Genomic DNA, 57,671 nt, shown 5'->3' with positions numbered 1-57,671 from the left:
CTACTGGTCATCCCTTTTTCCTTAGATATTTTCTCTGCTTTTTCTGCATATTCCTTAGCATTATCAAAAGATTTCATTGCGATATAAGAATTTGCAATTCTGTTTAAGGTCATTACTCCAAATTCAAAATCTTCTTCGGCTTCATAGATGCTTAAGGCTTTTTTATAGTTTTTTATAGCATCATCGTAATTGGTTCTGTGGAATTCTATTTCTCCAATATCTTTTAAGAGATCTGCTTTTCTTAAAACTTGTCCGGGGATGGTGTCCATTATTTTTTGAGCAGCTATTGAGTTTTGGTATGCTAAAATATAGTTGCCTTTATTTCGGTAAATACTGTTTTTATATTGTAACGCAATGCTTTCGTTTAAACCGTCTTTTAGATTGCGACTTATTGCAATAGATTTATCAATAGCTTCAAGCGCTTTGTTATACTTACCCTGAAGTCTTAGAGCATCACTCATTCCAGTGTAGGCATAGCCTTGTAGTAATTTATCGTCGGCTTTTTGAGCGAATTTTTGAGATTTATCAAAGTAAAAAATCGCAGAATCCAAGTTGATACTTTTCATAAGAGACCCTATTCTATGATTTGCTGTAGCAATGCCTAAATTGTCATTAACAGACTCTGATAGTTGTAAGGCTTCCATGGCATAGGCTTTAGCTCTGTTTCGGTCTTTAAAGCGAATACTCGTATATAATTGTTCTAAGGTTTTTAATCTTTCTAGGCCTACTTGAGATTTTAAAACAGTTTCTAAGCTGTCGACATCTTTCATGTTTTGAGCTTCTATATTAATGGAGAATGAACAGATAATAAATAAGATGACATAAATGTTAATGTCCACCTTGAAGTAGACTTTCTTCTGAAATATTAAAAAAGGGACATTGTTGAGGTTTGATTTTGATTCCATGTTTTGTGGTGGTTGGATTACCTAAGATATGAACATTTCTTGATATGTTTTAATACATTGATAATCAGTTATTTGTATTTTGTTTTATTAACAAGTTTCACTATGTATAAATATCCTTAATTTTTTATTTCTGCATTTTTTTTGATGGTGGACAAAGGGTGGACATGGACATTTTCCCTTTTTTTTAGCAATTCCCTGTCCTACCTTCGATGAAATTAAACGAGTTAATTATGTCACATCAAAACTGGATTATTACAAGTTTAATGCTCATCTTTTCATTTGGATCTGCACAAACTTTAAAACGGCAATCTTTAGGGATTCAAGGATCAACTCATATTGTATATGCAAACTCAAAAAGTTATTATATACAAGAGAGTATTGGTCAACAAAGTGTTATAAGAACTTATGATGCTAATAACCATAGCTTACGTCAAGGTTTTCTACAACCTGTAGATGCTTCATTAATTTCAGAAAATTTGGATAATAATCTAAGAGGCTTTTTCTATCCAAACCCATTTGTAGATCATGTCAATGTACAGTTTCAAGAACCCATATTTGATGTGGTTACTGTGACCATGCATGATATTTTGGGACGATTGGTCTACAACAAAATCTTTGATCCCATGCAAACCTTGATTATAAATTTTGGGGACTTGAGTTCGGGTAGTTACGTTTTTAGATTGCAAATGAGAACTGAAGTGTTAGTGGCTAAACTGGTAAGACGATAGTTATGAAGCGATTTGTCTTTTATATATGCATGCTTACAACATGTGTTAGTTTCAGTCAGCAATTGTACATGGAATTGGGTAAAAGTAGTTCTGCTTTTGATTATAAGAACTCTTTTGGAATCGGATTAGAGAATTTGCAATCAAAGCCTAATACCTATTTGAAAATGGGATATAGAGATGTCATAAATAATAATGAAACCTTTTTTTTCTCTGTAGGTGTTTTATATGCTGGTTATGGAGCAATAGGAAGTGATAGAACATTAGATAATTTTTTCGAATGGGATGTTGCCTATTTAGGATTAGAAGCCGGCTTGGATTATAGACTGTTTAGATTGCGTGATTTTTCTTTTTTTCTGAAAGGTTCTGTATCTGCAGAATTTTTAATACAAGGAAACCAAACCATCAATAATCAAGTTTTTAATCTGGTAGGTGAAGAGGAATTCAATAATAACATCTTTTTTTTAAGAGGTGGATTGATGATGACATATCCTATATCGAGAAACACTTCAATAACAGCAAACTATACTATAGGAAAAACAGCATTACTGGATAAAGGAAATGCTACAGATAAAGAAGAATTGAAACTTTCGGCGCATCAATTTGGGTTTGGAATTATCATCAACCTACCCAATTGTAACTGCCCATTTTAAAACCAAAACCAATGAAGAACATTACATTTTTTGTCACATTTTTTATGTTGAATCTTGTTGCGTTTGCACAAACAGATGGCATTAACTACCAAGCTGTGATTATAGACAATAATCCACAGGAAATTCCTGGAGTGGATGTTTCTAGTAATAATTTACCTAATACACCATTGGAAGTTCGCTTTACAATTCAAGATGAATCTGGTGCGACTGTTTATCAAGAAACTCATCAAACTGAGACCGATCCGTTTGGGATGATCAACCTTATGATTGGTCAAGGAGAGATTACAGGTCAAAGCCCATCGGTATTTGGTCAAATCTATTGGGATAGTCCAAAGCGTCTTACAGTAGAAATCGATTTGTTTGATGGTAATGATATGATACTATTTAGTGATCAAAATTTGACTTATATACCCTATGTAAGGCATCGTGAAATCATTGCGACATCAACTTTAGATGTCGATGGCGAAACCAATCTAAACAATAGCTTGTCCGTCAATAATCAAAGTCCGACAAACCTAAGTGGTACTTTAACTGTAGATGGTGAAACGAATATTGAAAGTGATTTTTTTGTTAATAATGAAAGTACAACAACGCTATCTGGTGATTTATATGTATTCGGAACAGCTTTTTTTACAGATGGCGTTTTTGAGAATCTCACCGTGAATCAGCATTCAAGTTTAAATACATTGACCGCAGATGGAGTTACCAATATCAACAATGCGTTTAATGTGAATAATGCTAACCTGTCTAATTTAACAGGAAATCTAAATGTAGACGGTAGAACCGATTTAAATGATGATTTGGAAGTTGATGGTGTTAGTCTGTTTAATAATCGTGTAAGAATCGACGCAGAAGTTGATGCTAGTCAGAATGGGTATTCATCTTATCCGCTTCAAGTCCAAGGTAGTAGCCAAGGCCTTGCAATTCGGTTAAATGAGAACCAGCCTAGTAGAGATAATAACTTTATCACATTTTTTAATACCAATGGTCAAGCTAGAGGTCGTATAGAGGGTAACGATTATCTAGAGCCAGTAGCATTAGATTTTCTGCTTGATATTATTGATCCTCCAAGTGCAGGAGATTTAATAGATCTTTTTATAGATTTTGATCCAGCTCCATCGTTTAATTTTGATCCAGATGATCTCATAAATGATGTGTTAGAAAATCAGTATTATGCGAATGATTTTTCGTTTACAGCATATCATTATACAATGGACTTTGCTGTATCAATTCAACGATTTGGAATCAATCTAGTTGCAGCTGTTGGGCTTTGTGCTACTGGAGATTGTGATGATGCGTTATGGGCTTTTGTCGATTTGTCTATAGATGGGATACAACTTGCTGAATGGTATCTGTATAATGCCATCAATATTGGTGTCGCCTTCGAATCTGGAAGTGCAGATTATGCCGAATGGCTGCGGAAATATGATGCTAATGAACTTTTAGTATTTGGAGATGTTGTTGGTGTAAGAGGTGGTTTAATCTCTAAATCATTCGCAACAGCAGAACATTATATGGTGGTATCTCAAAATCCATTAATTAGTGGCGCAATGCCTAAAGAGAGTGAAGAGCATTTATTTGAACGTATTGCTTTTATGGGACAAGTACCAGTTAAAGTAATAGGTAATGTCGAAAAAGGAGATTATGTGTTGCCTTCAGGAAATGGTGACGGATTAGCAATTTCAGTAGCACCAAAAGCTATGAAAATAAACGATTATCAAAGAATTATTGGAGTGGCATGGGAAGATTCAAAAGGCGATAAGCTATTTTCGTATATCAATACTGCTGTTGGAATAAATAACAACGATATGGTTGGTGCTGTAAAGCAAATGCAACATACTATGAATGAGATGCAGCTTAGTTTGGCAAAACTGGATCCTAGTTTTAGACCTAGTTTATATGAGATAGACACTTCAATGACCTATGAAGATAAAATGATGACAACAACAAATATTAAGTCTCAACTCTTAGGAAATGCAAAAAATCAAAAAGAACGATTAGATCAGCTGTCGACACAAATTAAAAAGCAGTTTGATACGTCTGGGTTTGATTTTTCAAAATTTCCATACTTGATGGAGGCCATTGAAAACCCAACAAAAGAGAATGGTCAAAAACTAGTCGATCACTATTCAAAAGTGATTGAACGTATGCGTAAGGTAAAGATTCCTAGAAAGTAACATGAAAAAGGGCGAAGTAATTTTTAATTACTTCGCCCTTTTTCATCTTAATATTTACCTATAACCTATAATTCGTGTAAGTTATTATTAACAAAGAAAATTGAATTGACTAAAAAGAGTTTTCCATTTTCCCAAAAGCTTCTAAACATGACATTATCTACCATGTATATGATGCTTCCGCGTCCCATGCGTTGTTCTCCAAAAATTAAGGTGTTGTCCAATTTATTCAATGCATTTTTGCCAGCATAACCAGATACATTTTTAGGGGAATCACTTAAATAGGCAACATTAAAGCCATTATCTAATAAGCCATAAGAAGCACTTCCTAATTTTAATGTAAAATAGTGATCATCATAGCCAAAAGCCATTGGGTGTGTGTTGTCAACATCACTTTTAAAAATGGCTCCTGTGATTAGGTTCTTGGTGTAATCACGTTCTCGATCTGCATATTTAATACGTTTGGCATCCTCTTTATCTTTTTCAGTAATGTCTTGAGGTTTATTACGTTTTAAACCGAAACCTTCTTTATCGGCAAAACTGTTTAAAGCACCATCTATGGCAATTAATTTACCTCCAGAACTCACCCATGTTTTGAGTTTTTCATTGAGTTTTTCATCAATCAAACCGCTATAATACCCATTTGGCATTATCAAAACATTATATTTAGACAAGTTGGTTAGATTGAGATTTTCTGTATTTATAGCGGTAACTGGATAGTGTAATTGTTGTTCGAAAAAGTGCCATAATTCACCATAACTGTATGATGACGTATAGTCTCCAGATAAGATTGCTATTTTTGGAGGATTCACTAATTTGATATCTGGTGACCCAAAATCTGGCCCTGAAGTTGAGAACCCTGAATAGATGGCATTTGGAGTTTTATCAAATTTTGAATATACATTCATCAATTTAGTGAGAAAGCCCTCTGTATTTTTGTTGTCTCCAGTTACGATTATTAAAGTCCCTCGGTCGTAGGTTTTATTTTCAGCGCTAAATGGTTTTTCTGTAAAACGGACTTTGATGCCTTGATTTAATAATTCAGCTAAAAACTGAGCGTCTTTAATGCTATCCCATTCTTCAGCATAGCCTATTGCAACAGGAAGATCAAGTACAGAAGATTTCATTTTAGGTAGATTTAACGCTCCAGCTTCAAATAGTGTTTTGCTTGCAATAGCATCTAATCCATATGCATAAGGTACAGACCATGCTGTGATGTCGTATGTAAGTGAATCACTTAATTTAGCATTAGGTTCAAATAAGGCCTTAACCATTTTTCCTTTGGGTTGATCAGTGCTAACAACGAGGTCACGATTTGTTGTACTCATTTGATCTTGTTTGGATGTCGAATATCTAAACCCAGAAACTTTTCCGCCTTGAGCAAAATGATACTTAATATCATGTTTGTTGAGTAAATCTTTTAAGCTATTAATTTTATCTTCATGTCCACGTAATACATAACTTTTGTATTTCAAGCTAGAGTTATCAAAAAACTTAGCGAATTCTGTATTTAACTGCTCGGCATTTTTTGAGGATATCTCAACTGTAGACAAACCAGTAGTGGTGTGATGTTTCATACGATCTACAAGGGTTAGTACATCGCCTTCATCATTTAAAATGCCTAGTCCAGCACGACCATGACCTGCTTGTTCGTAGGTCATACCAATAGCTCCCATAAAGGTTGGATAGGTATCTCCATAGCTAGGATATAGTAAGTCAAAACGTTCTCTTGTAAAGTATAGCCAGCCTTCAGCATCAAAATATTTCGAATGATTTTTTCCAATTTGGGTTTGAAAATCACGCTGCCAATCACTAATCACCTCATGGAAAGGCTCAGCAGCTGGGGCAAAATAATAGGGTTCGTTAATACCTTGCTCATGAAAATCTACATGAATATGTGGCATCCATTTATTATATATTTTAAGTCTTGAAGACGATTCTACTTGTGTTGCCCAGGCCCAATCACGATTCAAATCGAATAAATAATGATTTGGCCGCCCTCCTGGCCATGGTTCATTATGTTCACTTGCTTGTTGGTCAATATCGTAAGGCGTACTAGCTGTTTCATTATACCAATTAACATAGCGATCACGACCATCTGGATTAATACAAGGGTCAATAATAACAACTGTATTTTTTAACCACTCTTGTTTTTCAGTAAGTAGCTTATAAATTGTATTCATAGATGCTTCGGTACTAGAGGCCTCGTTTCCATGAACATTATAACTTAACCAAACAATGGCTATATTTGTATTTGTTGGGTTGCCATTTAAAACCCCAGTATTCTTTAGGTTATTTTCTCTTATAATCTCTAGGTTTTTTATGTTTTCTTCTGAAGATACATAGGCTAACATTAGAGGTCGTCTCTCATTTGTTTTTCCATAATATTCTAGTTTGACTTGATTTGGATTTTCTTGAGCGACATGTTTGAAATAATCAATAACTTGATGATGTCTTGAGAATTTTGTTCCTAATTCATACCCTAAAAACTCTGAGGGTGTCTGAAGGTTTTGAGCAATTACTGAAAAGGATGTCAATAGTGCAATGGTGAGAGCTAAAGTTTTTTGCATGAAAGCAGAATAATTTTGAGTTGAGCAGTAAAGATAGCAAGAGCACATGAATTAACTAAAATTTAGGACTTAAAAAAAGTCAAGAAGCTTATCTTTATGCCTGATTTGAACTATAACTATGCCAACTGACTGTATTCCGTTTAGAGAAACAACCTATTTTTCTACATTGATTTGTGATTATTTAGATGAACATGACGATTTAAAACCGTTTTATAATCGCTTTCCAAATCTAGATAATTTCAAAGCTCAAATTCAAGAGAAGAGCGCTTCGTTTTCTTCGGAAATGAGACGAGTTTTGGTTAAGTCGCTTCAAGATCAATATGAAGCTCTTTCGATTTCTGAAGCTACAAAATTGAATATTAATTTGTTACGCGATAGTAATACGTTTACAATAACAACAGGTCACCAATTGAACTTGTTTACGGGGCCTTTATATTTCTTCTATAAAATTATTTCGACAATTAATTTATGTTCACAGTTAAAAGCTCAAAATCCAGATCAAAATTTTGTACCAGTATATTGGATGGCTACTGAAGATCATGATTTTGATGAGATTAATTATTTCAATTTTAGAGGACAAAAAGTACAATGGAATAGAGAGGCTTCAGGTGCCGTAGGTGCATTAGATCTTAACGGTTTAGACCAAGTTTTTGAGGTGTATTCTAGTCAATTAAATGCTACATCAAATGCTCAAGAATTAAAGGAATTGTTTCAAAATGCCTATTTAGAACATAAAGATTTAACATCTGCAATGCGATATTTGGTGAATATTTTATTTGCTAAATATGGATTAGTTATTGTTGATGGTAATGACACTGATTTAAAACATGAATTCATCCCTTATATTGAAGATGAGTTAGTTGGTCAAACCTCATTTAGGAAGGTTTCAGAAGCTAACACAAAGCTTAATGGTTTAGACGGAAATTATAAGATTCAAGTTAATCCTAGAAATATCAATTTGTTCTATATTACTCAACGACTTCGTGAACGAATTGTAGAAATAGATGGAATATATAAAGTTCTGAATACAGATATATCTTGGAGTAAGAGTGAATTGTTAACACACCTCAATGAGGTGCCGGAGCGATTTTCACCTAATGTGATTATGCGTCCGTTATATCAAGAAGTAATTCTGCCTAATTTATGTTATATTGGAGGTGGAGGTGAATTGGCGTATTGGCTTCAGTTGAAATCTAATTTTGAAGCCCAAAATGTAGTGTTTCCAATGTTGTTACTTCGAAATTCGGTATTGTTGATTACTGATAAACAAAAAGAAAAGCTTGAAAAATTAGAAGTTTCGGTTAAAGATTTATTTTTAAATCAAGTTGATTTAGAGACCAAAGTGGCTAAACAAATTTCAGAAGTTGATATTGATTTTTCTTCTCAAAAAGCACATTTGAAACATCAGTTTGAAGGTTTGCATAAACTTGCTGAACAAACCGATAAATCCTTTAAAGGTGCTGTTGCTGCTCAAGAGCGAAAACAAATTAAAGGCTTGGAACATCTTGAAAAGCGTTTGTTAAAAGCACAAAAGCGAAAACTTAATGATCACATAGAACGCGTTACTGAAATTCAAGATGCTCTATTTCCTGGTCAAAGTTTGCAAGAGCGTAATATGAATTTCTCTGAGTTTTATTTAGAATATGGAAGTGCATTGATTCCAAAATTAATTGAAGAATTAGAGCCTTTAAAAGGCGAGTTCTTAGTGTTGACAATCTAGTATAAAATTTGTTGCATTCTAGTTTTAATTTTAGATCTAATTATTACTTTTGCACATGCAACACAATAAAGTCCTAATTTTAGATTTCGGCTCGCAATACACACAGTTAATTGCGCGTCGCGTTAGAGAATTAAATATCTACTGCGAAATCCATCCATTCAATAAAATTCCTTCAGATTCTGACAGCTTTAAAGCGGTCATTTTATCTGGTAGTCCAAACTCTGTAAGAGGTGAAGATGTGCTACATCCAGATTTGTCCAATATACGTGGCAAAAAACCAATGCTAGCTGTGTGCTATGGCGCTCAGTATTTAGCACATTTTTCTGGTGGTCAAGTCGCAGAATCCAATACGAGAGAGTATGGACGAGCTAATTTAGATTTTGTGAAATTGGATGAGGATTTCTTCGAGAATATTCACGAAGGCAGTCAAGTGTGGATGAGTCATAGCGATACCATCAAGCAACTACCAACAGGTGGAGTATTATTAGCTAGTACTAGTGATGTTGAGAATGCTGCCTTTAGAATTGAAGGTGAAAGTACCTATGCAATTCAGTTTCATCCAGAAGTGTATCATTCAACAGATGGTCACCAATTATTACATAATTTTCTTATTAAAATTGCTAAAGTTGAACAAGATTGGACTCCACAGTCCTTTGTAGAGGAAACGGTTGATGATTTAAAAGCTAAACTTGGTAATGATAAAGTCGTTTTAGGGTTATCTGGTGGTGTCGACTCTTCTGTAGCTGCTATGTTGTTACATAAAGCTATTGGTGATAACCTCTATTGTATTTTTGTTAATAACGGTTTACTTCGGAAAAATGAGTTTGAAGATGTCTTACATCAATACGAAGGTATGGGACTCAATGTTAAAGGTGTAGATGCTTCGGCACGCTTTTTGGATGCCTTAGCAGGTAAGAGCGACCCTGAAGAAAAACGAAAAACGATAGGTCGCGTGTTCATTGAGGTTTTTGATGATGAAGCACATCGCATACAAGATGTAAAATGGTTAGCACAAGGTACTATTTATCCTGATGTTATTGAAAGCGTATCAGCAACTGGTGGACCTAGCGCAACGATTAAAAGTCATCACAATGTAGGTGGATTACCAGACTTTATGAAACTTAAAGTGGTAGAGCCTTTAAAAACATTGTTTAAAGATGAGGTAAGACGTGTTGGAGCATCTATGAATATGGATTCACAACTCTTAGGTCGTCATCCGTTCCCAGGTCCTGGATTAGCAATTCGTATTTTAGGTGATCTAACTCCTGAGAAAGTTCGTATATTACAAGAGGTAGATGCTATTTTTATAAATAATCTTCGTTCATGGAATTTATACGATAAAGTATGGCAAGCTGGAGCAATGTTATTACCTGTAAACAGCGTAGGTGTTATGGGAGATGAAAGAACCTATGAGAAGTGCGTTGCGTTAAGGGCTGTTGAAAGTACAGATGGTATGACTGCCGATTGGGTAAATCTGCCATATGAATTTTTACAAAAAACCTCGAATGAGATAATAAATAAGGTGAAAGGCGTTAATAGAGTAGTGTATGACATTAGTTCTAAGCCACCAGCAACCATTGAATGGGAATAATAGTGTGACTTATGTATCAAATGTGTTTCATATGTACAGAGGTCTGAAAGATATATTGATATAAATAATTTTTTAATGAAAAAACTCTTAATCATCATCATATTGCTATGCAACTTTACAGTCATAGCTCAAGCTTATAAAACACATAAAGTCAAAAAGGGTGAAACTATCGAAAGTATTGCTAAGCAGTATTTAGTAACGCCTTTTGATATCTACGCACTCAATCCTGATGCAAAACAATCTATAGATGAGAACACAGTCTTGATAATTCCAACATCAAGAGTTAAAAATGATCCAATTCCTGAAGCAGTAAAAGAAGCGGTTAGTTTTAAAAAACATAAAGTTAAGCGTAAGGAAACCTTATATAGTATTTCCAAAAAGTATAGTGTTGATATAGAAGATATAAAGAAATATAACACAAGACTATATTCTGAAAACTTAAGAAAAGGTGATAGAATCAAGATTCCGAAGTTTAAAACTGTAGTTAGTAAAGTGTCGTTGAATAATACGATTAAGAAGTACAAAGTTTTACCTAAAGAAGGAAAATGGCGCGTAGCGTATAAGTTTGGAATTACAGTTCCTGAATTAGAAGCTCTAAATCCAAACCTTGGAGATGTTTTGCAACCAGGGCAAGACCTAAATGTACCTAATATTAGTGATAATGAAGAGAAAACAGTTGAAGAAGAGTACAGCTATTATACAGTGTTAAAGAGTGAAGGTTATATGGCACTTAATAGAAAATTAGGTGTAACCCAAGAAGAATTAGAAGCTTTAAACCCAGAATTAAAAGATGGTGGACTTAAGTTAGGAATGGTTTTAAAAGTACCTTCAGATATTCAAACTACTGCTAACGTCGAAGATCTAGTAAATACCAATCTTGCCAATAAGTTGAGTAATTTAAGTCGGAAGAAAATTGCACTTATGTTACCATACAGGATGCATCGTATTGATGTCGATTCCGTTAGAGAGGCCAAAAAAGCAATAAAAAAAGATGCCTTATTATCTGTGTCTTTAGATTTTCATGCAGGTGTATTAATGGCTTTAGATTCGGCTAAGCATTTAGGAATTTCTACAGATCTAAAAGTCTTTGATACTAGAAATCAACCTTCAGAAATATCTAAGATCTTAAACGATAATGATTTTTCTGAATATGATGCTATTATTGGACCCTTATTATCAAAGAATTTAGATCGTGTTGCTTCAGAATTAAAAAAGGACAATATACCAGTAGTATCACCTTTAACAAAACCTACTAATCTGTATAGTAATGTGTTTCAGACTGTACCTTCAGATGAATTGCTAGAGAAAACCATCATAAATTTTGTGAAGCGTGATTCTTTGCCAAAGCATATGGTTGTGATTGCCGATTCTAAGCATAAAGCTGTAAGTGATCGGTTAATGTCTGAATTCCCTTCAGCAAAACAAATTTTTTCAAGAAAAAATAAAAAAGGACAAGAAGCTTACTTTATCTACCAAACCGATTTAGAAAACATCTTTAAACCTGGTAAAAATATTGTGTTTTTAGAAACTGATAATGAAGGTTTTGCTTCTAATGTAATTAGTATGATTAATGGAATGTCTGTAAAAGATGTTGAGGTTATTTTGATGACTACCAATAAGAATAAAGCATTTGAAGGAAGAGAAATCTCTAACTACCACTTATCTAATTTAAAATTCCATTATCCGTCACCTAATAAAACAACAGATATTTTAACTGCGAGAAACCCTTTTGTGAGAGCGTATCGTCGTACGTATAATGTAAGTCCAAATAAATATGCAGTTCGTGGATTTGACATTACACTTGATTTATTATTGCGATTGGCTAGCGAAGAGGATTTGTATGCTGCATCATCAAGTGATATTGAAACCGAGTATGTAGAGAATAAATTCCGTTATTCTAAGAAACTTTTTGGTGGATATTATAATGAAGCTGTCTATGTTGTAAAGTATGATAATCTAACCATAATAGAAGCAAAATAATGACATCAAAAGTCACCTATTTAGGCGGTTTAAGAACCGAAAGTGTTCATTTAAAATCTAATAATTCTTTTATAACCGATGCACCTTTAGACAATAATGGTAAAGGAGAAGCGTTTTCACCTACAGATACTGTTGCTACAGGACTGGCAAGTTGTATGATTACCGTTATGGGAATTAAAGCCAAAGATTTAAATGTAGATATGACAGGAACAACTGCGCATGTCACCAAGACAATGGCAAGTGATCCAAGACGTATATCTAAGATTGAAGTGGTTTTAAATTTTCCGTTTGAAACGGATAAAAAAACAAGAACTATATTAGAGCGAACAGCAAATACATGTCCTGTACATTACAGTTTACATCCTGATATCGAAAAAGATATCACCTTTAACTGGGATTAATGCTAAACTAAATGTTACCACGTTTTTTAATTATTTTTTTAGTTCTTTTCAATGTGTCCTCTAACAATAATGAGGTGACCATTACTTGGAATGAAAGTCAGAAACTATCTTGGTCTGATTTTAAGGGACCTATAGAAGCTAACTCAGATGCGGTTGCAGTAACAGCCTCTGGAATTACATTTTCATTTTCTGTTCAACAATCTAATAGTCAAATTGTGAGTTTTGAAACCAATGTAAGTGCGCATTTTTATCCTGAAAAATCATGGTATATAAAATCTAAAGGAGATGACCATATTTTAGCCCACGAACAGTTACATTTTGATATCACTGAATTGCATGTTCGCCAATTACGCTACGCTATTTCTAAATTGAGTGTCTCTCAAGATATTAAGCGAGAGTTAAGAACGTTGCATGAACAGGCTAATATTAATTTAGCAAAAATGCAAAATGCTTATGATACTCAAAGTGAGAATTCAATCAATAAAGAACAGCAAGCCTTATGGTCTGAATTTGTGAAGGCTGAGCTAGATAAGTTCAAAGCTTACAGGTCACAATAGTATGGAGTTACAGCCCGATAAAGACTTCTTAATTAAACTAGCGCATACAAAAATGCCTTATGGTAAATATGAAGGACGTTATCTTATTGATTTACCAGAATATTATATTGTTTGGTATCATGCTAAAGGGTTTCCTAAAGGAAGATTAGGTGATATGTTGACTCAAGTTTATGAATTAAAACTGAATGGCTTAGAGGATCTCATACGTGATATTAAAGAACGCTATCCAAAGTGATATTAATGTCCTAATTGAACAGCTTGCTGCATGGCTTTGTATCTTTTTTTCCATTGATTCATATTTCTATTTAAACCATCATCAATATGAACTGGGTCCTTGGTTTGAAATGTTCCTCCCCAGCGTAAATCTGGATCATCGATGATGGCCTTAATGAATCGCCTTACAGGATCTGGTATGTTTGGATACTTTTTTAAAACTTTTGAGTTAGCCCATTTATTATTGTCATAAATAACATTCATATCTATTCCATGACCTGCAAGATGATTTGAAAATATTGCTGGCTCTACAATGGCTCCATTTACATTTGTAGTCGTTCTAAACGAACTGGTTATATACACAGAAATATTCGCATCTACTGCATGACGGTTAATTTTGTCTAAAATAGGCGCAAATTCTATATCAGCTCGACAGGGTTTGCCCATAAATTGAGATCCTGTAAATAATATAAGAGGAGAAGATTTATCTGGTAGATTCTTTTCGGCTAACTCACTCCAATATCTTCCATAAAATGTATTAATGTCTTTTATCATTAGGTTAACAAATGGCCGTGTTAACAAATCTCCATCAGAGTCAATACCATTATCATTTGCATAAGCAATTATAGCATTTTTGGTGTTATTTCCATAGAGTCCATCTGCCCCAAATTTGTGAAATTTTAGCTGGGTCTCATATCCAATCTCATATAAAAGGACTTGCACAGCTCTAATGCTCATTCTGGTACCTCTCGATATATATTTTCTGGTTCTAAGATCAGATTTATAAATTGTCCATAATGTATACATGTCTGGTAGGAAATCATGTCGCTGTAATATTAGTTTTGCAAGTTTTGTGGAAACAACTGTGCCGTCGCTATGGATTTTATTTTTTTTGGCAAAACTTGCTACCGCAGCAGCTGTTGCTTTGCCGTAGTTACCATCTGCTTGATAGTTATCCCATTTTAACTCCTTGCGAAATCCTAGCTCGAAAAGTGTACGTTGTAAATCGATGATGAGTTCAGTTTTTGTAGATCCCTTGAATAATGATTGACTTATATTTCCTTTTTTTACGGCTGCTTCTAATATATTTGAACATTCCATGACTTCTAAAATTTGTTATAGTGCTAATTTTCAGTGATTAAGGTAGTGTTTTTGATGTGGCGAGTCAATACGTAGAACTACGTAAATTTAGGTAATAACTATACTTTTCATGGCTTCATTAATAAACCCCAAAACAATTCCTTAATAACTATTTAAATTTTGTAAATTTGCCTGCGTTTAACAGCGCAACATGACAACTACTACCAAATACATCTTTGTAACAGGAGGCGTTACCTCTTCTTTAGGAAAAGGCATCATCGCAGCTTCTTTAGCAAAACTTCTCCAAGCTCAAGGATATCGTACTACAATCCAAAAATTAGATCCATACATAAACGTTGATCCTGGAACTTTAAACCCGTATGAGCATGGTGAATGTTATGTCACCGATGATGGAGCAGAAACAGATTTAGATTTAGGACATTATGAGCGATTTTTGAATGTACCGACAAGTCAATCCAATAATGTAACGACAGGTCGTATCTATCAAAGTGTGATAGAAAAGGAACGTCGTGGTGAATTTTTAGGTAAAACGGTTCAGGTGATTCCGCATATTACAGACGAAATTAAACATCGGGTTCAAATTTTAGGAAAGTCTGGTGATTATGATATAGTCATCACAGAAATTGGAGGTACAGTTGGTGATATAGAATCATTACCTTATGTTGAGGCAGTACGTCAGCTTAAATGGGAGTTAGGAGAGCAAAATGCCATAGTGATTCACTTGACATTAATTCCTTACTTATCTGCTGCTGGTGAACTCAAAACTAAGCCTACACAGCACAGTGTTAAAACGTTGATGGAAAGTGGTGTTATGGCGGATATATTAGTGTGTCGTACCGAACATGAATTACCCTCAGATCTGAGAAACAAATTAGCAAAATTTTGTAACGTACGCCCAGAAGCAGTAATTCAATCTATAGATGCGTCAACTATTTATGATGTGCCAAACTTAATGTTAGAACAAGGATTGGATACCGTTGTATTAAAGAAGTTGGCTTTAGAGAGTTCTGAACCTGATTTAACCCAATGGAATCAGTTTTTATTGCGTCATAAGAATCCAACAGGAGAAGTAACCATAGGACTTATAGGCAAATACGTAGAGCTTCAAGATTCTTATAAATCGATTTTAGAAGCCTTTATTCATGCTGGAGCAGAAAATGAAGTGAAGGTAAAAATACAATCCATACATTCTGAATATCTGACTGAGCAGAACGCAGCTGAAAAATTAAAGCATTTGCATGGTGTGTTGGTTGCGCCAGGATTTGGAGAACGTGGTATTGAAGGGAAAATTGAAGCGGTAAAATATGTTCGTGAAAACAATATTCCATTTTTAGGAATTTGTTTGGGAATGCAAATGGCAGTTATAGAATACAGCCGAAATGTTCTTGGGTTGAAAGATGCGAATTCTACAGAAATGAGTGAGACGACTACTAATCCAGTAATAGATCTTATGGAGTCTCAAAAGGATGTGGTTAACAAAGGAGGTACTATGCGATTAGGTGCATGGGATTGTGAGTTATTAGAAGGTAGTATTTCAAAAGATGTTTATCAGACAAATGCGATAAAAGAACGGCATAGACATCGTTACGAATTTAATAATGATTATAAACAACAAATTGAAACTGCAGGAATGAAAGCTACTGGATTAAACCCAGAGACTGGCTTAGTCGAAATTGTCGAAATTCCGTCACATAATTGGTTTGTTGGCGTACAATACCACCCAGAATACAAGAGTACTGTGGCTAATCCACATCCACTATTTGTTGCTTTTGTAAAAGCCGCCCTAAACTTTAAAAGAAATAATAATAGTGTCAGTATGGCACAAAATTAATATTGGATAGCTTTTTGTAATAGAAAGTCTATTCTCTCCTAACTAATCGGAGAAACTAAATTATACAAATGGAAGAAAAGAAACTCGATTTAAATTCGATAATAGGCTTTGTGCTTATTTTTGGAATATTACTCTTTATGATGTGGCAAAATCAACCCACACCTGAAGAACTTGCTGAACAAGAAAAGCAAGAGCAGATTGAAGCCGAGAAAAAAGCTGAAGCTGAAGCAAAGACCGAAGATGCTAAAATTACTACAGCAGAAGATTATTCGTTAGACAATCCAAATGATTCACTTAAAGTAGAAGCTTTAAAAAGTAAATTAGGAGCTTTTGCTTATGCCTCAACATTGCCTTCTGCAAAAGATGAGAATACCTCAGTTCAAACGGAAGTCTTAGATTTAAAGTTTAGTAATAAAGGAGGGTTTATTTCCGAAGTGATACTAAAGCAATTTGTAGATTATGATTCTATTCCAATTGCGTTAATTCAAAATGGAAATGAGCAATTTAATATTACATTTCCAACGGCAGACAACCGCATCTTAAACACCAAGGATTTATATTTTCAGCCTTCTGTGACTAAAAATGGTGAGAACACTGTTGTATCAATGAAACTAAAAGTGTCTGAATCTAAATTTTTAGAATACCGCTATGAGTTAAAACCTGACGATTATATGATTGATTTTTCAATTCGTTCTCAGGGCTTAAATACTATTGTAAATAGCTCTCAGGAAATTGATTTGGATTGGAGGTTAAAAGCATTTCGCCATGACCAAAGTATTACTTACGAAAATCGTTATACACGCTTAACGTATATGCACGATGGTGAAAAAATTGACAAATTAGCTCAAATGAGTGATGATGAAGAAATCATCGAAAATGCACGTTGGTTATCTTATAGACAACATTTCTTTAGTACAATTCTTATAGCAGATCAGCCTTTTAAAAAGGTAACTATTGCAACTACAGACTTAGTACAGGATGAAGAAATTGATACAGTATTTACAAAAGAGTTTGCTTCTAAGCTACCGTTAACATTTACAAATGGTGAAGCTAATAATAATTTTCATTTATATTTTGGACCTACAGATAGCAAGGTTTTAAAGCAGTACGATTATGATTTAGAAGAGAGTATTCCATTTGGTTGGGGGATTTTTGGATGGATTAACAAGGCATTATTTATCCCATTATTTGCTTTCTTGAGTGGTTTCTTACCGTATGGTATTGCCATAATTGTTATGACGGTTTTAATCAAATTAATGATGTCGTTTGTTCAATACAAGCAATTCTTGTCTCAGGCTAAAATGAGGGTTTTAAAACCTGAATTAGATGCAATTAGAGAGAAATATAAAGACAATAAAATGAAAGCTCAACAAGAGACGATGGCGTTGCAAAATAAAGCAGGTGCTAGTCCTTTAGCTGGTTGTTTACCTGGTTTAATTCAATTGCCTGTCTTTTATGCCTTATTCATGTTTTTTCCAACAGCATTTGATTTACGTCAGAAAAGCTTCTTATGGGCAGATGATTTATCTTCCTATGATGTGATTGCTGAGTTACCGTTCAACATTCCATTCTATGGGGATCACGTGAGTTTGTTTCCGATTTTAGCTGCAATAGCCATTTTCTTTTATATGAAAATGACTACTGGGCAACAAATGGCATCTCAGCCAACCCAAGAAGGAATGCCAGATATGAGTAAAATGATGAAGTATATGATTTACTTCTCTCCATTATTAATGTTGGTATTCTTTAACCAATACGCTTCTGGATTGAGTTTATATTACTTCATATCTAACTTAATTAGTATTGGTATTATGTTAGTGATCAAGAATTATATCTTAGACGAAGATAAGATTCATGCTCAGATTCAAGAGAACAAGAAGAAGCCTAAAAAGCAAAACAAGTTTCAAAAGAAAATGGCAGAGATGATGGAGCAGGCTGAACAGCAAAAACAAGCACAGCAAAGACGTAAGAAATAATTAGTTTGCATCATCGTATTAAAAATAAAAGCGCCTTTAGATAACATCTAATGGCGCTTTTTGAATAGTCACACTTCAATTAATGTAATTAATCAATTTCAAATGAATTTATATCTTGTATTTACTAGTTTGTAGTATCTGGGATTAATACGGTTTCAATGGCATGTACAACACCATTAATAGCTTGTACGTTTGTTAATACAATATCAATATCTGTATTTCCAGCACCATCAGTAATTTTAGCAGCATTTCCATCATTTCCAGGTAAATTGATTGTAATCATGTCACCTTCAAATGTTGCTGGCATGATACCATCAGTTAAGTCTTCTGCTCTTACATTCGCACTAGCAATAACATGATGTGTTAATACACTATTTAATAATGCATCATCAATATCTGCAGGAGAATTCCAATCTGAATTACTATCTAATAATGCAGTAAAGGCCGAATCTAAAGGCGCAAAGACTGTAAATGGTCCATCACCTGATAAGGTTGGAATAAGCATAGGATTAGCCGCAGAACCATCTGCTTCTACTAATGACATAACTAAACTTGACAATCCTGGGTTAGCTGTTGCGTGAGTTACGATAGTTGGTAAATCAATTACTTCATTTACAACATGAATCACACCATTTGTTGCTACAATATCTGCAGCAGTTACTGAAGAGGAACCGTTTAAAGTAACACCTCCATCTGTATCGATATACATACTTAAAGCATCATTATCAGCGTTTACTGCTGCAGTATTCACATAACCAGATAATAATCCAGTTGAAATCGCAGTTGCGCCAACAATCACATGATTGGATAACACATTTGCAATCTCATTTCCATCTGGGTTTGTAAAATTATCAAATGCATTGTTATTTGGAGCAAAAACGGTAAAGTCACCAGGTGTAGATAATAAATCTGTAAAGGTCATATTACCACCAGCAGTTAAAGCGCCAACTAAATTAGATAATACTGGATTAGCAACGGCATGATCTACAATGTTTGGTAAACCTATTACTGCATCCACAATATGTACGGTTCCATTAGAAGCATCTATATCGGCTCCTCCTGAAACTACTGATGATATGTTGTTAAATCGTACTCCATTTGAAGTGTCAAAGTAAATACTTAAATTTTCTCCACCTGCTCCAGTAGCATTTGTTCTTGTATATCCAGAACCCAATCCAGTTAAATCCGATGACGTCAGATCGACAGATATCACATGATTTAATAATACTTGTGACAAAATTGCTGTATCGATGTCACTTAAATTGTTCCAAGCAGGATTACTATCTAACAGTGCTTGGAATGCGTCATTAGTAGGTGCGAGTACTGTAAAAGGACCATTGCCACTTAATACAGTAACTAAATCACCATCGGCTGCTTGAAGTACTGTAACTAAGCTGCTTAAGTTTGGATTAGCGCTTGCGATTTCTACAATATTTAATGGATTTTGAATGATTGGTCCACCATCATCATCGTCACTACAGGATTGTAATGCAAGTACAAATAAAAATAACGGCAATAATTTTAATGTTTTTGAAATAATTTTCATTTTTTTGAGTTTTTTATTGTTCAACATTATTGATAATAAAATCATTTTGTTTAACAAAACTACAAAATGATTAAACAAAACATCATGAAGCCGTATTTTTTTATATTTATTTTAACAGTTGTTTCTTTAACTTCGTTTGCTCAAAATGCTGTTAATCAGTTTGATAAAAATGGGAAGCGCCATGGTGCTTGGCGTAAGTACTTTGATAAAACGAAAGAACTGCGTTACCAAGGTCAGTTTGATCATGGTAAGGAAATAGGGATATTTAAGTTTTACACTTTAAATAAGGGAAAGAGTGTGTTAAGCGCGATTAAAGAATTTAATGACCTTGATAGTAAAGCATCAGTTAAGTTTCTGTCTTCTAAAGGTAAGCTCATTAGTGAAGGTCAAATGGATGGCCGCTTATATATAGGTAAATGGACGTATTATCATAATAAAAGTGATGCAGTAATGTCTACTGAATATTACAATGATAATGGAAAATTGGAAGGAGAAAAACTTGTGTTTTATCCTGATGGTAAGTTGGCAGAAAAATCAAATTATAGTAATGGTCAATTAAATGGTATATCCACATGGTATGCAAAAAATGGAATTACCTTAAAAGTGTTTCAATATAAAAATGATGAGTTAAATGGTGTGTCTAAGTATTATGATGCTAATGGTCAGCTAAAAGCCGAAGGGTCTTATAGAAGTGGTTTAAAGCATGGGATATGGAAGTACTATGAAGATGGAAAACTTGTAAAATCTAAGGATCATACTAAACGCAGTAAAAACCCTAAAAAGCAATAGTCAAAACAAATGGGTAGCATAGTTAATTATAATGGCAACAGGACTTCTGTTGCTATTTTTATTTCTTAATTTTGCAAAATGAAAAGAGTTATAGTCGGACTTTCGGGAGGTGTAGATTCTAGTGTTGCTGCATATTTGTTAAAAGAGCAAGGCTATGAGGTCATTGGTTTGTTTATGAAAAACTGGCATGATGATTCTGTGACCATTTCTGATGAATGCCCATGGTTAGATGATAGTAATGATGCTATGCTTGTTGCAGATAAGCTAGGGATTCCATTTCAAACTGTAGATTTAAGTGAGCAATACAAATCACGTATTGTTGATTATATGTTTGATGAGTATCAAAAAGGGAGAACACCTAATCCGGATGTGTTATGTAATAGAGAAATTAAGTTTGACGTTTTTATGAAAATAGCTCTTGATCTTGGTGCTGATTACGTTGCTACAGGTCATTATTGCAGAAAAGGAACTATAGAGAAAGATGGTAAGACCATATTTCAATTATTAGCAGGTGTAGATACTAATAAAGATCAATCTTATTTTTTATGTCAACTATCACAGGAGCAATTGTCTAAGGCACTATTTCCTATTGGTGAATTAACGAAGCCTCAAGTAAGAAATATTGCGACTAAGTTAGATTTGGTCACTGCCGATAAAAAAGATTCTCAAGGTCTATGTTTCATAGGAAAAGTACGGTTGCCTGAATTTCTTCAACAAAAGTTAAAACCAAAAGAAGGTGTAATTGTTGAGATTCCTAAGGAAAAAGAAGCATATACAGCTGAAGCGCCAATATTTAATTCAAAAGAACAGGAATTAGTGTATTTGACTCAAAAAATTGATTATACTATTTCAGATGGAACAATTGTAGGCAAGCATCAAGGAGCTCATTATTTTACTAAAGGTCAGCGTAAAGGTTTAGGTGTTGGAGGTACAATCGAACCTCTTTTTGTCATTGATACTGATGTGGATGAAAATATTATTTATACAGGACAAGGAAAACAGCATCCTGGACTATATAAGAAAGCATTATTTGTAAGCAACGATGAATTACATTGGATTCGTGAAGATTTACAATTATCTGTTGGCCAAGCGATGAACGTAAAAGCAAGAATACGTTATCGCCAACAACTTGAAAATGCTACATTGTATAAAGTGATCGATGGACTTTTTGTAGAATTTGAAATCAAGCAATCTGCTATTACTGAAGGGCAATTTGTAGCTTGGTACTTAGATGATGAATTAGTAGGTTCGGGAGTAATTTCTTAAATTGCAATGAAGAAATCTTAATGATAATAGTTTAAAAACGACAAAGTTTTTAAATGTAATATCTATTGCTATGAAAAAAATCCTACTCTTTTCTCTAATACTTTCACAGTATTTTGTCATGGCGCAAGAAGATGCCTGGGTATATTTCAATGCGAAAGATAATGTGCAAGCATCAATTGATAATCCAATTTCAATTTTAACACAGCAAGCAATTGATAGAAAAAATGCTCATAACATTGCAATAGATGAGCGCGATGTTCCTGTTAATGAAACTTATATTACCTTACTTAAAGCACCAGAAACTGGAGTGACAGTTTTTGCTAAATCGAAATGGTTTAATGCTGTTTATGTTCGTGGTAGTGAAGCTGATATTAATGCTCTTATTTCTAATTTTGACTTTGTTGAATCTGTTGAGTTCGCAAATAAAAATTTAAACTCTAACTCAAGAGTAGATCAATCATTTGATAAGTTTTCTGTCGAAAATGAGACTGTTGTTTTTAATTATGGGACAACTTTAGATCAAATTGAGCAAATCAACGCAGATGCTTTGCATATTGAAGATTATACAGGAGAAGGTATTATTGTAGCTGTATTAGATTCTGGGTTTCCAAATGTTGACACTATGGCTGCTTTTCAGCGCTTACGAGATAATGGAGATTTGTTAAATGGTTATGATTTTGTAAATAGAAATAATGATGTTTATGCTTTCGCAGGGAATGATCATGGTACCAAAGTATTAAGTACAATGGCGGGTTTTGTGCAGGATCAATTTGTTGGTTCAGCTCCAGACGCTTCCTATTATTTATTTAGAACCGAAGACGTATCAAGTGAAACACCTGTTGAAGAAGCTTATTGGGTTGAAGCTGCTGAACGATCTGATAGTTTAGGAGTCGATATCATCAATACATCATTAGGGTATAGAACCTATCAAAATCCAAATTATTCTCATGTCAATGAAGATTTAAATGGAAGTACCACGTTTATTACAAGAGGAGCTAATATAGCGAATGAGAAAGGAATTTTGGTTGTCACTTCTGCTGGTAATTCCGCAGATACAGGTGTAGGTGCACCTGCTGATGCTACAGGAGTCTTGAGTATTGCAGCAGTTGATGCAGATGGTAATTATGCGCCTTTTAGTTCTCAAGGAAGCGCATTTCAATCCACCCAAAAACCGGATGTTTCTGCAAGAGGACTAGCGGCATTTGTAATAGATGATGCAAATACTATCGTTAATAATAATGGAACCTCTTTTAGTTCTCCTATTATGGCTGGTGGAATTGCTTCACTATGGCAGGCTTTACCTGATGCCACAAATGATGAGATAAAACAGTATGTTAGGATGTCGGCCTCTCAATTTGATACACCAGATTATTTCTTAGGATATGGAATTCCCGATTTACAATTGGCTTTAGACATAGGCTTGTCTCTTCAGGAAGACGATTTTTTTGAATTCAAGATATTTCCAAATCCTGCAACCAATATTTTAAACATTCAAATTCCTACAGCAAACGACAGTACTACTCTAGAAATTTTTGATTTGTTAGGTAAACGTGTTTTCGAACAAACCATCACAACATCTTCAAATCGATTAGATGTGTCATCTATGGCTTCAGGGGTTTATATGATGATATTTCAATCTGATAACGCGTCAAAAACATTCAAACTTATAAAAACATAAATGGCAAATAAAATTACTCAGCTTTTTAATATCAAATATCCAATAATACAAGCTGGAATGATATGGAATAGTGGCTGGAAATTAGCATCAGCTGCAAGTAATGCTGGTGCATTAGGTTTAATAGGTGCTGGTTCAATGTATCCTGATGTGTTACGTGAGCATATTCGGAAATGTAAAAAAGCTACCAATAAACCTTTTGGAGTTAATGTTCCAATGTTATATCCTAATATTGAGGAGATTATGGGTATTATTGTTGAAGAAGGTGTGAATATCGTATTTACTTCCGCTGGAAATCCTAAAACATGGACATCTTGGCTTCAAGAAAAAGGCATTAGGGTAGTTCATGTCGTTAGTAGTGTGAAGTTTGCATTAAAGGCTGAAGCAGCTGGAGTTGATGCGATTGTAGCTGAAGGGTTTGAAGCTGGAGGACATAATGGTAGAGATGAAACCACCACCTTAACTTTAATTCCAATGGTAAAAGAGCAGTTGCAAATCCCATTAATTGCGGCTGGAGGAATTGCAACTGGTCAAGCTATGTTGGCTGCTATGATATTGGGTGCAGATGCTGTGCAAGTTGGAAGTAGATTTGTGGCAAGTGAAGAATCCTCTGCTCATGAAGATTTTAAAACTGTAGTCGTTGACGCTAAAGAAGGGGATACTCAATTAACATTGAAGGAGTTGGCTCCAGTACGACTTATTAAAAATAAGTTTTTTAACGAAGTACAAGAATTATATAAAACGGGCCCAACCGTCGAAGAGCTCAAAGCATTGTTAGGTCGAGCAAGAGCTAAACGAGGTATGTTTGAAGGTGATTTGGATGATGGTGAACTTGAAATAGGACAAATTGCTGGATTAATTCACGATATTAAACCTGCTGCTCAGATTGTTGAGGATATGATGACCGAGTTCAGAAACGCTAAGTTAAAAGTTCAGGATATCTCATTCTAAAAACTGTATATTTATCAGCTCTTAATGGTTATTACTCTTTTTAATTAATGAACACTAGAATTAATGTATTAATTCCTGATGGCGATAGTACCTGGGCTCTATCTGTTTTACATTGTTTATCTCAAAGTGAGAGATATAACATCTTTGTGTTGTCTAATAAGAAGAGAACTGCTACAAAATTTTCAAAATTCAAATCTTATTACAAGTTTTATGAACGCCATAATGATGAGCAATGGTTAGATATTGTAAATTCTGAAATCCAAAAACAAGAGATTTCTGTTGTTATACCTATTGCAGAACACGAGATGTCTTTTTTTATAAGGTATAAAGAGCAGATTTCTGCGATATCTAAAATCATTCCATTGCCAAGCATCAATGATTTTGAGATAGCTATTGATAAGAAATTATTAAGTGATTTTGCAAGAAGTAATGCCATTCCACATCCAAAATCAGTAATGTTCGCTTCTGAAAGCAATAAATTGGAAATACTATCAAGTTTTGAATATCCTATTCTAATAAAACCTTTGAGTTTAAAAGGAGGTGATGGTATAGAAAAAGTTGACAGTTATGATCAGTTTCCGAAGTTAAAAGAAGAACCTTTGCTTATTCAAGAATACATTGAAGGTTATGATATTGATTGTAGTGTGTTGTGTCTTAATGGTGTAATTTTAGCATATACAATTCAGAAAGGAAATTTGGAAGGTGATACGGCGTATGCACCTCAATTAGCTTTTGATTTTGTTGATAATGAAGAAGTATTACAAGTAACTAAGAAGGTCATGACCAAACTTAATTGGTCTGGTGTGGCTCACTTAGATTTGCGCTATGATCAAAAGGCTAAGAACTATAAACTTATTGAAGTTAATGCTCGTTTTTGGGGAAGTGTTGAGGCTTCTAATGTTGCAGGTGTTAATTTTCCTGATTTGATATGTAGGGTTGCATTAGAGCAACCACTGTTGTATAAGGGGTTTAAGAAAATTAACTATATGAGGCTAAAAGGTGTTTTAAAAACGATTAGAAGAAATCCACTTTTTATATGTAAACGGTACTATTTGATGAATAACACAGAAACTAGACTCTTTTTGAAAGATCCTATGCCTACGGTATATAAGTTTAGAGAATGGTTAGGTCGAAAATTTTAGTTTATCTGTTATTTAATATTTCTGAAATTTTAGTGTTGTAAAGTCGGCTAGCACCATTTTCATAAGTCTTGAAAACCTTTTTTAGTTCTTTTATATTTAAGGGTTGATCGAATTTAGTTGTTGTGCCATTACGCTTGCTAGTAAAATAGAGCGTATTTGTTTTTGTGTCTACCAACGGACAATAGTCCATCTTATCAGAATTAACTTCTGGCCCCATATTTTTTGCACGACTCCATTGTCCATTTTCATCTTTAAAACTGATATATAAATCGCCACTTCCAAATCCATCTTTTCTACCATAGCAAGTGTAAATAATATACGACTCATCAGATGCAATAAAGGCATTGAATTCATAACCTTCTGAGTTGATGTTATCACCCAATGGTTCTGGGGCTTGATAAACTCCATTTTTGTATTGACTTACATAAATGTCATCTTTACGTTTTAAGGTTTTGTTGTCTAAAGTGAAATAAAAGTTTCCAGAATTTGTAAGTATGGGATAAAACTCATCCATATCTGAATTAATTGGTGCTCCCATGTTTTTAGGTTCAGACCATGTGCCATTCAAACTTGGTCTGGTAACATACCAAATATCAAAATCTTTTGACTTGTTTGACGAGTTGTTTAGAGGCCTGTTTGAAGCAAAGTATAAGGTCAATCCATCACTCGAAAAGAAAGGTTCAATATCAAAGTATTGACCAGAAAAGGATAATATTTCTGGGGCATTCCATACATTATTTTGTTGCTGTGTAATTACTAATGCTGAAACATCACCCATTCTACTTTGCGCCGATATTATAGCTTCATTTTGGTTTGGAGATAAGGCTATATCTCTTACATTTGGGAATTGAGATACTACAGATTCTAAAAAAGGAGTTACCAAATTTGTATTAGACTGAGTATAGGAATAAAACGATATAATGCAAAATAATAGTGTAATTAAACGTGTCATAAATTTTTATTTATATAGCAATTTACAAATCAAGAAACTTAATAATTTTAAAGTTTTGTTAATTCATAACAAGCGGTATAAATGACAAAAAGAGACCGAAGTCTCTTTTTGCATGAAACGTTTTTAACAATAAAATTTTTAAATCCCTCTAAAATAACAGCTAAAAAAGTTTCTACCCCAAATACCTAACCTACTACAATAAGATATTTGTTGGGATAAAAATAAGAGTTTAGAACATGGATTAAGTTAAAAAAAAGTTCAACTTATTAACAATTAAAGTTTATAACTTTTTAATAATCAAACAATTGAATTTTTTTTATGCAAATCTCAATCTAGTGAGACTTTAGAGATTTCAAATGATGTAACTTTGGCTTAACAAAACACAAGCTTTTTGATTTTATCACAATACACTAAAGAATTTAACTATAATTTTAAATTAGCAGCTCCTGTAATTTTAGGAATGCTAGGCCACACTTTTGTAAGTTTTATTGATAATATAATGGTAGGTCAGTTAGGTACTGCTGAACTCGCAGCTGTATCATTGGGTAATAGCTTTATGTTTATTGCAATGTCACTCGGGATTGGATTTTCAACGGCAATTACACCGTTAGTAGCAGAGGCTGATGCTGCAGATAATTTTGCGGAAGGTAAATCATCTTTTAAGCACGGTTTATTTCTATGCATGGTCTTAGGAATTGTTTTGTTTTTGTGTGTATTTCTAGCAAAACCACTGTTGTATTTTATGAAACAACCCGTAGAGGTTGTAGAATTGGCACTTCCTTATTTGAATTTAGTGGCATTTTCGTTGATTCCACTAATTGTATTTCAGGCCTTTAAGCAATTTAGTGATGGTTTATCTATGACTAGGTATCCAATGTATGCAACCATTTTAGCTAATATTGTAAATGTTATTTTGAATTATGTTTTAATTTTTGGGAAGTTTGGTTTTCCTGAAATGGGGATTGTTGGAGCTGCTTATGGGACGTTAATTTCGCGTTTTATCATGGTGGTATATTTGTGGTGGCTTCTTACCAAAAAAGACAAATCCCAAGCTTTTGTTACTAATATTAAGATTTTTGTTTTGGATAAGTTAATGCTTAAAAAGGTTATTAATCTCGGCTTGCCAAGTGCTATGCAAATGTTTTTTGAAGTAGCTATTTTTACTGCTGCGATATGGTTAAGTGGGTTGCTTGGTAAAAATCCACAAGCGGCTAATCAAATAGCTCTTAATTTATCGTCTATGACATTTATGGTGGCTATGGGATTGAGTGTTGCTTCAATGATAAGAGTGGGGAATCAAAAAGGACTGCATCAGTATTTTGAATTAAGACGAATTGCATTCTCTATATTTTTATTAGCAATTATATTGGCAGTATGTTTTGGTGCCATCTTCTTTGTCTTCCATGATGACCTTCCAAAATTATATGTAGATTTAGACGATGGAAAAAATCTATTAGATAATACGGAAGTGATTACTATAGCCGCTAAATTAATGATAGCTGCAGCTATATTTCAAATAAGCGATAGTATTCAAGTGGTTGTTTTAGGTGCTCTTAGAGGATTACAAGATGTTAAAATCCCAACAATTATCACTTTTATATCCTATTGGGTTGTCGGCTTTCCGATTAGCTTTTTCCTCGGAAAAGAGGAAGCTTATGGAAGTTTTGGTATATGGTTAGGCCTATTGGCTGGATTAACAACAGCTGCAATATTATTGTTTATAAGATTTAATTATTTGACGAAAAAGTTAATTTTGTCACACACTAACAACTAGAATTCAAAACATGGAATTACCAAAGTTTATATTAGGAGATAATACGGATCATCCAAACGCTATATTTGTTATTCATACGGAGTTTCCTCGTTTTATTATTAATCTTGAAGATGATGAGGTAGAATGGTTTGAAGAATTTGATGAACATGATCAAAGAGAAATTGAAGCTGAAGCAGAAAATCTAATCCAAGCAGCTACCGATTTTTATGATAGAGAAGTTGCTAGATACGACGAATAATGTTAGAAGAATTAGTACAGCTAGACACAGAGTTATTTATCTACTTAAACATGCTAGGTAGTGAAGCATGGGACGGATTTTGGATGTTTTACACAACCAAGTTTAATTGGATTCCGTTTTATGCTGTTTTGGCATATCTAATGTATAAGCGTCTGAATACAAAAATGTTTGTATTGACATTATTGGTCATTGCCTTGATGATTACTTTTACTGATCAAGTTACTAACCTCTTTAAAAAAGTTTTGGTGATGCGATTACGACCTTGTCATAATGAAGATATAGATGGGCTTTTTAGATTGGTAAAAAGTTATTGCGGAGGCAAATATGGTTATTTTTCTGGACACGCATCTAATTCTATGGCTGTGGCTGTTTTCACAAGTTTGATGCTTAAATTTAAATACAAATACCTGCCTTATATACTAATTATCTGGGCATTGGCTATGGGATATAGTCGTATTTATATTGGTGTTCATTATCCTTTAGATGTCCTAAGCGGTATGCTGTTTGGAGCCTTATCTGGATTTTTATTTTATAAATTAGATATGTATTTACAAACGAGATTTCAACTTAAAAACAATTAAATACTCTTCTTGTCAATGGTATAATTGATTGACCTTTTTTTCATCCATACATAAGCAAAACAATCTAGTAAAGGAGATATAATACGTTTTCTTACTCCAAACTTTGAAGTGCCAGCTATTCTAGGAAAATGCCGAACAGGAATTTGCTTTATAGTGCCTTTTTGTAATAATATCATTGCAGGTAGAAAGCGATGTAAACCTTTAAACATAGGGATTGATTTGGCAACATCCGTTTTTATTACTTTGAGAGGGCAACCAGTATCTAACATTTTATCATTTGTAAAGAACCTGCGAATACGATTGGCAATTTTTGAGGATATGCTTTTGATAAAACTATCCTTCCTATTGGTGCGAATTCCGGTAACCATGTCATAATCGTGGATATGTTCTAGTAGTAGGTTGAAATCGTTTGGAGTAGTTTGAAGGTCGGCATCCATATAACCAACCAAAGGTGTGCTTACCATATCAAAACCTGCTTTTAAGGCTGTGCTTAAACCTTGATTACTACTAATAATTATATAGTCAAATTGATGGTGTGTACTGCAGATGTCTTCAATATAAACTTGACTATTATCTGTAGAACAATCATTCACAAAAAGAACTTTTGTTGGGACTAAAGCAGTTTTAATGTAATTAATAAGCTCATTTGCTAAGCGTTTTAAGTTGTCTTCTTCATTGTATACTGGGACAATAATCGTGAAAATATAATCCATTATGAAAGTATTAATTATACAAAAATATTCTTTTTAATCTGTGCAAGGTTCATTTGGTTTGATTTAAAAATTGTTAATTTGTGATATTAAATTGTATAAATGAAAATACTCGTCACGGGAGCAGTTGGTTTTATTGGTTCTCATACTGCAGAACGATTACAGAATCTTGGTCATGAGGTTATTGGCTTGGATAATTTTAGTGATTATTACAGTATAGATCTTAAAGAGTTAAATGCTAAAGCTTTAAAAGAAAAAGGAGTTACTATTCTTAAAAAAGATTTGCGAGATTCTAATCTGTCTGAAACTTTACCAAATGATATAAATTATATTTTTCATTTTGCAGCTCAACCTGGGATATCAACAAATTCTACTTTCGAAGATTACTTTAGTAATAATATATTAGCAACTAAAAACTTAATTGATTTTGCCGAAGCGTGTAAAGATTTAAAACTATTCGTTAATATTGGAACGTCTTCAATATATGGATTGGAAGCCACATTTTCTGAAGACCGTATACCTAAGCCTGCATCTTATTATGGAGTTACAAAATTGGCTGCAGAACAATTGGTGCTTCAAAAAAGCCGTGAGCAAAAAATGGCGGCATGTTCATTACGTTTATATTCAGTTATAGGGCCTCGTGAACGTCCTGAAAAAATGTATGCAAAATTAATTGTTGCCGCATTACATAATAAAGCTTTTCCTCTGTTTGATGGTAGTGAAAAGCATTGGAGAAGTTTTACCTATGTGGGAGATATTGTTGATGGAGTAGTGAGTGTAATTGGGAATGAAGTTAAAGTAGAAGGTGAAATTATTAATTTAGGAACAGAGGTTGAGCACACAACACAAGACGGTATAAATGCCGTTGAAGCTGTACTAGAAACATCAATTCCTATTAATGTAATTCCAAAACGGCCAGGAGATCAGTCGCGAACTAAAGCAGTAATTGATAAGGCAAAAAGACTTCTTGATTACAATCCCAAGACAACATTGTTAGAAGCTGTTAAGCATCAGGTAGATTGGTATAAGGCTAATTTTTAAGATTTAATAAATATTCTGCAGCTACAAAAGGCGTCGTCTTGCCATCTTCAATGAGTTGTAGTTGAGATTTAAGCTCTTCTTTAATCTTCGATTGATTAAAAAAATCTGATTTTAAACGCTCTTCTATGGTTTGAAGTAACCAAAATTTATTTTGTTCAGTTCTATTTTGATCAAAATAGGCATTTGTCTTTGTGTGTTTTATGTATTCAGAAATTAGAGACCATAAGTCTTTAATACCGTCTCGTTTTAAAGCACTGCAAAGCATGACTTTTGGTTGCCACTTAGAGGCTTTTTGGGGATATAAATGTAAGGCTCTGTTAAATTCAACTTTTGCGAGTTTAGCAGCTTTAAGATTATCACCATCAGCTTTGTTTATTGCAATGGTGTCTGCCATTTCTATAATTCCACGTTTTATGCCTTGGAGTTCATCTCCAGCACCAGCAATTTTTAGTAATAAGAAAAAATCGACCATACTATGCACTGCTGTTTCACTTTGTCCAACACCTACGGTTTCGATAATAATAGTTTCAAAACCTGCAGCTTCACATAAAATAATGGTTTCGCGTGTTTTTCGTGCTACACCACCTAATGATGATCCTGAAGGAGAAGGCCTAATATAAGCGTTGTTGTTTTTTACCAAATCTTCCATTCGGGTTTTGTCCCCAAGAATACTTCCTTTACTTAAACTACTGCTTGGATCTACGGCAAGTACAGCTACTTTTTTTCCTATTGAAGTTATATGCATTCCTAGAGCTTCAATAAATGTGCTTTTTCCGACACCAGGAACACCAGTGATTCCTATCCGTATTGATTGATTAGCATGCGGAAGACATTGCTTAAGAATAGTATTTGCTTTCTCTAAATGTTTTGGGTTTGAGCTTTCAACTAAAGTGATAGCTCTGCTAAGTGCCGTTATATTTCCGTTTAAAATTTCGGAAACTAAATCTTTGATCTTAGGTTGAGTTTTTCGCTTAAGCTTAATACGATTTATAGAGGCATCATTGGTGATATCTGATTGTGATACACCATCTTGTTCGTGAAGTGCAGACGATTTAGATGATTTAGACAAGCTACCTTTAGTTTTGGTCTTTTAATACTTTTAAAGGTACTGCAATTTTTGTATTATCCCAAGCCATGGTTAGTTGTAGGTTGTCTGTAGAGTTGTCAAATGCGATTGTAAACTGTTCAACAGTAGTATCTATTTTCTCAACTGGGATATCAATTTCTAAAATATCATGATTTGGATCCCACATGGGTTGCATTTCTTCATCGACTCCCCAAGCATATTGTTTGGTATTAAACATGACATTCCATGTTGAATCCTTTGGGACTGTCCATAAGGTGTATTTGCCTTTGGGAAGATAGATTCCTTGTACCATAAGATTTTTATTAGTTTCAAAAGTCGTTGCTTCATTGGCTCCAGTTCTCCAAACTTTATTAAACGGCACCAAGGCTCCAAAAATTTCTCGTCCTTTTTTTGAAGGTCTATTATAAAATACTTCTAGCTCGAGGTCATTTAATTTAAATTCCACGGTATCTTTAGGGCTTAATCGTTTAGCAAATATATCTTCAACAAAATAAGAATAAGCAAAAAGTCCAACAGCTATAATAGATAAAGCAATAAGAAGGCGTTTTAAAAACATAATGCACTAGAGTAGAAAAGGATTGTAAATAATAGTTTGTAAATATAATCGAAAATGAAATGTTAACTAAAAACTTAACGCAATTTTGTGTTAAATTCTTATTACATTAAAAAAAAATAAAAAAATTTTGCAACACTCACTTTTTTGTGTCGTCTTTAAAGTGAACTCAACCAAACCAAAAGAGATTTGAATACATTTCAAGTTGACATTATTGAACAATGCAAGCAGAATAATCGAACTGCACAATTAAAACTATACAATCAATATTGTGATGGTATGTTTACAGTTGCAATGCGATTTGTTAAGGATTCTATGGAAGCTGAAGATATCGTACAAGAAGCCTTTATTAAAGCCTTTGCAAAACTCAATCAGTATAAAGCTGAAGTCACTTTTGGAGCTTGGTTAAAACGTATCGTGATTAATAAAAGTATCGATTGCTTAAAATCTAAAAAGCAACATATGCAAGAATTGGATGAGGTGCACCTCAAAGTAGTTGATGGTAGTTATGAAAACGAATGGTTAGTAGATGATACAATAACTTTAGATGAGATTAAAAATGCGATTCAAAAGTTACCCGACAAATACCGCTACGTTGTGATGTTGTATTTAGTTGAAGGGTATGACCATCAGGAAATTTCGGAAATATTACATATAACCGAAGTTGCCTCAAGAACACAACTCTCTAGAGGTAAATCTAAATTAAAAGAACTCTTAATACCTATGCGAAATGGCACAAGATCTTAGACAATTGTTTAAAAACGAAAATAAAGCATCACAAAGCAAAATGCCAAATGGTCATGAAGCACGCTTTTTAGAAAAGTTAGATGAAGCTTTGCCAGTAGAATCATCAATCAATAAACGTTACAGTGTATTGCGAATTGCAGCAGCTATAGTTGTATTATTGGGCTTAGCATTTGGAGCAAAGCATTTCTTTTCGGAGACCAAACTAGATGATAACAGTAAGCAAATAGTTAATAATAATACATCAACCCAAGAAGAACAACTAAAGTCTTTGGGTGATATTTCTCCAGATTTAAAAAAGGTAGAAGATTATTACTTAGCGAATATCAATTTAGAATTATCTAAAGTAAAACAAACACCAGAAAACAAAGAGTTGTTTGATGGTTATGTAGTAAGGTTGGCTGAGTTGAATCAAGAGTATAAACGCTTATCTGTTGAACTTACTGAAAATGGACCAAACGAATTAACCGTAAGTGCTTTGATAGATAATTTGAAGTTACGTCTTAATTTATTGTATCGTTTGAAAGAACAATTAAATGATTTAAATACTTCGGAAGAAGAACAAATTACAACATAAACCAAATGATCTGATTTATATTAAAAGGTTTAAAATGTTTACTGACTAGTGTCTAAAAGCATGATAAGCAAAACGATAAAATTTCAGAATAAAAAAATAGACCAATGAAAATATTATATAGAACGTTATTAGTGTTTTTCTGTTGCACATTAAGTGTTGCAGCTCAAGAAAAATTGACAAAAGTATCTAAGTCCATTGATGTCACTAAAGATGTGGCTATCGATTTAAATACTAGCTATGTACAAATAGAAATAGATACATGGAACAAAAACACCTTAGAAATTGAAGCTTATATTGAAGGAAAAAAATTATCTAAAGAAGAATTGCAAGATGCTTTAAAAGATTGGAAGCTGAAGGTGGAAGGTTCTGGGAATAAAGTTAAAATTACTTCAGAAGGAGGTTTGCATGGATCTTGGGATGACCTTGGTAATATTCATATTAATTTAGAGTCCTTAAAAGCTCTTGAGGCTTTAGAAGTTTTAGGAGATTTACCTGAATTATTAGTATTACCAGAAATGCCAGAAATGCCTGAGTTGCCAGAAATGCCTGTGTTACCAGAATTAGCGGAGCTTGAACTTATAGAAATACCAGATTTACCAGAACTTCCAGAATTACCTGAAGGAGTCACAAATGTGAGTTTTGATTCTGAAGCTTATAAAGAAGGTGGTGAAACATATCTCGAAGAATGGAGTAAAGATTATCCAGCTAAGCATAGGGAAGATATGAAAAAGTGGGCACGCGAAATGGGTCGTATTGATTTTTCATCTTATGAAGCAAAAATGACAACGTGGGGTGAGAAGTTTGGAGAAAAGTTTGGAGAGAAATTTGGTAAAGAATATGAAGCCAAGATGGAAGCTTGGGGAGAAGAATTTTCAAAAAAGTTTGATGATGAATGGGCAGAAAAAATGGAAGAATGGGGCGAGAAATATGGTAAAGAAATGGAAAAACGTGGAAAAGAACTTGAAAAAAGAATGGCTAAAAGAGAGAAGGAAATGGAGAAGCGTTATGACCGAATAGCTGAACGTAACGAGGCACGTCAAAAGGCTCATGAAGAACGTCGAAAAGCACATGAAAAACGTCGTGAAGCTAGAGCATCACTTTTTGATAAAGGTCATGATGATGTTAAAAGAACGATTAAAATAAAAATGCCTAAGGATGCAAAATTAAATTTGAATGTAAGACATGGTGAGTTAAAAATGTCTTCTGTAATTCATAATTTAAAGGCAGATATATCTCATGCTACTTTATTAGCAAATCACATTGATGGAAGTGAAACTTCCATCAATGTATCATATTCACCTATAGATATTACGACTTGGAGCAATGGTGAGTTAAATTTAAAGTATGTAGAAGATGCGCATTTAAATTCGGTTGCTAGTTTACGTTTAAATAGTAACTCGTCTGATATGTATATCAATGATTTAACTGGAAATGCAATTATTGATGGGAGCTTTGGTGATTTATCTATTGCAAATATTACAGATAACTTCACCAACCTTAATGTCATTCTTGAGAATAGTGAGGCTATAATTAAGTTGCCTACTACAAATTATAGAGTGTATTTCAAAGGCAATCGATCAAGACTTAACGATGAAATGACAACACAAAAAACAATTGAAAACTATCCTACCAATAGAAATTCAGGAAAAACAATTGTGCTTAATGCAAAGTATAGTGATGTGGTTCTTAAAAACTAATTTTAAAACACTTATTTTTATGATATAGAAATACATTAATCATCATAATTATGACTTCATTAAAACAACTTACATTAGTATGTCTCATTTCGGCATGCTTTTTTTCTTGTAAAAAAGAAACGAATACTGCAATTCAAGAAGAAACCAATAGCGAGTATGTTCAATTCGTTAAAGACATGAAAGTTAAAGGCATAGCTACAGGTAACATTCTTGTGTATGAAGATGGTGAGGTCGTTTTTAAAAGTTCAAACGGACTACGTTCTATAAACCCAATTGATTCTTTAGACATAAATTCACAGTTTCGTTTAGCTTCGGTGAGTAAACAGTTTACGGGAATGGCTATTATGAAATTAAAAGAAGCTGGAAAATTAGATTATGATCAAAATGTCAATACCATTTTAACAGACTTTCCTTATGATAATATCACAGTGCGACATTTATTACACCACACTTCTGGATTAGCAGACTATGAACGTTTTATGTATAATAATTTTATACCCGAAGACTCTACAAAGACTTATATTTTAGGAAATGATGAGATCTTAAAACTAATGAATGCTGCAAATCTTGACTTAGATTTTCCTACTGGCGAAAAATGGGCCTATAGCAATACAGGTTATATGGTACTTGCTTCGATAGTTGAAAAGATATCTGGGCAGCATTTTAGTGAATTTCTGAAAGCAACTATTTTTGACCCTATAGGAATGACTAAGACCAGACTTTATGCTTATCAAGTAGAAGAAGATACTAACATGCCAAATCGTGTTTTTGGACACCGTTTGTCATTGAATCAAAAGGATTATTTAGCAGATGATTATCATAATTTAAACGGTGTTAGAGGTGATGGAGGAATCTATTCTACCTTAGATGATTTATTCAAATGGAATATGGCATTAGCAAATCATACTATTATATCAAAAACGTATTTGGATGAGGCATGGACCTCTGGCAAAACAAATGATGGAGAAAACACTGGCTATGGTTTTGGCTGGTTTTTAGATTATAATCCAGGTGAGCCTATAATTGTAAACCATTCTGGAGGTTGGGTTGGGTTTGCCACATTTTTACAAAATGAAGTTGATGCTAAAAGTGGTTACATTGTTCTAACTAATGATTCGGGCGAGAATTATAGACCAATTATTAATAATATTGAGAATATAAGAGCTGGAAAATCTTATGCATTACCAAAGAAAAGTGTTTATAAGGAAATGGCTAGACGTATTTTTGATACCAATGTTGAAGATGCAATAGGTTTTTATCACAAAGTGAAAACAGATACCATAGCTTACAATGTAAGTGAAGGTGATATTAACTGGTTGGGGTATGCTTTATTAAATGAAAATAAAGTTGATGACGCATTAGCTGTATTTAAATTAAATACCGATGCATATCCAAAATCGGCAAACACTTATGATAGTTATGGTGATGCTTTATTGGTTAATGGAGATTCACTTCAAGCATTAGAGAATTTTAAAAAATGCTTTAAAATGAATGCGGAATTAACTTATGCTAAAGATAAAGCTGAAGCGCTTGAGATGGCTCTAAATACTCAGGAGTAATGTCTAAAGCACTTTTTGATGCCTTAAAAGGAGTAGCGCCTTTTCATGTGCTAGATGCTTCCATTCTTGTTTCAGATTATATTTCTTTGGATTTATCCAACTCCAATAACGAATTGAAAACTGTAGATGTATTCTCTTCTGAAAAGCTAGGGCAATACATAAATTTGTATATTAATAAGCACAAAGCCAAAGTTGGTTTTGGTGGCTATCTTGAAACTCGAAATATTTATAATCGTAGTGATTATTTTAATGATAATAGCCTCGAAACAAAACGTAATATACATTTAGGATTAGATTTATGGATTTCTGCTGAAACTCCAATCTATGCACCTTTAGATGGTGTAGTCCACAGTTTTAAAAACAATATCAATTTTGGAGATTATGGTCCAACTATCATTTTGAAACATAGTATTGAAGGAATTGAGTTTTATACATTGTATGGACATCTTAGTTTAGTTTCAATTAAAAACTTAAAAGTAGGGCAAGGGTTCAAAAAAGGTGACCAAATTGCAACTTTAGGTGATGCTAAAGTTAATGGAGATTATCCACCACATTTGCACTTTCAGATCATTAAAGATATGCAAGGTTTTATTGGAGATTATCCTGGCGTGTGCTCAAAACGAGATTTGCAATTCTACAAAGATAACTGTCCTGATCCTAATGTGTTATTACATCTGAAATAGCAATTATTCGTTTTTAAAAAAATCGCTGTTCACACCTTTTACATCCACTTTAACTTTAAATAGAGAGCCAGCTAAAGGATATTGTTCTTGTTCTTCATCGTTCATGTCGATACTCGAAGTGGTAATATATAATTCATCTAGGTTTTGACCACCAAATGCGCAAGATGTAACATTATGTGCTGGAACATTTACTTTAGATATGAGTTTACCAGTTTTAGGATTAAATTGAAGTACAGCGTCGCCATTCCACATAGCAACCCATAGGTTGTCATTTTTATCGATAGTCATACCATCTGGAAACCCTAAAGATTCATCAATGAATACGGCTACTCTCTCATTTGAGATTGTACCGGTTGCATCTTCATAATCATAAGCTTTAATTTCTTTTGTAGGCGTATCGATGTAGTACATGGTTTTTTTGTCTTTAGTCCAAACGATACCATTAGAAATTGTAACACTATCTTTTTTTAGGAACGCTTGTCCTTTTTCGTCCACCATATATAAATTGGCTTCATATTGTGCTTGGCTATATGCCATAGAACCCACCCATAAACGACCAGAAGGATCACATTTACCATCATTAAAACGATTACCTGTAAGATCACGTTCGATATCACTGTGCAGTTCTATTTTACCATCCTTGGTATTCATAATATAGATACCATCGGCTAAGGCAATAATAGCTTGGTTAGCTTCAGATGATGGAACAACAGTGCCAATACTTGATGGAGTGTTTATATTTCTGTTGGTTTTGGTTTCAGGGTTATAGATGTGTAGCTTGTTATCTAAAATATCTATCCAATACAATTCCTGGGTTTCATGGTTCCAAAAGGCACCTTCACCAAGTATTGCTTTTGTAGAATACTCCAATGTAGCTGTATAAGTTTTAATAGATTGAGTTGTTTTTATTTTGGGCTTACAAACTAAGAAGAGTCCACAAATAATAAGATAATACAATGCTTTCATGTTGTGAAGCTAATGAAATTTTGAATATCTAAGTAAAGTTACTGCTTAGTTTTTGGGTTTTTTTGCCCAACGTCCAGATTTTTTTCCAATCTGGCCATTTTCTTTGAATTGAATAGGAATGGCCGATCTGAAGTTTCGAACAACAAAATGAAGGTGAGGTGTTGTAGAATAACCTGTATGTCCAGAAATCCCAATAGGTTGACCTTGTTTTACCATATCACCAACGTTTACTAATACACCATTCGTGTCTAAGTGTACGTAGAAGGCAATAGTACCATCATCGTGGTATATTAATATTTGGTTGGCTTTGTCTGTATATGATTCTCCGCCATGTTCTGTGAAATGATCAACGGTTCTAATGACGCGTCCGCTTCGCGCAGCAACAATTGTATCTCCAATAGGAATTTTAAAATCTATTGCATATCGGGATTTATCTGTATAATGAGATAATCGCCCATTATAGCCTTGAATGACTTTATATCGCTTACCGCTTTTGAATGGAAGTTCATATAAAACCTTTTTGATATCTTTTTGATTAAGTTGAGTTCCAAATGCGCCAGAAGTACTAAAATGATCACTTGCTTTAAAATCTTCATTTTCTGTACTATAAATTTTTGGAATCGAAATGATATCTTGTAGTGAATCCATAGGAGGACAAACTAAAGGTGCATCAGGAATTCTAATGTCTAAATCCGATAATTTCTCAATAGACAAGGTGATAGGTGCATGCGTTTTATTGTAAAAATTATAAGAAATAACACTATCGTTTACGTGTTTGGAATATCCATAATCTTGAGCATGCAAACTTACATGTAACAAAATGATCAATAAGAGCGCATGTCGTTTTAGCATAAATCTAATCTTCTATCAATACCCATTCGCCTTTAGCAATTAAAGGCTCAGCTTGCTTATACTTCACAGTTTTGTTTTCTCCACTCATCACGTGTTTAATTGTTACACGATCATTACGTCCAATTTTTGGTTTATCTCTAACAATGGTTTCAACAACTTGCTGTTGTTGCGCAGAAGCGCCAGCACCAGCCGCACGACTTTGAGCTGCACGCTCATCCATATTTGGTATTTCTTCTTTTTGAGTTTGTAACTTTTCTTGTTTACGAGCTTTAGCCTCTTGAATCGTATTTTGGGTTTCTGAAGGTAATTCTCCTTTAAATAAGAATGAAATCACATCTTTATTTACCTGATCAATCATTTCTTTGAACAATTCAAAGGCTTCAAATTTATAAATTAATAAGGGATCTTTTTGTTCATGAACCGCTAATTGTACAGACTGCTTTAATTCATCCATTTTACGTAAATGTGTTTTCCAGGCATCGTCAACAATAGCTAGGGTAATGTTCTTTTCAAAATCATTAATTAACTGAGTTCCTTTTGTTTCATAGGCCTTTTCTAGATCTGTAACAACTTGCAAATTCTTAACGCCATCTGTAAATGGAACCACAATACGCTTATATTTATCACGCTGATTTAAATATACATTTTCAATCACTGGAAATGCTAATTCAGCATTACGCTGCATTTTAGCTCTATAATGTTCAAAAGCCGCTTTATATATTTTTCCTGCTACATCTTGGATAGAAAGTTTGTTGAATTCAGCTTCAGAAATTGGTGAGCTCATTGAGAAGTATCTAATTAACTCAAACTCAAAATTCTTAAAGTCTTCAGCATTTTTATTGGTTTCAGCAATTCCTTCTGAGGTGTCATAAATCATATTGGCCAAGTCAACACGCAAGCGTTCTCCATGTAAAGCGTGACGACGACGTTTGTAGACCACTTCACGCTGAGCATTCATCACATCGTCATATTCTAGCAGTCGCTTACGAACTCCAAATTGATTTTCTTCAACTTTTTTCTGTGCACGTTCGATAGATTTTGAAATCATAGAATGCTGAATAACTTCACCTTCTTTTAACCCCATTTTGTCCATCATTTTGGCAATTCGCTCACTACCAAATAAACGCATTAGATTATCTTCTAATGATACATAAAATTGTGAACTTCCAGGATCACCTTGACGTCCTGCACGACCACGTAATTGTCTGTCTACACGACGTGAATCGTGACGTTCCGTACCAATAATAGCTAAACCACCTGCATCTTTTACTTCATCAGAAAGCTTAATGTCTGTACCACGACCTGCCATATTTGTTGCAATAGTCACTTGTCCGCTTCGTCCAGCTTCATCTACAATTTCTGCCTCCTTTTTATGCTGTTTTGCATTTAATACATTATGAGGTATTTTACGTATACTAAGCATTTTGCCAAGTAACTCTGAAATTTCAACAGATGTTGTTCCAATCAAAACTGGACGACCAGCTTGTGATAAATTTGTAACATCATCAATGACGGCATTATACTTTTCTCGCTTAGTTTTGTAAACTAAGTCCTGTTTGTCATCACGTGCAATAGGTTTATTAGTTGGGATTTCTACCACATCTAATTTATAAATCTCCCAAAATTCTCCAGCCTCAGTAACTGCTGTACCAGTCATACCAGAAAGTTTACGATACATTCTGAAATAGTTTTGAAGCGTTACGGTAGCAAAGGTTTGAGTTGCATCTTCAATTTTTACATTTTCTTTAGCTTCAATGGCTTGATGTAAACCGTCACTATAACGACGTCCATCCATGATACGACCCGTTTGTTCATCGACAATCATTACTTTATTGTCCATAACAACATATTGAATATCTTTTTCAAATAATGCGTATGCTTTAAGTAATTGATTTAGGGTGTGTATGCGTTCTGATTTTACACCAAATTCTCTAAATAATTCCTCTTTTTCAGCAGCTTCTTCTTCTTTAGAAAGGCCTTTTGCTTCAATTTTAGAGATTTCCATACCAATTTCTGGCATGACAAAGAAATCTGGATTGTCTTTACCTGATAAGTATTCAACACCTTTATCAGTTAACTCAACTTGATTATTTTTTTCTTCGATAACATAATAGAGTTCCGCATCAACTTTCGGCATTTCTCTATTATTATCTTGCATATAAAAATTTTCTGTTTTCTGAAGCAATGTTTTAATACCTTCTTCACTCAAGAATTTTATTAATGCTTTATTTTTTGGAATACCTCGATAAGCTCTTAATAATAAGAATCCACCTTCTTTAGTATCACCTTCGGCAATTAGTTTTTTGGCTTCGGCTAAAACGCCCACTAATTCTTTTCTTTGAATACTTACAATATCATCCACTTTGGGTTTGAGTTCTATAAACTCATGACGATCACCTTGAGGAATTGGTCCAGAAATAATTAATGGTGTTCGTGCATCATCAACTAATACTGAATCTACCTCATCAACTATGGCAAAATGGTGCGGACGTTGCACTAGGTCATCTGGCGAATGTGCCATATTATCTCTTAAGTAATCAAAACCAAACTCATTATTGGTTCCATACGTAATGTCTGCTCGATAAGCTTTGCGACGTGCTTCAGAGTTTGGCGTGTGGTAATCAATACAATCAACGCTTAAACCATGAAACTCAAAAATAGGAGCCATCCATGCGCTATCACGTTTTGCTAAATAATCATTTACAGTAACTAAGTGAACTCCTTTTCCAGCTAATGCATTTAAATACACAGGAAGTGTTGCAACCAAGGTTTTACCTTCACCAGTTTGCATCTCAGCTATTTTTCCTTGATGCATTGCTGCACCACCAATAAGTTGCACATCATAGTGAATCATATCCCAAGTAATGGCTTTACCTGCTGCATCCCAAGAATTTGCCCATACGGCTTTGTCATCTTGTAATGTGATATAGTCTTTATCGCCAGAGATTAAGCGGTCAAACTCATTAGCTTGAACTGTAATTTCAGTGTTGTGAACAAAACGTTTTGCAGTTTCTTTTACAACTGCAAAGGCTTCAGGCATGATGTTGTTTAGAACACCTTCAGTTACTTCATAGATATCGTCTTTAATCTTATCTATTTCGAGGTAGATGTCTTCTCTTTTATCAATATCATCTGTAGCTTCTGCGTCGTTTAATAGTTGATCAATTTTTGACTGTAATGGTTTACGAGCGTCAGCTATTTTTTCTTTGAATTCAATTGTTTTTGCACGTAATTGATCATGCGATAATTGTTCAAGAGCACCTTCAAAAGATTTTACTTTCTCTACGATTGGTGTTAATGCTTTGACATCTTGTTTTGATTTGTCTCCTACAAATACTTTAAGTACTGAATTTAAAAAACTCATGGTGTTTATTTATATTATTAGAAACGTTGTAAATAACGTTTTATATCTCATGTATTAATGAACATCAAAGATATGATTTGTGTTATGTTTTTTCGAAAAAAAAGGCACAAAAAAAGTCTCGTTTAGAGACTTTTTAACTTTTCTTATATCTAAAGTAAAAGATATTACTTTAATACTCGTCCTCGTTCCAGAGGTAATCTTCATCAGTTGGATAATCTGACCAGATTTCTTCGATAGAATCGTAAGAGTCGCCTTCGTCTTCAATCGCTTGTAGATTTTCAACAACTTCCAGAGGAGCTCCTGTTCTAATAGCGTAATCTATTAATTCATCTTTTGTTGCTGGCCAAGGTGCATCACTTAAATACGATGCTAGTTCTAATGTCCAATACATTTCTTATGGTATTTATTTTTTTGCAAAAATAAAATTATAGTTCAGAAAGTCAAGAAAAAATCGAATTAATTAAATAATAATTTAAAAGAACTTATATTTTCAATCATTTAAGCCTGTAGAACTCATAATTTATTCTGCAAAGTGGTATTCTAGGATTCTTTCTTTGGAATCCATTTTACTTCTTCGGCTTGCAAATCATAAGACAACTTTCGTGCCAACACAAATAGATAGTCAGAAAGTCGGTTTAAGTACTTTAAACTTTCGGGTTGAAAAGGTTCTAAGTCGTTAAGAGCGCTGGCTAAACGTTCAGCTCTACGGCACACACAACGTGCAATGTGACAGAATGACACAGTTTGATGACCTCCAGGTAAAACAAAGTGTGTCATGGGTGGAAGTGATGTATTCATAGCATCCATTTCTTGTTCTAACAATGAAATATCATCTTCGGAAATTTTAGGAATATTAAGACGTTGCTTTCCATTTTTAAGTGTTGCCTTTTCAGGATCGGTAGCCAAAATAGCACCTACCGTAAATAGCTTATCTTGAATGTCTATTAGAACATCTTTATAGTGATTGTTAATGTTTTGATCTCTAATAAGTCCTAAATGTGAATTGAGTTCGTCTACAGTACCATAGCTATCAATCCGAATATGATGTTTTGGAACGCGAGTGCCACCAAAAAGTGCCGTTGTTCCTTTGTCTCCTGTTTTTGTGTAAATCTTCATATACGCAAGTTAAGAGTTAGATATGAAAAGTTAAAAGTTAATTTTAATTTTATTATCTACGAAATCCACCTTTGTCAAACATAGAACGTTTTCTTGTTCTCTCACGATGACGTTGTTGTCTCTTACTTATAATTTTAATAAACGTAAAAAGTGCGATTAGAATGGCAATGAGATAAAGCATGAAATTTTATTTAAATCGACGTTTGTTTTTCTTTTTTTCGTAAGAGTTTTTATAATTAGTACGATTGCTTCGGAAGCCATTTCCAACAAAAACAATAATAAGAATAATACCAATAATGTATAAGAGCATAACATCTTTTTAATTAGTAGTTTATATATGCATCATATAAGATAGAGAATCTTTGACTAATACTTTTGAATTCTATAGACCAGCCATTATTATCTGCCAAAATTTTGAATCCTCCTGAATGCGAAAATTCTTCCTTTAAAAAATCTAGTCTCAAGGCATCACGATCTATAATTCCTGCTTTATATTTTGCAATTTCTTTGTCAAATGCTTCAAAATCATCAAACTCAACATTAGAAAAATCTGAAGATGGATCAACCAGATCTAATATCTCATCTAAGAGTTTAAACAACTCATTTTCAAGTTGCGAAAGATTTAAATCATTATAGAACGATGATTTTAGTTGTTTCTTATTTTGAATAGCTACAAATATAAAACCAATGGTCATTGCTATGAGTAGCCAAGGCAACTTCATTTTTAATTTCGGGTATCACTTTCTATAATACCATCGCGAAGTCTAATGACACGTTTTGCATGAGCAGCAATATCTTCTTCGTGTGTAACCATAATAACTGTATTTCCTGCTTTATGAATCTCATCAAAAAGATTCATAATCTCATAACCCGTTTTAGAATCTAGGTTACCAGTAGGCTCATCGGCCAAAATGATAGAAGGTTTGTTGACAAGGGCACGACCAACAGCAACACGTTGACGTTGACCACCAGACAGTTGATTTGGTTTGTGGTCCATTCGGTCGGCAAGACCAACGTCAGTAAGAACTTCTTCGGCACGTTTTTTACGTTCGGCTTTTGAAGCTCCAGCATATACCATAGGTAATGCAACATTATCTAAAGCAGTAGTTCTCGGTAGAAGGTTGAATGTTTGAAAGACGAATCCAATTTCAGTATTTCTAATATCAGCCAACTCATCATCACTCATTTGGCTTACATCTTTTCCGTTAAGGACGTAACGTCCTGCAGTAGGAGTATCTAAACAACCAAGAAGGTTCATGAGTGTTGATTTTCCTGAACCTGATGGCCCCATTATGGCTACGTAATCACCAAGTTTAATATCTAAATCGATACCTTTTAAGACATGAACTGTTTCTTGTCCTAGCTGAAAATCACGAATGATATCTCTAATTTCAATGACGTTACTCATACCGAAAGTTTGCTTTTGATTGTGTTATTGCAATATACTTAATATGACGCAAAATATAGATTGATGTTACAATCTAATTGTGAAATTTTCTTTTGCTTGTTCTTTTCTGAAGAATACAAATCCCCAAAAAAATGTATCAATAGTTACGGTAACTTTAGAGTGCGATTTAATATACTTCCAGGTATCGAGCATATCTTTAGACCAATGTATATCATCAAAAATAAAGACTGTATCGTTGTGAATATGGTTAACTAAGATGTTAAAGTAGTTGAGCGTTGCTGTTTTGTTATGATTTCCGTCAAAAAAAATAAGATCATAATTATTGCCTTTTAACGTCTTAAGGATACTCTCAAACTCACCAGTTTTTATAGTAATATTTTCTATATTGAATTTTAAAAATTGCTGTCTAGCTACTTCAGAAATTTTTGGACAACCTTCTATTGAGAGTATCTTGTTGTTTTTATTTCCAAGCGCCATTGCGTGAGTTGCAATGCCAAGTGAAGTTCCTAATTCTAGAGTTAGTTTTGGCTCTAAGTATTTGACAAGACGAAACAATAATTGGGCTCTTTTTTTTGAAGAACCTGAAATTTTAGCAATGGAAGAAATAGATCTTTTGTTAGATTTAAATACTTGAGACCCGGAGCCTAAGTCTGTTACAACAATGGTTTCTTTCTTACTCAAAAGGGATGATCTATAATTTTCCAATACAGAGTAGGTGTCATGATTGGTGTTGTCATAAAAACACTTAGTAACCAGATTATATACAAAAGGCGAGTGCACACCATGTTGATTGGTAGATTTAAGCAAAAACTTTATGTATTCAATACTTTGAAACATAATTAGGATTCAAATTTTTCTGCCAATTCAAACCATCTCATTTCTTTAGTTTCTATATCGTCAATAATATCTTGTAATTGTTTTGAGAGCTGATTGATATTGTCTTGCGTTAATGTTGTATCATTGAATTTAGCTTCTAGCGCTTTTTTATCCAACTCTAAGGCTCGAATTTTGCTTTCTAAATTTTTATATTCTTTTTGTTCGTTATAGGATAGTTTGGTTGCTTTGTTCTTAGTGTCTTTGGTGTGAGTTTCAGATTTGTCAATTGTTTCTGTTTTGAGTTGAGATGATTGGAGTGATTCATAGTTGCGGTAATCAGAATAATTGCCAGGAAAATCCTGAACAGTACCTTCTCCTTTGAATACAAATAAATGGTCGACAATTTTATCCATAAAATAGCGATCATGTGACACTACCAGAAGACATCCAGGGAAGTCTAATAAAAATTCTTCAAGGATGTTTAAAGTTACTATATCGAGATCGTTTGTTGGTTCATCTAAAATCAAGAAATTTGGATTTTGAATGAGTACAGTACATAAGTATAAGCGTTTTTGTTCACCTCCGCTTAATTTTTCAACATAGTCATGTTGCTTTTTTCCATCGAAAAGAAAACGCTCTAGTAATTGTTTAGCGCTAATTTGTCTTCCTTTAGTTAAAGGAATAAATTCACCAAACTCTTTTATTACTTCTATGACTTTTTGTTGTGGTTTTATTTCAATTCCGCCTTGTGTATAGTATCCAAATTTGACTGTATCTCCAATGATGATTTTTCCCGAATCTGGTTTTAAACTATGAGTTAACATATTCAAGAATGTGGACTTCCCTGTACCGTTTTTGCCTATGATGCCAATTCGTTCACCTCTTTTAAATACATATTCAAAGTTTTTAAGGATAATTTTGTCTTTAAACGCCTTTGATACGTTGTGAAACTCAACTATTTTACTCCCTAATCGCTCCATGTTAATCTCAAGTTGAATTTTGTGGTCCTTCCGACGTTGATGCGCACGTTTTTTAATGTCAGCAAAGTCATCAATACGAGATTTTGACTTTGTTGTTCGCGCTTTAGGTTGACGACGCATCCATTCTAGCTCTTTTTTGAAGAGCTGCTTAGCTTTTCCTGTTTCTACTTGTTCTTGGGTGATTCTAGCTTCTTTGTTTTCTAAATAGTAAGAATAATTGCCTTTGTAGGTGTAAAGTTTTCCGTGGTCTAATTCAATAATTTCATTACAAACACGTTCTAAAAAATAACGATCGTGAGTGACCATAAATAAAGTGAATTGAGCTTTAGCAAAATAAAGCTCTAACCACTCAATCATTTCTAAATCAAGATGGTTAGTTGGTTCATCAAGTACCAGTAAATCAGGATTACTAATTAGTGCCTGAGCTAAGGCCAAACGTTTTATTTGTCCACCAGACATTGTACTGATTTTTTGATTAAAATTATCAAGTTTAAGTTGAGATAAGATTTGTTTAAATTGTAATTCAAATTCCCAAGCATTATGAATATCCATTTGTTCAAAGGCTTTTTGATAAGCTTCAGTGTTTTCTGGATTTTGTAGCGCCTTTTCGTAATTTTCAATAATTTTTAACTGAGGAGAATCGCTGCTAAAAATCGTATCATTGATAGTACTGTTTGCATCAAACTGAGGCGATTGAGATAAAAAGGATATCCGAAGGCCGTTTCGTTTAACAATTTGCCCAGAATCTGGAGTGTCTGCTCCAGATAAGATATTCAAAATTGAGGTTTTGCCGCTACCGTTTTTTGCGACAAAAGCAATCTTATCATCTTTATGAACACTAAATGAGAGATTAGAGAAGAGTTCTAATTCACCATAAGATTTTGATATATTTTCAACAGTTAGATAGTTCAAACTAATTTTTTTACAAAGAAAGTGATATTACTCAAAAAAACGATGAATAGTTTTTATATTAATAGTGATAAGCTATATTTGTGAAGCAACAAGTAACTTAACAATGAATAGACTATTAGTGCTTGCAGGATTGTTACTGTGTATTGTATCTACATCCTGTATACCTCATAAAGATACTATCTATCTTCAAAATAAAAATACAGCAATGGATTCTACTCAGGTTATGGTTGAGCAACAAAAGCCATATCGAGTTCAAATCAATGATATTTTAAATATTAGAATTAAAGTTTTAGATCAACAAAATGTTACTATTTTTAATCCTGTTGGAGAAGGTAATTTGGCTGCGTCGAGTGCTGAGCGAGCGTATTTTGATGGGTTTACAGTAGATTTACATGGAAACATTAGAATTCCTACACTAGGTAAAATAAATGTGCTTGGATTTACCGCAGAAGAAATAGAGAATTCTATTAAAGAAAAGCTCTTAGAAGATCAATTTAAAGAAACCGCAAATATTTTTGTTACCGTTAAATTATCTGGATTGCGATTTACTGCTAATGGCGAAGTTGGGAGGCCTGGAAATGTTACACTTTTTCAAGATAGAGTGAATATATTTGAAGCCATTGCTAATGTAGGAGAAATACCAGTAACTGGTAATAAGAAGGAAGTGCAAATCATAAGGCAGTATCCACAAGGCCAACAAATTCACACCATAGATTTAACAGATGTTAATGTTATGAAATCACCGTTTTATTACATTCAACCAAATGATATCATTTATGTAAAACCATTAAAACAGAAGTCATTAGGAACAGGAAGAACAGCTGTAGAGACCCTAGGTACAATTGCGACTGTATTGTCTCTTATTACAACAACATTAGTATTGCTTACAAGAGGATAGAATATGGATTATAATACACACGAAGAATATGATTCGGCTGAATCAGGTCGCGTAAGTTTTGATTTTAGAGGATATCTATTCAAAATTCTTAACCTATGGAAACTCGTACTGCTTTGTATTGGGACAGCACTTCTTATTGCTTATTTTATAAATGTAAGAAAGCAAAATGTTTATAAGTTAGATTCTCTGATTTCAATAGAGAATGATCAAAATCCTTTTTTTACTGCAAATACTAGTATTTCCTTTAATTGGGGTGGAGTGTCTGGAAAAGTGAGTAAGATTATTACGGCTATAAAGACCAGAACTCATAATGAAAAGGTGGTTGATTCATTACAGTTTTACATGCAATATTTAACTCAGGGAAAATACAGAAAACAAGATGTTTACAAAAAAGTTCCATTTAATTTTATCTTAGATAAATCAAAACCTCAGGTATTAAATTATCCTATAGGAATTCGCTTTTTAAATGATAATGAGTTTGAAGTATTTACTGAATTTGAAGGTTCAAGCCGAAGAGCTCAATTGTATGATGATAAAACATATACTCGTGTCACTGTTCCTACAGGTGTTTTCAAAAAAACGTTCAAACAAGGAGAGCAAATAGATTTGCCTTTTTTTAATGGTCGTCTTCATGTTAAACCGTCATTGCGAATTAAGGCTGGAGCAGAATTTTTTATTCAATTTTCTAGTTTTGATGGCATTGTTCATAGATACAAGGAACGCATTATCATTGCGCCTTACTCTCCTTCTGCATCTTCAGTTTTGAGACTGCAGTTGGCAGGAAATAATAAGGCTAAAATTGTTGATTATTTAAATGCTACTTCTGCAATTTTGAGCAAATCAGAATTAGAAAGAAAGAACTTATATGCGACAAATACAATCAAGTTCATTGACAGTAGTTTAGCCGCTGTTAATTCTAATCTTAGCGATGTAACTGATGAGATGAATAAATTCAGGAAACAAAACAAAGTGTTCAATGTTACAGACGAGATTTCTCAAATCTCAAATCAGTTAAAAAACTATGATTTGACAAAAGAAGAAGAAGATCTAAAATTAAACTACTTGAATAATTTAGAAACCTATTTAAATACTAAAACTGATTATACTGAAATTGCAGCGCCAACAAGCGTTGGAATTGAAGAGAGTAATATTTTAAATAGTGTTTCAAAAATTATCGGATTGGCCGCTGAGCGTCAGAACCTTGAATATACAACAAAGGAAGGGTCTGGTTTATTTAAGGATTTGGATAGGAGAATTGATGCTGAAAAGAATGTGCTATTAGAGACTATAGATGCCACCAAAAAAACCATTCGTATTAGGCTTTCAACAATTAATAGAAGTATTGCAAATTTAGAAGCCAAATTATCAGATTTACCAGAGGATCAACAGCAGTATTTAAAGATTCAAAGAAAATTAGATATAAGTCAAGAAGCATATGATGTATATACAGCAAAAAGAAGTGAAGCTGCAATTGTAAAAGCAGCAAATATTTCTGATATTACGGTAATTGATGAAGCTAAAGATATTGGTGGAGGATTAATTGGGCCAAACAAGTCTCTTAATTATATGATGGGCTTGATGATGGGCTTTTTTATACCTATGTTTTTAATTTTTGTATTGTTTTTGCTTGATAATACAATTCATGGTTCGGATGAAGTAGAACAATTATCTAAAATTCCAATTTTAGGTTTAATTGGAAAATATAAATACAAGAATAATTTAATTGTTTTTGAAAAACCTAAATCAGCAGTAGCTGAATCTTTTAGGTCTATTCGTTCGAGTCTACAATTCTTATACAAAAAACAAGGGAAGACAGATGGAAAAACTTTAATGGTAACTTCATCTGTAAGTGGAGAAGGGAAGACGTTTTGCTCTATAAATATGGCTACGGTTTATGCCTTGTCAGGTAAGAAAACGATTTTATTGGGGCTAGATTTGCGTAAACCAAAAATCTTTGGCGATTTTGATATTAACAATGATAAAGGTATAGTTAATTATTTGATCGAAGAAAGTACATTCGAAGATGTTAAATACACCACTCATATTGAAAATCTTGATGTTATTCCTTCAGGACCAGTACCTCCAAACCCTTCTGAACTTTTAATGAGTAATCAAATGAGTGTTTTGATAAATCAATTAAGAAAAGACTATGATATGATTGTGCTTGATACGCCTCCTCTAGGCTTGGTTACTGATGCACTAGAATTGGTCCAATTTGCCGATGCTACAATTTTTATGGTGAGATTAGATTTTACAAAAAAAGGGATGTTATCTTTGATTAATGCAAAATATCGAGCTGGAGAGGTTAAAAATATTAGCTTTGTACTAAATTTTTATAAGCATAAAACTAATCATAATTATGGTTATGGCTATGGTTACGGTTATGGCTATGGTTACGGTTATGGTGTTTATGGGAATGCATATCATGAAAGAGATAATGATAGTTTCATGAGACGTATAAAACGTTTTTTAAAACGTATTTAGTGTGATTAAAAGAAGGCAACTTTTAGTAAAGCGGATTTTCGATTTCTCATTATCGGCCGTTCTATTTCCTTTATTTCTGTTGCCACTTATTTTTCTCGTTGTAATTTCAACTTTAGATACTAAAAAGTATGGCATTTTTTCTCAATTACGAGTTGGCCAGCATGGGAAGTTATTCAAGATTTATAAATTGCGAACTCTTAAAGAAGAAGTCCATGATCTAGGTCATCTAGATAGAAGTGCGACACGTTTTGGTAAATTTTTGAGGCATGCGAAAATAGATGAACTTCCTCAGCTATTTAATGTCCTAATTGGAGATATGAGTTTTGTAGGTCCGCGCCCAGATGTACAAGGATTTGCAGATCAGTTAATTGGTGAAGATAGAATTATTTTAGAGGTTAAACCAGGAATAACAGGTCCAGCTACACTCAAATATAAAGATGAAGAAACCATTTTGTCGCAGCAATTAGACCCAGAAACATACAATAGAACGATTATTTGGGTAGATAAGGTTGAAATCAATAAAAAATACGTGCAAAATTGGAGTTTTTATTTAGATTTGAGCTTTATTTTAAAATCTATACTTAACTGAAAATGAATACTAATAAAAAAATCACCATTCTTGGACTTGGATACGTGGGTTTGCCACTTGCTGTAGAATTTGCTAAGAAATTTATGGTTGTTGGATTTGATATTAACGAAAAACGTATCAATGAGCTAAGAAATGGCGTAGATAAAACCTTAGAGGTTGAAGATGATCATTTGAAATCTGTTTTAACGTCTAATGAAAATTCTGAAACTGGATTGTTTATTACAAATGAGCTTAGTCATATATCAGACTCTAATGTTTATATTGTGACTGTTCCAACACCAACAGATGAACTAAAAAGGCCTGTTTTTACTCCATTGATTAAGGCAAGTGAGAGTGTTGGGAAAGTTCTTAAAAAAGGAGATATTGTAATTTATGAATCTACAGTATATCCTGGCGTTACAGAAGATATTTGTGTGCCTATCTTAGAAGAGCAATCCGGTTTAAAGTTCAATAAAGACTTTTATGCGGGATATTCACCGGAGCGTATAAACCCGGGTGATAAAAAACATACTGTTACAAAAATACTTAAGGTAACTTCTGGTTCAACACCTGAAATTGCAAAGGTGGTTGATGATTTATACAAGTCAATTATTGTTGCTGGGACTCATTCGGCACCTTCAATTAAGGTTGCAGAAGCCGCTAAAGTTATTGAAAATTCTCAACGAGATATTAATATTGCTTTTGTAAATGAATTGTCTAAAATTTTTAGATTATTAGATATTGATACTAAAGCTGTATTAGAAGCTGCTGGTACAAAATGGAATTTTATTAAATTTTCTCCTGGATTAGTAGGTGGACATTGTATAGGGGTAGATCCGTATTATCTTGCCCAAAAAGCTATAGAATCTGGATATAACCCTGAAATTATTCTAGCAGGTCGTAAAATGAACGATAGTATGGGAGGTTATGTGGCTCAGGAGACAGTAAAAATGATGATAAAAAAGGGAGCTCGAATTAAAGACTCTAATGTGCTTGTTCTTGGGATTACATTTAAAGAAAATTGCCCAGATATTAGAAACTCTAGAGTTATAGATATCATTGAAGAATTTGAAACTTTTGGTGTCAATGTTGATGTTTACGACCCTTGGGCGTCCAAAGACGAAGTTGCTCATGAATATGGTTTTGAATTATTAGAAAAAGATTCTCAATTGAAAACCGATTATGATGCTATAATTTTAGCAGTATCTCATAATGAATTTTTAAAGCTAGATCTTAAGACTTTGAAATCTGATATCGGAGTTATTTTTGATGTAAAATCATTACTTCCTAAACATTTAGTAGACGCAAGATTATGATGTACGAAAATCAATATCACAATCAAGATTTAAGTCAATTGTCATTCCTTATTACAGGAGGAGGTGGATTTATTGGCTCAAATATTGTAGAATACCTTTTGAAATATAATGCCAAAAAAGTTCGTGTTTTGGATAATTTTTCAAATGGTCATAGAAAAAATTTAACCGAATTTCACTCAAACCCGGCTTTCGAACTTATTGAAGGCGATATCAGAGATTTACAAACATGTAAAGATGCAATGCAAGACATAGATTATGTGTCTCATCAAGCAGCTTTAGGTTCTGTTCCTCGTTCTATTAATGACCCAGCAACTACAAATAATGTAAATATTTCTGGGTTTTTGAATATGATGATAGCTTTAAAAGACTCTTCAACAGTGAAACGTATGGTTTATGCGGCTTCTAGTTCAACCTATGGAGATAGTAAAACGTTGCCTAAAGTTGAAGATAATATAGGAAATCCATTATCTCCTTACGCAGTTACTAAATTTGTAAATGAGCTGTATGCCGATGTGTTTGGAAAGACTTATAATACAGATGTTATCGGTTTAAGGTATTTTAATGTTTTTGGACCTAAACAAAGTCCAGATGGCGCATATGCTGCGGTGATTCCATTGTTTATGCAAGCGTTAAAGGATAATAAATCTCCAAAAATCAACGGAGATGGTGAGCAAACTAGAGATTTTACATTTGTAGATAATGCTGTTCAGGCTAATATACGTGGTTTTTTTGCTTCTGAGCAGGCTAAAAACCAGGTGTTTAATGTGGCTTGTGGAGAACGTATTAGTATCAATTATCTTTGGGATTCATTAAAGGAATCTGCAAATTCTGATATTGAAGCAGTTTATGGACCAGCACGTCAAGGTGATGTTAGGGATTCTTTAGCTAATATTGATAAAGCAAACTCTTTAATGAATTATAAACCAATGTATACAGTTAGAGAAGGATTAAAGATTACTTGGAACTCCTTTAAATAGAGGTTTTCTTTGTTTTTTAGCCTCTAAGTAATTTGAAACTTTTTAAAGGTTATTGTTTCAATATTAAGGCTTGATTGTTTATATTAGCGAGAATGATAATTGACACACATTGAATACTACCGAAGACGAAGATTGGTTGTATACCATTTCATCAAAAAGAAAACTTATTGACTTCAATTTTAAGGAGATATGGCGTTATCGTGATCTTCTCTTTTTATTTGTAAAGCGTGATGTGGTTACAGTTTATAAGCAAACAGTTTTGGGACCACTATGGTATCTGATTCAGCCATTGTTTACAGCACTTACATTTACAATAATTTTCAATAAAGTTGCCAATATTGAAACAGGTACTGTTCCATCATTTCTTTTTAATCTCGCAGGAGTTTCTATTTGGAATTATTTTAATTCCTGCCTCAGCGCGACTAGTGATACGTTTAAAACAAATGCAGCAATTTTTGGTAAAGTGTATTTTCCTAGAATTATTGTGCCATTATCCATAATTATATCAAATTTGTTAAAGTTTGGTATTCAGATGTTTATATTTATTATATTTTATATATACTATCTAACTCAGGGAGCAGCTATTCATATTGATTCAACAATTGTATTTTTTCCATTTTTAGTCTTCTTAATGGGAATACTTGGTTTGGGTATTGGTATGATTGTATCTAGTATGGTAACCAAATATAGAGACTTAAAGTTTTTAATAAGCTTTGGTGTTCAACTATTGATGTATATTTCTGCAGTTATGTATCCTTTGGCGTTAATGAGAGAGAAATTGCCAAGAATAGCATGGATTGTTGAGTATAACCCTTTGGCTTATATTATCGAAACTACGAGATATATACTATTAGGTTCTGGTACTTTGAGTATGTCAGGGATATTATATACTATATTTATGACATTATTCATTTTGTTTTTTGGAATTATTATCTTTAACAGAACTGAAAAGACATTTATTGATACAGTTTAAAGTTTATTCTATTAAATTAGATAGAATGTATAAAGATTTGTTATGTGCAAAAACTTATAAAATCTTCCATAAGAAAATTATAAAAACTTAACATGGGTATAATTTTAAAGGCTAATAATATTAGTAAACAATATAGACTAGGACTTATTGGGACTGGTACTATTAGTCATGACTTAAATAGATGGTGGGCAGGTATTCGTGGTAAAGAAGACCCTTATTTAAAAGTAGGTAGCGTTAATGATAGAAGTGCAAAGGCTAGCAGTAATTATGTATGGGCTTTACAGGATGTGAATTTTGAAGTCAAGAAAGGAGAAGTATTAGGAATTATTGGTAAAAATGGGGCTGGTAAAAGTACCTTATTGAAAATTCTATCTAGAGTTACGATACCTACTACTGGTGAAATTAAATCTAGAGGTCGAATTGCTAGTTTATTAGAAGTTGGAACTGGTTTTCATCCAGAATTGACTGGGCTTGAAAATATTTATTTAAATGGTGCTATTTTGGGAATGACCAAAGAAGAGATAAAAAAAAAGCAGCATGAGATTATAGAGTTTTCGGGTTGTCAAATGTATATTGATACCCCTGTAAAGCGATATAGTTCGGGTATGCGTGTTAGACTAGCTTTTGCTGTTGCAGCTTTTTTAGAACCAGATATTTTAGTTGTAGATGAGGTATTAGCCGTTGGTGATGCCGAATTTCAAAAAAAAGCTGTAGGTAAAATGCAAGATATTAGCAAAAGTGATGGGCGCACTGTACTATTTGTAAGTCATAATATGACAGCGGTTAAAAGTTTATGTACTCGAGCACTAGTTTTAGAACACGGTAAAATAGTTTTTGAGGGAGAAACTGATGACGCAGTTGATTTTTATTTAAAAGAAAGAGTTTTATCAGATAAGATTGATTATCGTAGGTTGTCATCATCAAAGATTGAAATTAAATCGATTATTGTTTTTGCAAAAAACAAAAGCGTTGAAAAACCTATATATATGGATGATATAGTGGTTTTAAAGGTTGATTTTTTAAAAAATAGTAGTGAAAATATTGGGTTAAACATTAGGATAAAAGATGATGCTGAAAACTTTCTTTTTACTCATGGAAGTTTAAATGATTTTGATAACAGTAAAGATTTGGGAGAGTTATCATATGAAATAGAAATGCCGAAAAACCTATTCAATCAGGGAGAATTTCTAGTTGATTTTGGTTGTGTAATAGGAAAATCATTTCATTTTATTGAAGAAAACCTTTTTTCTTTTATTATTAATCCTAAGGATAAGATGATTGGAAGCTATATGGGGAAATCTAAAGGAGCGTTTAAGTTAGAGTTAAATTGGAAAAAATGCTAACATTTGGTAGACTTAAGCCAAGTTTTATGATACTAGGTGTGCAAAAAGGAGGAACAACTTCTTTACATGATTACCTCATACAACATCCTAAGATTTTAGGACCCAAAAAAAAAGAATTACACTTTTTTGATTCCTGTAAGTTATTAAAATTAAGCGCTTATCATGATAATTTTCCAAATAGAATAGTATCGAATAAAATTTCTTTTGAATCTACTCCCAGATATTTGTACTACCCTGGTACGGCTGAAAAACTTAAAAATTATAATTCTAATTTAAAATTCATAGTCGTTTTACGTGACCCTGTTAAACGAGCTTTTAGTGCCTGGAATATGTATAAGCAAATGATTGAAAAGCCACACATGAGACGTTTCTTTTTTGAAAATGAAAACAAATGTTCCCAAGAAAGATTATATACCTACTTTATTGATGAAAAGTTTCCAAATTTTCTTGAATGGGTCACTTTTGAGATAGGATTAAAACCCCTAGAATCAAAAAAAATCATTGAACCATCAATTGTTAGAAGAGGGTATTATAAAGATCAAATAATACATTATTTAAAATATTTTGAGTTGAGTCAGTTTATGTTTATTAATTCTGATGACTTATTAAATATGACTAAAAATGTTTTAACTGAGGTGTTTGATTTTCTTAATTTAGAAATGATAGATTTGAATAAAATCGACTTAAGTATTAAACATAAGAGAGAATATTCTGAACATATTGACCCTATATCAAA

The 57,671-nt window shown here is 33.4% G+C and carries 50 protein-coding genes (2 of these 50 cut by a window edge); 33 read left to right on the top strand and 17 right to left on the bottom strand.

What is annotated here, in order from left to right; genetic code table 11:
• On the bottom strand, window positions 1-905 hold the 5' end (the start) of the coding sequence (locus tag ACTU6T_RS02875) for a tetratricopeptide repeat protein (protein ID WP_460219761.1). Its footprint begins 1,024 nt before the window's first position; only the first 905 of its 1,929 coding nucleotides appear in the window; the start codon lies at window positions 903-905; its stop codon lies off the left edge, out of view.
• 230 nt (window positions 906-1,135) lie between these two features.
• On the opposite strand from ACTU6T_RS02875, the gene ACTU6T_RS02870 reads away from it, so the two are divergent.
• Genes ACTU6T_RS02870 through ACTU6T_RS02860 form a run of 3 tightly spaced genes read left to right on the top strand, consistent with a single transcriptional unit; the run spans window position 1,136 to window position 4,460 of the window.
• A complete protein-coding gene (locus ACTU6T_RS02870; protein WP_460219760.1) occupies window positions 1,136-1,633 on the top strand; it encodes a T9SS type A sorting domain-containing protein in 498 nt (165 codons plus the stop codon).
• A gap of 2 nt (window positions 1,634-1,635) precedes the next feature.
• Window positions 1,636-2,283, top strand: coding sequence for a hypothetical protein (locus ACTU6T_RS02865; protein ID WP_460219759.1), 648 nt, complete (start codon window positions 1,636-1,638; stop codon window positions 2,281-2,283).
• Between the two features lie 11 nt (window positions 2,284-2,294).
• Window positions 2,295-4,460: a hypothetical protein gene (locus tag ACTU6T_RS02860; protein WP_460219758.1), complete on the top strand. Its 2,166-nt coding sequence runs from the start codon at window positions 2,295-2,297 to the stop codon at window positions 4,458-4,460.
• 65 nt (window positions 4,461-4,525) lie between these two features.
• On the opposite strand, the gene ACTU6T_RS02855 is transcribed toward ACTU6T_RS02860, so the two are convergent.
• A complete protein-coding gene (locus ACTU6T_RS02855) occupies window positions 4,526-7,027 on the bottom strand; it encodes a M14 family metallopeptidase (RefSeq protein ID WP_460219757.1) in 2,502 nt (833 codons plus the stop codon).
• 118 nt (window positions 7,028-7,145) lie between these two features.
• Between ACTU6T_RS02855 and bshC the strand changes: the two genes are divergently transcribed.
• From bshC to ACTU6T_RS02825, 6 genes are all read left to right on the top strand, one after another.
• Entirely contained in the window at window positions 7,146-8,747 is a 1,602-nt protein-coding gene (gene bshC / locus ACTU6T_RS02850; protein WP_460219756.1) for a bacillithiol biosynthesis cysteine-adding enzyme BshC, read from the top strand.
• A 55-nt stretch (window positions 8,748-8,802) separates the two neighbouring features.
• Complete coding sequence (gene guaA, locus ACTU6T_RS02845) at window positions 8,803-10,338, top strand: glutamine-hydrolyzing GMP synthase (RefSeq protein ID WP_460219755.1); 1,536 nt, start codon at window positions 8,803-8,805, stop codon at window positions 10,336-10,338.
• Between the two features lie 75 nt (window positions 10,339-10,413).
• The gene (locus ACTU6T_RS02840) at window positions 10,414-12,318 is read left to right on the top strand and encodes a LysM peptidoglycan-binding domain-containing protein (RefSeq protein ID WP_460219754.1); all 1,905 of its coding nucleotides are present in this window, start codon (window positions 10,414-10,416) and stop codon (window positions 12,316-12,318) included.
• Window positions 12,318-12,719: an OsmC family protein gene (locus ACTU6T_RS02835; RefSeq protein ID WP_460219753.1), complete on the top strand. Its 402-nt coding sequence runs from the start codon at window positions 12,318-12,320 to the stop codon at window positions 12,717-12,719. Before ACTU6T_RS02840 ends, ACTU6T_RS02835 begins: the two co-directional genes overlap by 1 nt.
• Before the next feature lie 11 nt (window positions 12,720-12,730).
• Complete coding sequence (locus tag ACTU6T_RS02830; protein WP_460219752.1) at window positions 12,731-13,276, top strand: DUF922 domain-containing protein; 546 nt, start codon at window positions 12,731-12,733, stop codon at window positions 13,274-13,276.
• A 1-nt stretch (window position 13,277) separates the two neighbouring features.
• Window positions 13,278-13,511 (top strand): DUF3820 family protein, encoded by a 234-nt coding sequence (locus ACTU6T_RS02825; RefSeq protein ID WP_460219751.1) that lies wholly within the window; start codon window positions 13,278-13,280, stop codon window positions 13,509-13,511.
• Between the two features lie 2 nt (window positions 13,512-13,513).
• On the opposite strand, the gene ACTU6T_RS02820 is transcribed toward ACTU6T_RS02825, so the two are convergent.
• The gene (locus ACTU6T_RS02820) at window positions 13,514-14,590 is read right to left on the bottom strand and encodes a M15 family metallopeptidase (RefSeq protein ID WP_460219750.1); all 1,077 of its coding nucleotides are present in this window, start codon (window positions 14,588-14,590) and stop codon (window positions 13,514-13,516) included.
• Between the two features lie 190 nt (window positions 14,591-14,780).
• Between ACTU6T_RS02820 and ACTU6T_RS02815 the strand changes: the two genes are divergently transcribed.
• Window positions 14,781-16,421, top strand: a complete 1,641-nt coding sequence (locus tag ACTU6T_RS02815) for a CTP synthase (RefSeq protein ID WP_460219749.1) — start codon at window positions 14,781-14,783, stop codon at window positions 16,419-16,421.
• A 68-nt stretch (window positions 16,422-16,489) separates the two neighbouring features.
• Window positions 16,490-18,397, top strand: coding sequence for a membrane protein insertase YidC (gene yidC / locus ACTU6T_RS02810; protein ID WP_460219748.1), 1,908 nt, complete (start codon window positions 16,490-16,492; stop codon window positions 18,395-18,397).
• A gap of 124 nt (window positions 18,398-18,521) precedes the next feature.
• On the opposite strand, the gene ACTU6T_RS02805 is transcribed toward yidC, so the two are convergent.
• Window positions 18,522-19,943 carry a fasciclin domain-containing protein gene (locus ACTU6T_RS02805; RefSeq protein ID WP_460219747.1) on the bottom strand — a complete coding sequence of 474 codons (1,422 nt, stop codon included), beginning with the start codon at window positions 19,941-19,943 and terminating at the stop codon, window positions 18,522-18,524.
• Window positions 19,944-20,009: 66 nt separating this feature from the next.
• Between ACTU6T_RS02805 and ACTU6T_RS02800 the strand changes: the two genes are divergently transcribed.
• The 5 genes from ACTU6T_RS02800 (at window position 20,010) to ACTU6T_RS02780 (ending at window position 25,766) form a co-directional block, all read left to right on the top strand.
• Complete coding sequence (locus ACTU6T_RS02800; protein ID WP_460219746.1) at window positions 20,010-20,732, top strand: toxin-antitoxin system YwqK family antitoxin; 723 nt, start codon at window positions 20,010-20,012, stop codon at window positions 20,730-20,732.
• A 78-nt stretch (window positions 20,733-20,810) separates the two neighbouring features.
• A complete protein-coding gene (gene mnmA, locus ACTU6T_RS02795) occupies window positions 20,811-21,998 on the top strand; it encodes a tRNA 2-thiouridine(34) synthase MnmA (RefSeq protein ID WP_460219745.1) in 1,188 nt (395 codons plus the stop codon).
• A gap of 70 nt (window positions 21,999-22,068) precedes the next feature.
• Entirely contained in the window at window positions 22,069-23,676 is a 1,608-nt protein-coding gene (locus ACTU6T_RS02790) for a S8 family serine peptidase (protein ID WP_460219744.1), read from the top strand.
• A complete protein-coding gene (locus ACTU6T_RS02785; RefSeq protein ID WP_460219743.1) occupies window positions 23,677-24,624 on the top strand; it encodes an NAD(P)H-dependent flavin oxidoreductase in 948 nt (315 codons plus the stop codon).
• A 47-nt stretch (window positions 24,625-24,671) separates the two neighbouring features.
• Window positions 24,672-25,766 carry an ATP-grasp domain-containing protein gene (locus tag ACTU6T_RS02780; RefSeq protein WP_460219742.1) on the top strand — a complete coding sequence of 365 codons (1,095 nt, stop codon included), beginning with the start codon at window positions 24,672-24,674 and terminating at the stop codon, window positions 25,764-25,766.
• A 1-nt stretch (window position 25,767) separates the two neighbouring features.
• Here ACTU6T_RS02780 and ACTU6T_RS02775 read toward each other — a convergent pair whose 3' ends face one another.
• Window positions 25,768-26,718 (bottom strand): hypothetical protein, encoded by a 951-nt coding sequence (locus ACTU6T_RS02775; protein ID WP_460219741.1) that lies wholly within the window; start codon window positions 26,716-26,718, stop codon window positions 25,768-25,770.
• Between the two features lie 391 nt (window positions 26,719-27,109).
• On the opposite strand from ACTU6T_RS02775, the gene ACTU6T_RS02770 reads away from it, so the two are divergent.
• Genes ACTU6T_RS02770 through ACTU6T_RS02760 form a run of 3 tightly spaced genes read left to right on the top strand, consistent with a single transcriptional unit; the run spans window position 27,110 to window position 29,311 of the window.
• The gene (locus ACTU6T_RS02770) at window positions 27,110-28,492 is read left to right on the top strand and encodes an MATE family efflux transporter (protein WP_460219740.1); all 1,383 of its coding nucleotides are present in this window, start codon (window positions 27,110-27,112) and stop codon (window positions 28,490-28,492) included.
• 10 nt (window positions 28,493-28,502) lie between these two features.
• Window positions 28,503-28,730, top strand: a complete 228-nt coding sequence (locus ACTU6T_RS02765; protein ID WP_460219739.1) for a hypothetical protein — start codon at window positions 28,503-28,505, stop codon at window positions 28,728-28,730.
• Window positions 28,730-29,311 carry a phosphatase PAP2 family protein gene (locus ACTU6T_RS02760; RefSeq protein WP_460219738.1) on the top strand — a complete coding sequence of 194 codons (582 nt, stop codon included), beginning with the start codon at window positions 28,730-28,732 and terminating at the stop codon, window positions 29,309-29,311. The genes ACTU6T_RS02765 and ACTU6T_RS02760 overlap by 1 nt, the downstream gene beginning before the upstream one ends.
• Here the strand turns inward: ACTU6T_RS02760 and ACTU6T_RS02755 are convergent.
• Window positions 29,308-30,024, bottom strand: a complete 717-nt coding sequence (locus ACTU6T_RS02755) for a glycosyltransferase (protein ID WP_460219737.1) — start codon at window positions 30,022-30,024, stop codon at window positions 29,308-29,310. The two genes, ACTU6T_RS02760 and ACTU6T_RS02755, sit on opposite strands and share 4 nt — an antisense overlap.
• A gap of 99 nt (window positions 30,025-30,123) precedes the next feature.
• On the opposite strand from ACTU6T_RS02755, the gene ACTU6T_RS02750 reads away from it, so the two are divergent.
• Window positions 30,124-31,062, top strand: coding sequence for an NAD-dependent epimerase/dehydratase family protein (locus ACTU6T_RS02750; protein WP_460219736.1), 939 nt, complete (start codon window positions 30,124-30,126; stop codon window positions 31,060-31,062).
• Here ACTU6T_RS02750 and meaB read toward each other — a convergent pair.
• Together meaB and ACTU6T_RS02740 are read right to left on the bottom strand one after the other, a co-directional pair.
• A complete protein-coding gene (gene meaB, locus ACTU6T_RS02745) occupies window positions 31,052-32,131 on the bottom strand; it encodes a methylmalonyl Co-A mutase-associated GTPase MeaB (RefSeq protein WP_460219735.1) in 1,080 nt (359 codons plus the stop codon). The genes ACTU6T_RS02750 and meaB overlap by 11 nt on opposite strands.
• A 7-nt stretch (window positions 32,132-32,138) precedes the next feature.
• Window positions 32,139-32,705 carry a DUF2911 domain-containing protein gene (locus tag ACTU6T_RS02740; protein WP_460219734.1) on the bottom strand — a complete coding sequence of 189 codons (567 nt, stop codon included), beginning with the start codon at window positions 32,703-32,705 and terminating at the stop codon, window positions 32,139-32,141.
• Window positions 32,706-32,891: 186 nt separating this feature from the next.
• On the opposite strand from ACTU6T_RS02740, the gene ACTU6T_RS02735 reads away from it, so the two are divergent.
• The 5 genes from ACTU6T_RS02735 (at window position 32,892) to ACTU6T_RS02715 (ending at window position 37,962) form a co-directional block, all read left to right on the top strand.
• Window positions 32,892-33,449 (top strand): RNA polymerase sigma factor, encoded by a 558-nt coding sequence (locus ACTU6T_RS02735; RefSeq protein WP_460219733.1) that lies wholly within the window; start codon window positions 32,892-32,894, stop codon window positions 33,447-33,449.
• Window positions 33,433-34,023, top strand: a complete 591-nt coding sequence (locus ACTU6T_RS02730) for a hypothetical protein (RefSeq protein WP_460219732.1) — start codon at window positions 33,433-33,435, stop codon at window positions 34,021-34,023. Before ACTU6T_RS02735 ends, ACTU6T_RS02730 begins: the two co-directional genes overlap by 17 nt.
• A 104-nt stretch (window positions 34,024-34,127) precedes the next feature.
• Window positions 34,128-35,720: a hypothetical protein gene (locus ACTU6T_RS02725; RefSeq protein WP_460219731.1), complete on the top strand. Its 1,593-nt coding sequence runs from the start codon at window positions 34,128-34,130 to the stop codon at window positions 35,718-35,720.
• A gap of 50 nt (window positions 35,721-35,770) precedes the next feature.
• Complete coding sequence (locus ACTU6T_RS02720; protein ID WP_460219730.1) at window positions 35,771-37,279, top strand: serine hydrolase; 1,509 nt, start codon at window positions 35,771-35,773, stop codon at window positions 37,277-37,279.
• On the top strand, window positions 37,279-37,962 hold the full coding sequence (locus ACTU6T_RS02715; RefSeq protein ID WP_460219729.1) for a peptidoglycan DD-metalloendopeptidase family protein: 684 nt from the start codon (window positions 37,279-37,281) through the stop codon (window positions 37,960-37,962). Before ACTU6T_RS02720 ends, ACTU6T_RS02715 begins: the two co-directional genes overlap by 1 nt.
• Before the next feature lie 3 nt (window positions 37,963-37,965).
• Here the strand turns inward: ACTU6T_RS02715 and ACTU6T_RS02710 are convergent, their stop codons facing one another.
• From ACTU6T_RS02710 to ACTU6T_RS02670, 9 genes are all read right to left on the bottom strand, one after another.
• Window positions 37,966-38,928 carry an SMP-30/gluconolactonase/LRE family protein gene (locus ACTU6T_RS02710; RefSeq protein ID WP_460219728.1) on the bottom strand — a complete coding sequence of 321 codons (963 nt, stop codon included), beginning with the start codon at window positions 38,926-38,928 and terminating at the stop codon, window positions 37,966-37,968.
• Between the two features lie 45 nt (window positions 38,929-38,973).
• Complete coding sequence (locus ACTU6T_RS02705; protein WP_460219727.1) at window positions 38,974-39,780, bottom strand: M23 family metallopeptidase; 807 nt, start codon at window positions 39,778-39,780, stop codon at window positions 38,974-38,976.
• Between the two features lie 4 nt (window positions 39,781-39,784).
• A complete protein-coding gene (gene secA / locus ACTU6T_RS02700) occupies window positions 39,785-43,144 on the bottom strand; it encodes a preprotein translocase subunit SecA (protein ID WP_460219726.1) in 3,360 nt (1,119 codons plus the stop codon).
• Window positions 43,145-43,313: 169 nt separating this feature from the next.
• Window positions 43,314-43,535, bottom strand: coding sequence for a DUF2795 domain-containing protein (locus ACTU6T_RS02695; protein WP_010177336.1), 222 nt, complete (start codon window positions 43,533-43,535; stop codon window positions 43,314-43,316).
• 149 nt (window positions 43,536-43,684) lie between these two features.
• Window positions 43,685-44,260, bottom strand: a complete 576-nt coding sequence (locus tag ACTU6T_RS02690) for a cob(I)yrinic acid a,c-diamide adenosyltransferase (RefSeq protein ID WP_460219725.1) — start codon at window positions 44,258-44,260, stop codon at window positions 43,685-43,687.
• Between the two features lie 323 nt (window positions 44,261-44,583).
• Window positions 44,584-44,982 (bottom strand): hypothetical protein, encoded by a 399-nt coding sequence (locus tag ACTU6T_RS02685; RefSeq protein WP_460219724.1) that lies wholly within the window; start codon window positions 44,980-44,982, stop codon window positions 44,584-44,586.
• Window positions 44,983-44,984: 2 nt separating this feature from the next.
• Window positions 44,985-45,668, bottom strand: a complete 684-nt coding sequence (locus tag ACTU6T_RS02680; protein ID WP_460219723.1) for an ABC transporter ATP-binding protein — start codon at window positions 45,666-45,668, stop codon at window positions 44,985-44,987.
• 66 nt (window positions 45,669-45,734) lie between these two features.
• The gene (locus tag ACTU6T_RS02675; protein ID WP_460219722.1) at window positions 45,735-46,505 is read right to left on the bottom strand and encodes an O-methyltransferase; all 771 of its coding nucleotides are present in this window, start codon (window positions 46,503-46,505) and stop codon (window positions 45,735-45,737) included.
• Between the two features lie 2 nt (window positions 46,506-46,507).
• Window positions 46,508-48,376 carry an ABC-F family ATP-binding cassette domain-containing protein gene (locus ACTU6T_RS02670; protein WP_460219721.1) on the bottom strand — a complete coding sequence of 623 codons (1,869 nt, stop codon included), beginning with the start codon at window positions 48,374-48,376 and terminating at the stop codon, window positions 46,508-46,510.
• A 103-nt stretch (window positions 48,377-48,479) separates the two neighbouring features.
• On the opposite strand from ACTU6T_RS02670, the gene ACTU6T_RS02665 reads away from it, so the two are divergent.
• The 8 genes from ACTU6T_RS02665 to ACTU6T_RS02630 all read left to right on the top strand — a co-directional run.
• The gene (locus ACTU6T_RS02665; RefSeq protein ID WP_460219720.1) at window positions 48,480-49,274 is read left to right on the top strand and encodes a polysaccharide biosynthesis/export family protein; all 795 of its coding nucleotides are present in this window, start codon (window positions 48,480-48,482) and stop codon (window positions 49,272-49,274) included.
• Between the two features lie 3 nt (window positions 49,275-49,277).
• Window positions 49,278-51,758 (top strand): exopolysaccharide transport family protein, encoded by a 2,481-nt coding sequence (locus ACTU6T_RS02660; protein ID WP_460219719.1) that lies wholly within the window; start codon window positions 49,278-49,280, stop codon window positions 51,756-51,758.
• Between the two features lies 1 nt (window position 51,759).
• The gene (locus ACTU6T_RS02655) at window positions 51,760-52,347 is read left to right on the top strand and encodes a sugar transferase (protein ID WP_460219718.1); all 588 of its coding nucleotides are present in this window, start codon (window positions 51,760-51,762) and stop codon (window positions 52,345-52,347) included.
• Window positions 52,348-52,349: 2 nt separating this feature from the next.
• Complete coding sequence (locus ACTU6T_RS02650; RefSeq protein ID WP_460219717.1) at window positions 52,350-53,642, top strand: nucleotide sugar dehydrogenase; 1,293 nt, start codon at window positions 52,350-52,352, stop codon at window positions 53,640-53,642.
• Window positions 53,642-54,619, top strand: coding sequence for an SDR family oxidoreductase (locus ACTU6T_RS02645; protein ID WP_460220736.1), 978 nt, complete (start codon window positions 53,642-53,644; stop codon window positions 54,617-54,619). Before ACTU6T_RS02650 ends, ACTU6T_RS02645 begins: the two co-directional genes overlap by 1 nt.
• 109 nt (window positions 54,620-54,728) lie before the next feature.
• Window positions 54,729-55,592, top strand: coding sequence for an ABC transporter permease (locus tag ACTU6T_RS02640; RefSeq protein WP_460219716.1), 864 nt, complete (start codon window positions 54,729-54,731; stop codon window positions 55,590-55,592).
• Window positions 55,593-55,684: 92 nt separating this feature from the next.
• The gene (locus tag ACTU6T_RS02635) at window positions 55,685-56,935 is read left to right on the top strand and encodes an ABC transporter ATP-binding protein (RefSeq protein ID WP_460219715.1); all 1,251 of its coding nucleotides are present in this window, start codon (window positions 55,685-55,687) and stop codon (window positions 56,933-56,935) included.
• Window positions 56,929-57,671, top strand: partial view of a sulfotransferase domain-containing protein gene (locus tag ACTU6T_RS02630; RefSeq protein WP_460220735.1) — the 5' portion only. It continues 79 nt past the right edge of the window; only the first 743 of its 822 coding nucleotides appear in the window; the start codon lies at window positions 56,929-56,931; its stop codon lies beyond the right edge, outside the window. Before ACTU6T_RS02635 ends, ACTU6T_RS02630 begins: the two co-directional genes overlap by 7 nt.

It is taken from the genome of Psychroserpens citreus (assembly GCF_055686305.1).
Note: the sequence above shows the minus strand (reverse complement) of the source record. Positions and strands in the feature narration are given on the sequence as shown.

Coding starts and splice junctions, on each gene's coding strand:
- ACTU6T_RS02870 (WP_460219760.1), top strand. CDS start 1,136: ATGTCACATCAAAACTGGATTATTACAAGTTTAATGCTCATCTTTTCA.
- ACTU6T_RS02865 (WP_460219759.1), top strand. CDS start 1,636: ATGAAGCGATTTGTCTTTTATATATGCATGCTTACAACATGTGTTAGT.
- ACTU6T_RS02860 (WP_460219758.1), top strand. CDS start 2,295: ATGAAGAACATTACATTTTTTGTCACATTTTTTATGTTGAATCTTGTT.
- ACTU6T_RS02855 (WP_460219757.1), bottom strand. CDS start 7,027: ATGCAAAAAACTTTAGCTCTCACCATTGCACTATTGACATCCTTTTCA.
- bshC (WP_460219756.1), top strand. CDS start 7,146: ATGCCAACTGACTGTATTCCGTTTAGAGAAACAACCTATTTTTCTACA.
- guaA (WP_460219755.1), top strand. CDS start 8,803: ATGCAACACAATAAAGTCCTAATTTTAGATTTCGGCTCGCAATACACA.
- ACTU6T_RS02840 (WP_460219754.1), top strand. CDS start 10,414: ATGAAAAAACTCTTAATCATCATCATATTGCTATGCAACTTTACAGTC.
- ACTU6T_RS02835 (WP_460219753.1), top strand. CDS start 12,318: ATGACATCAAAAGTCACCTATTTAGGCGGTTTAAGAACCGAAAGTGTT.
- ACTU6T_RS02830 (WP_460219752.1), top strand. CDS start 12,731: ATGTTACCACGTTTTTTAATTATTTTTTTAGTTCTTTTCAATGTGTCC.
- ACTU6T_RS02825 (WP_460219751.1), top strand. CDS start 13,278: ATGGAGTTACAGCCCGATAAAGACTTCTTAATTAAACTAGCGCATACA.
- ACTU6T_RS02820 (WP_460219750.1), bottom strand. CDS start 14,590: ATGGAATGTTCAAATATATTAGAAGCAGCCGTAAAAAAAGGAAATATA.
- ACTU6T_RS02815 (WP_460219749.1), top strand. CDS start 14,781: ATGACAACTACTACCAAATACATCTTTGTAACAGGAGGCGTTACCTCT.
- yidC (WP_460219748.1), top strand. CDS start 16,490: ATGGAAGAAAAGAAACTCGATTTAAATTCGATAATAGGCTTTGTGCTT.
- ACTU6T_RS02805 (WP_460219747.1), bottom strand. CDS start 19,943: ATGAAAATTATTTCAAAAACATTAAAATTATTGCCGTTATTTTTATTT.
- ACTU6T_RS02800 (WP_460219746.1), top strand. CDS start 20,010: ATGATTAAACAAAACATCATGAAGCCGTATTTTTTTATATTTATTTTA.
- mnmA (WP_460219745.1), top strand. CDS start 20,811: ATGAAAAGAGTTATAGTCGGACTTTCGGGAGGTGTAGATTCTAGTGTT.
- ACTU6T_RS02790 (WP_460219744.1), top strand. CDS start 22,069: ATGAAAAAAATCCTACTCTTTTCTCTAATACTTTCACAGTATTTTGTC.
- ACTU6T_RS02785 (WP_460219743.1), top strand. CDS start 23,677: ATGGCAAATAAAATTACTCAGCTTTTTAATATCAAATATCCAATAATA.
- ACTU6T_RS02780 (WP_460219742.1), top strand. CDS start 24,672: ATGAACACTAGAATTAATGTATTAATTCCTGATGGCGATAGTACCTGG.
- ACTU6T_RS02775 (WP_460219741.1), bottom strand. CDS start 26,718: ATGACACGTTTAATTACACTATTATTTTGCATTATATCGTTTTATTCC.
- ACTU6T_RS02765 (WP_460219739.1), top strand. CDS start 28,503: ATGGAATTACCAAAGTTTATATTAGGAGATAATACGGATCATCCAAAC.
- ACTU6T_RS02760 (WP_460219738.1), top strand. CDS start 28,730: ATGTTAGAAGAATTAGTACAGCTAGACACAGAGTTATTTATCTACTTA.
- ACTU6T_RS02755 (WP_460219737.1), bottom strand. CDS start 30,024: ATGGATTATATTTTCACGATTATTGTCCCAGTATACAATGAAGAAGAC.
- ACTU6T_RS02750 (WP_460219736.1), top strand. CDS start 30,124: ATGAAAATACTCGTCACGGGAGCAGTTGGTTTTATTGGTTCTCATACT.
- ACTU6T_RS02740 (WP_460219734.1), bottom strand. CDS start 32,705: ATGTTTTTAAAACGCCTTCTTATTGCTTTATCTATTATAGCTGTTGGA.
- ACTU6T_RS02730 (WP_460219732.1), top strand. CDS start 33,433: ATGGCACAAGATCTTAGACAATTGTTTAAAAACGAAAATAAAGCATCA.
- ACTU6T_RS02725 (WP_460219731.1), top strand. CDS start 34,128: ATGAAAATATTATATAGAACGTTATTAGTGTTTTTCTGTTGCACATTA.
- ACTU6T_RS02720 (WP_460219730.1), top strand. CDS start 35,771: ATGACTTCATTAAAACAACTTACATTAGTATGTCTCATTTCGGCATGC.
- ACTU6T_RS02715 (WP_460219729.1), top strand. CDS start 37,279: ATGTCTAAAGCACTTTTTGATGCCTTAAAAGGAGTAGCGCCTTTTCAT.
- ACTU6T_RS02710 (WP_460219728.1), bottom strand. CDS start 38,928: ATGAAAGCATTGTATTATCTTATTATTTGTGGACTCTTCTTAGTTTGT.
- ACTU6T_RS02705 (WP_460219727.1), bottom strand. CDS start 39,780: ATGCTAAAACGACATGCGCTCTTATTGATCATTTTGTTACATGTAAGT.
- secA (WP_460219726.1), bottom strand. CDS start 43,144: ATGAGTTTTTTAAATTCAGTACTTAAAGTATTTGTAGGAGACAAATCA.
- ACTU6T_RS02695 (WP_010177336.1), bottom strand. CDS start 43,535: ATGTATTGGACATTAGAACTAGCATCGTATTTAAGTGATGCACCTTGG.
- ACTU6T_RS02690 (WP_460219725.1), bottom strand. CDS start 44,260: ATGAAGATTTACACAAAAACAGGAGACAAAGGAACAACGGCACTTTTT.
- ACTU6T_RS02685 (WP_460219724.1), bottom strand. CDS start 44,982: ATGAAGTTGCCTTGGCTACTCATAGCAATGACCATTGGTTTTATATTT.
- ACTU6T_RS02680 (WP_460219723.1), bottom strand. CDS start 45,668: ATGAGTAACGTCATTGAAATTAGAGATATCATTCGTGATTTTCAGCTA.
- ACTU6T_RS02675 (WP_460219722.1), bottom strand. CDS start 46,505: ATGTTTCAAAGTATTGAATACATAAAGTTTTTGCTTAAATCTACCAAT.
- ACTU6T_RS02665 (WP_460219720.1), top strand. CDS start 48,480: ATGAATAGACTATTAGTGCTTGCAGGATTGTTACTGTGTATTGTATCT.
- ACTU6T_RS02660 (WP_460219719.1), top strand. CDS start 49,278: ATGGATTATAATACACACGAAGAATATGATTCGGCTGAATCAGGTCGC.
- ACTU6T_RS02650 (WP_460219717.1), top strand. CDS start 52,350: ATGAATACTAATAAAAAAATCACCATTCTTGGACTTGGATACGTGGGT.
- ACTU6T_RS02645 (WP_460220736.1), top strand. CDS start 53,642: ATGTACGAAAATCAATATCACAATCAAGATTTAAGTCAATTGTCATTC.
- ACTU6T_RS02635 (WP_460219715.1), top strand. CDS start 55,685: ATGGGTATAATTTTAAAGGCTAATAATATTAGTAAACAATATAGACTA.